Source organism: Saccharospirillum sp. HFRX-2 (assembly GCF_043196805.1).
Lineage (GTDB): Bacteria > Pseudomonadota > Gammaproteobacteria > Pseudomonadales > Natronospirillaceae > Saccharospirillum.
Map to the genome: position 1 here is coordinate 912861 of NZ_JBEBMU010000001.1, position 57671 is coordinate 970531.

46 protein-coding genes and 2 pseudogenes (1 of these 48 only partly in view) are annotated in these 57671 nt (G+C 56.3%); 36 read left to right on the plus strand and 12 right to left on the minus strand.

Annotated features, from left to right (window positions below):
- The 6 genes from ABMA60_RS04390 to ABMA60_RS04415 form a co-directional block, all read left to right on the plus strand.
- Positions 1 to 6135 (plus strand): hypothetical protein (locus ABMA60_RS04390; protein ID WP_392799276.1); only part of this gene is annotated, 6135 nt, incomplete at its 5' end.
- 67 nt (positions 6136 to 6202) lie between these two features.
- On the plus strand, positions 6203 to 6682 hold the full coding sequence (locus ABMA60_RS04395) for a hypothetical protein (RefSeq protein WP_392799278.1): 480 nt from the start codon (positions 6203 to 6205) through the stop codon (positions 6680 to 6682).
- A 27-nt stretch (positions 6683 to 6709) separates the two neighbouring features.
- Positions 6710 to 7612, plus strand: coding sequence for an adenylate/guanylate cyclase domain-containing protein (locus ABMA60_RS04400; protein ID WP_392799281.1), 903 nt, complete (start codon positions 6710 to 6712; stop codon positions 7610 to 7612).
- A gap of 19 nt (positions 7613 to 7631) precedes the next feature.
- Positions 7632 to 8381: a PP2C family protein-serine/threonine phosphatase gene (locus ABMA60_RS04405; RefSeq protein ID WP_392799284.1), complete on the plus strand. Its 750-nt coding sequence runs from the start codon at positions 7632 to 7634 to the stop codon at positions 8379 to 8381.
- A 12-nt stretch (positions 8382 to 8393) separates the two neighbouring features.
- Positions 8394 to 12917 (plus strand): protein kinase, encoded by a 4524-nt coding sequence (locus tag ABMA60_RS04410; protein ID WP_392799287.1) that lies wholly within the window; start codon positions 8394 to 8396, stop codon positions 12915 to 12917.
- A 90-nt stretch (positions 12918 to 13007) separates the two neighbouring features.
- Positions 13008 to 13199: a hypothetical protein gene (locus ABMA60_RS04415; protein ID WP_392799290.1), complete on the plus strand. Its 192-nt coding sequence runs from the start codon at positions 13008 to 13010 to the stop codon at positions 13197 to 13199.
- Positions 13200 to 13301: 102 nt separating this feature from the next.
- Here the strand turns inward: ABMA60_RS04415 and ABMA60_RS04420 are convergent, their stop codons facing one another.
- Complete coding sequence (locus tag ABMA60_RS04420; protein ID WP_392799294.1) at positions 13302 to 16256, minus strand: UvrD-helicase domain-containing protein; 2955 nt, start codon at positions 16254 to 16256, stop codon at positions 13302 to 13304.
- 210 nt (positions 16257 to 16466) lie between these two features.
- Here ABMA60_RS04420 and ABMA60_RS04425 point away from each other — a divergent pair, with 210 nt between their 5' ends.
- The 3 genes from ABMA60_RS04425 to ABMA60_RS04435 all read left to right on the plus strand — a co-directional run bounded on the left by ABMA60_RS04425 (position 16467) and on the right by ABMA60_RS04435 (position 19659).
- A complete protein-coding gene (locus tag ABMA60_RS04425) occupies positions 16467 to 17651 on the plus strand; it encodes an MFS transporter (RefSeq protein ID WP_392799296.1) in 1185 nt (394 codons plus the stop codon).
- Between the two features lie 55 nt (positions 17652 to 17706).
- Positions 17707 to 18675 carry a calcium/sodium antiporter gene (locus tag ABMA60_RS04430; RefSeq protein ID WP_392799299.1) on the plus strand — a complete coding sequence of 323 codons (969 nt, stop codon included), beginning with the start codon at positions 17707 to 17709 and terminating at the stop codon, positions 18673 to 18675.
- 81 nt (positions 18676 to 18756) lie between these two features.
- Entirely contained in the window at positions 18757 to 19659 is a 903-nt protein-coding gene (locus ABMA60_RS04435) for a DMT family transporter (protein WP_392799302.1), read from the plus strand.
- Here the strand turns inward: ABMA60_RS04435 and ABMA60_RS04440 are convergent.
- Entirely contained in the window at positions 19656 to 21209 is a 1554-nt protein-coding gene (locus tag ABMA60_RS04440) for an FMN-binding glutamate synthase family protein (RefSeq protein ID WP_392799305.1), read from the minus strand. The two genes, ABMA60_RS04435 and ABMA60_RS04440, sit on opposite strands and share 4 nt — an antisense overlap.
- Positions 21210 to 21353: 144 nt before the next feature.
- Between ABMA60_RS04440 and ABMA60_RS04445 the strand changes: the two genes are divergently transcribed.
- Positions 21354 to 22241: an NAD-dependent protein deacetylase gene (locus tag ABMA60_RS04445; RefSeq protein ID WP_392799307.1), complete on the plus strand. Its 888-nt coding sequence runs from the start codon at positions 21354 to 21356 to the stop codon at positions 22239 to 22241.
- A 102-nt stretch (positions 22242 to 22343) separates the two neighbouring features.
- Here the strand turns inward: ABMA60_RS04445 and ABMA60_RS04450 are convergent, their stop codons facing one another.
- Positions 22344 to 22691, minus strand: a complete 348-nt coding sequence (locus ABMA60_RS04450) for a hypothetical protein (RefSeq protein WP_392799310.1) — start codon at positions 22689 to 22691, stop codon at positions 22344 to 22346.
- Positions 22692 to 23152: 461 nt separating this feature from the next.
- On the opposite strand from ABMA60_RS04450, the gene ABMA60_RS04455 reads away from it, so the two are divergent.
- Positions 23153 to 24136 carry an isopenicillin N synthase family dioxygenase gene (locus tag ABMA60_RS04455; protein WP_392799313.1) on the plus strand — a complete coding sequence of 328 codons (984 nt, stop codon included), beginning with the start codon at positions 23153 to 23155 and terminating at the stop codon, positions 24134 to 24136.
- Between the two features lie 49 nt (positions 24137 to 24185).
- On the opposite strand, the gene ABMA60_RS04460 is transcribed toward ABMA60_RS04455, so the two are convergent.
- The 4 genes from ABMA60_RS04460 to ABMA60_RS04475 form a co-directional block, all read right to left on the minus strand.
- Positions 24186 to 24998, minus strand: coding sequence for an SDR family NAD(P)-dependent oxidoreductase (locus tag ABMA60_RS04460; RefSeq protein ID WP_392799316.1), 813 nt, complete (start codon positions 24996 to 24998; stop codon positions 24186 to 24188).
- A 53-nt stretch (positions 24999 to 25051) separates the two neighbouring features.
- Positions 25052 to 25630, minus strand: coding sequence for a TetR/AcrR family transcriptional regulator (locus tag ABMA60_RS04465; RefSeq protein ID WP_392799319.1), 579 nt, complete (start codon positions 25628 to 25630; stop codon positions 25052 to 25054).
- Positions 25631 to 25791: 161 nt separating this feature from the next.
- Positions 25792 to 27723 (minus strand): TRAP transporter permease, encoded by a 1932-nt coding sequence (locus ABMA60_RS04470; protein WP_392799322.1) that lies wholly within the window; start codon positions 27721 to 27723, stop codon positions 25792 to 25794.
- Positions 27724 to 27737: 14 nt separating this feature from the next.
- Positions 27738 to 28667: a TAXI family TRAP transporter solute-binding subunit gene (locus ABMA60_RS04475; protein ID WP_392799325.1), complete on the minus strand. Its 930-nt coding sequence runs from the start codon at positions 28665 to 28667 to the stop codon at positions 27738 to 27740.
- Between the two features lie 251 nt (positions 28668 to 28918).
- On the opposite strand from ABMA60_RS04475, the gene ABMA60_RS04480 reads away from it, so the two are divergent.
- The gene (locus tag ABMA60_RS04480) at positions 28919 to 29689 is read left to right on the plus strand and encodes a sulfite exporter TauE/SafE family protein (RefSeq protein ID WP_392799328.1); all 771 of its coding nucleotides are present in this window, start codon (positions 28919 to 28921) and stop codon (positions 29687 to 29689) included.
- Here the strand turns inward: ABMA60_RS04480 and ABMA60_RS04485 are convergent, their stop codons facing one another.
- Positions 29690 to 30808 carry a PQQ-dependent sugar dehydrogenase gene (locus tag ABMA60_RS04485; RefSeq protein ID WP_392799331.1) on the minus strand — a complete coding sequence of 373 codons (1119 nt, stop codon included), beginning with the start codon at positions 30806 to 30808 and terminating at the stop codon, positions 29690 to 29692. It lies immediately after the preceding gene.
- 94 nt (positions 30809 to 30902) lie between these two features.
- On the opposite strand from ABMA60_RS04485, the gene ABMA60_RS04490 reads away from it, so the two are divergent.
- Genes ABMA60_RS04490 through ABMA60_RS04500 form a run of 3 tightly spaced genes read left to right on the plus strand, consistent with a single transcriptional unit; the run spans position 30903 to position 33041 of the window.
- Positions 30903 to 32267 carry a hypothetical protein gene (locus ABMA60_RS04490; RefSeq protein WP_392799333.1) on the plus strand — a complete coding sequence of 455 codons (1365 nt, stop codon included), beginning with the start codon at positions 30903 to 30905 and terminating at the stop codon, positions 32265 to 32267.
- 35 nt (positions 32268 to 32302) lie between these two features.
- Positions 32303 to 32734: a type II toxin-antitoxin system RatA family toxin gene (locus ABMA60_RS04495; RefSeq protein ID WP_392799336.1), complete on the plus strand. Its 432-nt coding sequence runs from the start codon at positions 32303 to 32305 to the stop codon at positions 32732 to 32734.
- 4 nt (positions 32735 to 32738) lie between these two features.
- Positions 32739 to 33041, plus strand: a complete 303-nt coding sequence (locus tag ABMA60_RS04500) for an RnfH family protein (RefSeq protein ID WP_392799339.1) — start codon at positions 32739 to 32741, stop codon at positions 33039 to 33041.
- 9 nt (positions 33042 to 33050) lie between these two features.
- On the opposite strand, the gene ABMA60_RS04505 is transcribed toward ABMA60_RS04500, so the two are convergent.
- Entirely contained in the window at positions 33051 to 33326 is a 276-nt protein-coding gene (locus tag ABMA60_RS04505) for an outer membrane protein assembly factor BamE (protein WP_392799342.1), read from the minus strand.
- A 106-nt stretch (positions 33327 to 33432) separates the two neighbouring features.
- Between ABMA60_RS04505 and fur the strand changes: the two genes are divergently transcribed.
- Positions 33433 to 33840, plus strand: a complete 408-nt coding sequence (fur, locus tag ABMA60_RS04510; RefSeq protein ID WP_392799345.1) for a ferric iron uptake transcriptional regulator — start codon at positions 33433 to 33435, stop codon at positions 33838 to 33840.
- A gap of 110 nt (positions 33841 to 33950) precedes the next feature.
- Here fur and recN read toward each other — a convergent pair whose 3' ends face one another.
- Positions 33951 to 35624: a DNA repair protein RecN gene (recN, locus tag ABMA60_RS04515; RefSeq protein WP_392799347.1), complete on the minus strand. Its 1674-nt coding sequence runs from the start codon at positions 35622 to 35624 to the stop codon at positions 33951 to 33953.
- Positions 35625 to 35851: 227 nt separating this feature from the next.
- Here recN and grpE point away from each other — a divergent pair, with 227 nt between their 5' ends.
- The 5 genes from grpE to ABMA60_RS04540 all read left to right on the plus strand — a co-directional run bounded on the left by grpE (position 35852) and on the right by ABMA60_RS04540 (position 42524).
- Positions 35852 to 36442 (plus strand): nucleotide exchange factor GrpE, encoded by a 591-nt coding sequence (gene grpE / locus ABMA60_RS04520; protein ID WP_392799350.1) that lies wholly within the window; start codon positions 35852 to 35854, stop codon positions 36440 to 36442.
- A 91-nt stretch (positions 36443 to 36533) separates the two neighbouring features.
- Positions 36534 to 38447 (plus strand): molecular chaperone DnaK, encoded by a 1914-nt coding sequence (gene dnaK / locus ABMA60_RS04525; protein WP_392799353.1) that lies wholly within the window; start codon positions 36534 to 36536, stop codon positions 38445 to 38447.
- 116 nt (positions 38448 to 38563) lie between these two features.
- Positions 38564 to 39688, plus strand: coding sequence for a molecular chaperone DnaJ (dnaJ, locus tag ABMA60_RS04530; RefSeq protein WP_392799356.1), 1125 nt, complete (start codon positions 38564 to 38566; stop codon positions 39686 to 39688).
- Between the two features lie 125 nt (positions 39689 to 39813).
- Entirely contained in the window at positions 39814 to 40617 is an 804-nt protein-coding gene (gene dapB, locus ABMA60_RS04535; protein ID WP_392799358.1) for a 4-hydroxy-tetrahydrodipicolinate reductase, read from the plus strand.
- 662 nt (positions 40618 to 41279) lie between these two features.
- Positions 41280 to 42524, plus strand: a complete 1245-nt coding sequence (locus ABMA60_RS04540; RefSeq protein WP_392799361.1) for a hypothetical protein — start codon at positions 41280 to 41282, stop codon at positions 42522 to 42524.
- 190 nt (positions 42525 to 42714) lie between these two features.
- Here the strand turns inward: ABMA60_RS04540 and ABMA60_RS04545 are convergent, their stop codons facing one another.
- A complete protein-coding gene (locus ABMA60_RS04545) occupies positions 42715 to 43614 on the minus strand; it encodes a LysR substrate-binding domain-containing protein (protein WP_392799364.1) in 900 nt (299 codons plus the stop codon).
- A 101-nt stretch (positions 43615 to 43715) separates the two neighbouring features.
- On the opposite strand from ABMA60_RS04545, the gene ABMA60_RS04550 reads away from it, so the two are divergent.
- A complete protein-coding gene (locus ABMA60_RS04550; protein WP_392799368.1) occupies positions 43716 to 44546 on the plus strand; it encodes a pirin family protein in 831 nt (276 codons plus the stop codon).
- Positions 44547 to 44617: 71 nt separating this feature from the next.
- On the opposite strand, the gene rpsT is transcribed toward ABMA60_RS04550, so the two are convergent.
- The gene (gene rpsT / locus ABMA60_RS04555; protein ID WP_392799371.1) at positions 44618 to 44887 is read right to left on the minus strand and encodes a 30S ribosomal protein S20; all 270 of its coding nucleotides are present in this window, start codon (positions 44885 to 44887) and stop codon (positions 44618 to 44620) included.
- A gap of 171 nt (positions 44888 to 45058) precedes the next feature.
- Between rpsT and murJ the strand changes: the two genes are divergently transcribed.
- The 14 genes and pseudogenes from murJ to ABMA60_RS04625 all read left to right on the plus strand — a co-directional run.
- On the plus strand, positions 45059 to 46624 hold the full coding sequence (gene murJ / locus ABMA60_RS04560) for a murein biosynthesis integral membrane protein MurJ (RefSeq protein ID WP_392799374.1): 1566 nt from the start codon (positions 45059 to 45061) through the stop codon (positions 46622 to 46624).
- Between the two features lie 75 nt (positions 46625 to 46699).
- Positions 46700 to 47620 carry a bifunctional riboflavin kinase/FAD synthetase gene (gene ribF / locus ABMA60_RS04565; RefSeq protein WP_392799376.1) on the plus strand — a complete coding sequence of 307 codons (921 nt, stop codon included), beginning with the start codon at positions 46700 to 46702 and terminating at the stop codon, positions 47618 to 47620.
- 57 nt (positions 47621 to 47677) lie between these two features.
- Entirely contained in the window at positions 47678 to 50497 is a 2820-nt protein-coding gene (gene ileS, locus ABMA60_RS04570; RefSeq protein WP_392799378.1) for an isoleucine--tRNA ligase, read from the plus strand.
- Positions 50490 to 51008 (plus strand): signal peptidase II, encoded by a 519-nt coding sequence (lspA, locus tag ABMA60_RS04575; protein ID WP_392799381.1) that lies wholly within the window; start codon positions 50490 to 50492, stop codon positions 51006 to 51008. Before ileS ends, lspA begins: the two co-directional genes overlap by 8 nt.
- A gap of 2 nt (positions 51009 to 51010) precedes the next feature.
- Positions 51011 to 51451: an FKBP-type peptidyl-prolyl cis-trans isomerase gene (gene fkpB / locus ABMA60_RS04580; protein WP_392800413.1), complete on the plus strand. Its 441-nt coding sequence runs from the start codon at positions 51011 to 51013 to the stop codon at positions 51449 to 51451.
- Positions 51441 to 52388, plus strand: a complete 948-nt coding sequence (gene ispH, locus ABMA60_RS04585) for a 4-hydroxy-3-methylbut-2-enyl diphosphate reductase (RefSeq protein ID WP_392799385.1) — start codon at positions 51441 to 51443, stop codon at positions 52386 to 52388. Before fkpB ends, ispH begins: the two co-directional genes overlap by 11 nt.
- Positions 52389 to 52514: 126 nt before the next feature.
- A pseudogene (locus ABMA60_RS04590) lies at positions 52515 to 52589 on the plus strand (prepilin-type N-terminal cleavage/methylation domain-containing protein); the annotation flags it as partial.
- 117 nt (positions 52590 to 52706) lie between these two features.
- Positions 52707 to 53069: pseudogene (locus ABMA60_RS04595) on the plus strand (GspH/FimT family protein); the annotation flags it as partial.
- Position 53070: 1 nt separating this feature from the next.
- Entirely contained in the window at positions 53071 to 53529 is a 459-nt protein-coding gene (pilV, locus tag ABMA60_RS04600) for a type IV pilus modification protein PilV (RefSeq protein ID WP_392799388.1), read from the plus strand.
- A gap of 12 nt (positions 53530 to 53541) precedes the next feature.
- Positions 53542 to 54567, plus strand: a complete 1026-nt coding sequence (locus tag ABMA60_RS04605; RefSeq protein ID WP_392799391.1) for a PilW family protein — start codon at positions 53542 to 53544, stop codon at positions 54565 to 54567.
- Complete coding sequence (locus tag ABMA60_RS04610; protein ID WP_392799394.1) at positions 54567 to 55244, plus strand: PilX N-terminal domain-containing pilus assembly protein; 678 nt, start codon at positions 54567 to 54569, stop codon at positions 55242 to 55244. The genes ABMA60_RS04605 and ABMA60_RS04610 overlap by 1 nt, the downstream gene beginning before the upstream one ends.
- Positions 55245 to 55269: 25 nt before the next feature.
- Positions 55270 to 55743, plus strand: a complete 474-nt coding sequence (locus tag ABMA60_RS04615; protein WP_392799396.1) for a type IV pilin protein — start codon at positions 55270 to 55272, stop codon at positions 55741 to 55743.
- 84 nt (positions 55744 to 55827) lie between these two features.
- Positions 55828 to 57450: an NAD+ synthase gene (locus ABMA60_RS04620; protein WP_392799399.1), complete on the plus strand. Its 1623-nt coding sequence runs from the start codon at positions 55828 to 55830 to the stop codon at positions 57448 to 57450.
- Positions 57447 to 57671 carry the 5' portion of an HAD family hydrolase gene (locus tag ABMA60_RS04625; RefSeq protein WP_392799402.1) on the plus strand. The gene runs 432 nt beyond the window's last position, so the window shows 225 of its 657 coding nt (coding positions 1-225); it begins with the start codon at positions 57447 to 57449; its stop codon lies beyond the right edge, outside the window. Before ABMA60_RS04620 ends, ABMA60_RS04625 begins: the two co-directional genes overlap by 4 nt.

Consider the following 57671-nt stretch of genomic DNA (forward strand, 5'->3'; position numbering starts at 1 on the left):
CTCGCCGCCGACGTTACTACTACGGGCAAGCAAACCTACACCGGCGCGGTTACATTAAATGGTGACCGTACTCTGAGCGCGGGCACTGTTGTTCAGTTCGTCAGCACCGTAGCAGGCGATGGTGGCGATAACGACAGTCTCGATATCAATGGCAACCTGGATCTGGATGGCGCTGCCAGTGGCATCACAGCGCTGGATGTCAGTGGTACCTCCAACCTCGCCGCCGACGTTACGACCTCGGGCGTACAAACCTACACCGGCAAGGTCGATCTGTTCGGCGTGCGTCACCTCACCGGCAGTCTGGTTGATTTTGGCGGTGATTTGGCCGGCGACAATAAGGACCTGGACATCACCGGCAACTTGGAATTAAACGGCACAACCAGCGACCTGGCGGACATTTCCGTATCGGATAATCTGGACTTGCTCGGTGAGATTACTGACGTGGGTAGCCTGAGCGTTACTGGTACGTCGTCGCTGGCGGCGGACGTTACTACTGATGGCAGCCAAGCCTACACCGGTGCCGTTAATCTGATCGGCGAACGTACATTGGATGCGTCGCGGGTGACGTTCACGACCTCGTTAGAAGGCGACGGTGTTAACAACCTGATTATTAACGGCAATCTGAGTCTGGGCAGTGGTGGAACCAGCAACATTGCTCTGTTGGATGTGAATGGTGATCTAACCAGTTTGACTGGCGCCATAACCAACACCGGCAGCATTGATGTTTCCGGTACCGCCAACCTGGCTGAGGATATTACTACCAGCGGTACCCAGAATTATCAGGGCACTGTGACCTTGGCATCGGGCGTTGTGTTGGATGCCGATGACGACAACATCAGCTTTGGCGGCAACATCAATGGCAGTCATAATCTGACCGTCAATGCGGGCACGGCGGATGTTACTTTTGCGGGTGCGGTTGGCAACGCCACGGCGCTGGATCAACTGATCGTGACCGGCAGCAACATTGCGTTGAATGGCAATGTAACAACCAGCGGTGTTCAAACCTACCATGGCGCGTCGACGATCACCGGTATTCGCACGCTGGATGGTACCCTGGTTACTTTCGACGGCAGCCTGACCGGTAACGGCAACAACCTGAACGTTTTGCACAATCTGACCTTGGGCGGTGCGACGAGCAACTTTGGCGACCTGGACGTTGGCGGCAATTTAGATCTGGATGGCGCCATCACCAATACCGACAGCCTGGATGTGACCGGTACGTCTAACCTGGCAGCGGATGTGACCACCAGCGGCACACAGACTTACACCGGTACTGTAGACCTCGACGGCATCCGCACTCTCGATGGTACGGCCATTGAATTTGGTTCGACGCTGACCGGTGATGGCAGCGCATTCAATGTGGATGGCAACCTGACCCTGGGTGATGACGCCACTGCTTTGGGCGCGGTGGATGTTGACGGCAATTTAAATGCGCAGGGCGAAATCAGCAGTGCCAGCCTGGATGTATCCGGCACGTCGACACTTGCTGACAATGTCACCACCACTGGGTTCCAAACCTATACCGGTGACGTCACGCTGGCAGCTAATGTCAATCTGCTCAGCAATAACAACAACATTACCTTCAGCGATGACCTGATCGGTGCTGGTAATAGTCTCGACGTTAATGTCGGTTCCGGCAATTTCAGTTACCAAGCGTTAGGTGGCCTGAACAACCTCGCCATCACCGAAGACGATATTCAATTGAGTCAGGACATCAGCACCACCGGCAGCCAGACCTACACCGGTAATGTGACGTTGATGAACGATCTGACGTTGGATACCAGCAATAGCAATATTACCTTTGATGGCACCGTTAACGGCAATGGTGATGGCACCGAATCACTGACGCTGGATATTGAAAATGCCACGGCGGCCTTCACCGATAACGTGGGTAGCACCAACCAACTTGAGTTCCTGGACGTTAATGGCAAAACCGAATTAGGCGGTGATGTTACGACGCTTAATCAACAGGAATATGAGCAAGCTGTAACGCTCACAGGTGACGCAACCTTAAGCACCTCCAACACCAGCCATATCACCTTCGGCTCCACCATCGATGGTGCAAGTGCGTTAGTGTTGACTGCCGGTTCCGGCAATATCGTTTTTGGCGATGACATTGGTGGCGATACAGCGTTAACCAGTCTGGAAATCAACGCCGATAACATCGACCTGAACCACGATATCACCACATCCAGCGGACAAGACTATAACGGCGCCGTCACACTGACCGACGATGTAACTCTGAATGCCGATGGGGATGTCGACTTCAGCAGTACCGTCAATGGCGCACACGATTTAATCATCGACGCGAACAGTGGCGCAGTCGATTTCGCGCAAGCGATTGCCGGCTTAACGGGACTGGATGTCAGCGGTACTGGTATCGGTTTAGGCGGTGATGTCACGACCAATGGTGAACAAAAATACACCGGTAATCTGACGTTAAATAATGACATCGACCTCATCACCAATGGTGGCAATTTGACGGTGGATGGCAACATCAATGGCACTCAAACACTGACGCTGAACAGTGGGGCTGGTGATATTCATGTATCAGGTGATATTGGCAGCGGTGCCCAATTAACAAGCCTGACCATTGCCGACGCCGACAGCAGTACCTTCGATGGCGGTATTTCGGTGAACACCGATTTCACTCAAACCAGCGGCTCGGGTACTACCACGCTGAGTGGTGGTATTAATGCACAAAATATTCTACTGACGGTTAATAGTCTGACGCTGGATGAAATCAGCCTGACCACAAACATCGCCAGCGGCGTCATCACACTGAATGTCGACGACTTATTGTTTGTCGGCGGCCTCACCACTATCAATGCCGGAACCGTGACTCTCGCACCTTCGACGATCACTAATTCGGTGCATATCTGTAAGGGCTCCTGCGCGGGTTCTTTTGATACCACCTACGATCTGGGTGAGTTGTCCATCGATGCTGACACCATCCAGTTTGGCCGCGCCACGCATGAAGGCGTGATCACCCTGGAAGGCATTTCATTCGACTATGAACTGAAAGTGGTGAACGACAACGACATCATCGTCACCGGAAATCTGGATGGAACGGCCGGTGGCGCTCTGGTTTTGGATCCAGGTGACAGCGGCGGCGTCATACGCTTAAACGGCGGTCAGGTAGAAACTCAGCGCCACCAGACCTACAACTCCAACGTCCTGTTGAGCGGCAATTTCTCGTTGTTGAGTGAAGAGGGCAACATCACCATCGATGGTGATTTGAGCAGCGCGACTTCCGGCAATCTGACACTCAACACCAATTCGGACAACACCGGCGCCAGTGGCAACATTCTCTTTGATGGCAGCATCACCGATCTGAACGACCTGACCATTGAGCAGGCGCAGGATGTCGAACTCGGTGGTACGGTCGATATCGAGGGCGACTTTGATTTGCAAAATGCGGCGGGCACTCTGACGTTGGTCAGCGGTTTGGAATTGACCGCCGCTAACATTGGTCTGAACGCCGATAGCATTGCTTCGGCTGGGGGCGTCGAAATGACTACCCTCAGCAACGGCAACATTGAACTGATCACCAACGAATTGCAGATCATCGGGGGCCTGACCATGGAGGTTGGCTCCGGCACTATCATCTTGGCACCGCAGAGCAGTACGGCTGATATGGAATTGTGCAGTGGCAGCTCCTGCCCAATTGCGGCAGTGGACCCCGGCGATGCGCGTTACAACATCGGCTCCGGCTTCACCTTCAATTCCGCAGCCCAATTCCAGGTTGGCCAGGCCAATCACACCGGCGACATCACGCTTTACGGCTTTACTGCGAATTACGATTTGTCGCTGTCTAACAGCGGTGCGGGATCGATCACCTTTGTCGGTGAGTTCGACAGCACTGGCAGTCTATCGCTCAGTTCCGGCAGCGGCGGAATTACTATCGAAGATAACATCACGCTGGTAGACGCCGATCTGATCGTTAACAGTGGCAGCGGCGCTATCAGCTTAGGCGGTGCAACCATTGATACCGGCACTGGCAGCCAGACATACACCGGCGCCATCACCCTCAGTGACGATGTCCAGCTGGATACCGCCAACGCCGCTATCACGTTCAGCGACACCGTTAACGGCAACAAAAACCTGACGATTAATACCGGTACTGGTGATGTAGATTTCAATGGCGTTGTTGGTGGCTCTGTCCAACTGGCTTCCCTCAACGTCAACGCCGGCAACATCACGTTCACCGACATCAGCACCAGTGACGCTTTGTCATTGCTGGCACAGAACGATCTGATTTTTGGTCCGGGCACGACATTGACTGCGGGTAATCCATTAACACTGGCCATCAATCAGGCCGGTGGTGCGGCGAAGACGCTGGATCTGAATGGACTGACGCTCAACAGCAGCAACATTCAATTAGTCGGCAGTGGCTCGGATCGCTTGCAGGGCCATGATGGCGAAAATAATGACTGGCAGATTACCGGTAATAATGCGGGCACTTTGGATAACAGTTTTGTCAGCAGCCCTGCCAATTTCTCCGGCTTCTCCAGTCTGCTCGGTGGCTCTGGTGATGATACCTTTACTCGCACCGGCACTGGCCAAGCCAGTGGTCAGATTAACGGCGCTGGTGGTAACAATACCTACGATGTATCCGGGACCAGCAGTGATGTGACCTTGGTTTTCGGCCAGGGCTTCAGCAATATCCAGCACCTGATCGGTGGCGCTGGCGATAAACTGCAAGGCAGTGCCAGCGGCACCACGGACTGGACGCTCAGTAGCGCCGCAGGCGGTACAATAGAAGCCGGCAGCACTGCCACCTTTGACGGCTTCGACTACCTCATCAGCGGCACCGGCGGCACCAATATCTTCACCTCCAATGGTCAGTATCAAGGCGATATCGAACTGCGCGGCAATGACAACCGCTGGCACTACACCGCCGGACAAAAGCTGACCCAGGGTCAGGTACTCGGCAAGGGCGCGCTGATTATTCCGCATCGCATTAACAACGATGTGGTCAGTAATATGAGCGTCAGCAGCAGCGATCTGTCGTTGCCGGACCTTATTAATTACACCGGCAATCTGTTTATCGGTGCGTTGATCACGCCCGGATCATTGCCCTTGAATGCGGCCTATACCGACCTGGAAATTAATGCCAACCGATTGACCATCAGCGATGCCATTCAGACCGGTGGCAACCTGATTTTGCTGGCTTCAGAAATAGTTTTGACGGGTGCATCCATTAGCGCTGGCGACGGCGTCAGCTTTGTTGCTGTCGGCGACGACTGCGCGGTCTGTGGCGGGCTTTCCGGCTCGGGCAACCTCATCGTCAACGCTGAAACACTGGTTGAAGCCCAGGGTGGTCAGGTGATCGCCGCCGGTGGTGTCCGCCAGTCCGATAATCTGATCCTGGATTTTGGCGGCGGTGGCTTTGAATTGGCGGTCAGTGAGGAACAACAGCTGACGTCCCAGCCGAGCAGTCTGTCCGATGCCGAAGGCATTGTGCTGACGCCAAACACCAACGCTTTTATTAATCGGTTGGGTTTAGATTTGGTCAGCGTGGCCGTGAACTTCAGCAACCCGGCCGCTGCGGTGTTGGGCGTGCGTGCCATCGAAGTGATCGATCTGGCGTTGTTTGAAGAAGATCTGACACTGTTCGGTCGTCTGGGTGAAGGCGTGGCGTTGGCCTTCGCCCAGTGTGAGGAAATTGAAGGCTGTACGCCGGATGTCAGTTCGGAAGAATTGACGGCGTCGATCGATGAATTGCAGGCGCGGATTGATCAACTGGAAAGTGAATTAACCACCACCAGTGATGCCGCAAGGCGCGAACAGATTCAGACGCTGCTGGCCGGTTTCCGGACCCAGCAATCGGAGTTCGCAACCTACAAGGCTGACCTGCAATCCTTCACTGGTTTTGAAGAGTTGATGGATGAAGAACTCGGCACCGACGACGAAATCGATATGGAAGCGGTGGAGCGTCAGTTGGCCGTGATCGAGACCATCTACACTCGGGTCAGGTTCCTGGAAAATCTGCAATTTAACGCCGAACGACGGGCGCACTTTGCAGAAACCACCGGGCTGGATTTAACCGAGGACCGGCTGAACGAAATCATTGAAAGCACGCTGGCGGTGGCCAGCCGAGCCGAAGCCGAACTGGAAGTGTTGTTGGATTGATATGAAGCGATGGGTCTGTGCTCTTGTCTGGATATGTTGGTCGCTGGTGCGGGCGGAGCAGCTGCCTGTGCCGAACCAACAGGAAGCGGTCGATGCCCAACCAGAAGTGACCGCCACAGACGCGGCCGAAGTGGATGCAATACCGGGGGAAACCTTGGCCGAGGAAATCCAATTGCTGGAAGACGTCCAGGCCGGTTTGGCCTTGGCCCTGGCCGCGTGCGAAGAGGAAGCGCATTGCGTGACCGCGCTTAACGAACAGGAAATGCAGCACATGCGTGATGATTTGAGTGAGTTGATGGCGGATCGTGAATTAGCAGTGGATGACCCGCTGCGCGAGCGCTATCAGGCCTTGCTCGATGAACAGACGCAGTTGCAGCAAACCGTCGCTCAGGTGACGGCGAATATCGATCGTGATGCCCTGGATGGCGCCTGGTCGGATCAATTTGAAATTGACGAAATCGTTGTCGGACCTCAGGTGCCATTCCCCAATGCGGACATCACCCTGAGCCGATTCGAAGATCTTAACCAGCCCCTGCCAATTGAGTAGGGCCAGAACACGAAGGAAACACAAGCCATGTCTGCCCAAACCAAAAAGTTAGCCATTTTGTTTGCCGACATCGTCGGCAGCACTCGGCTATACGACACTCTGGGAGATGAACGTGCGCGACAGATTGTCAGCGTCACTCTGGATCTGCTGGCCGAAGTGGTCGAGCGTTATAAAGGCACCGTCATCAAGATGATTGGTGATGAAATCATGTGCACCTTTGACGATGTCGAAACCGGCACCAAAGCAGCCTGTGATATGCAGGAAACCATGGAAGAGGCGATTGCCGACAACGTCAACGAAGTCCCGGTGACGATTCGAGTGGGTTATCACTTTGGTTCTTGCGTGCTGGAAGACGGCGATGTGCATGGCGATGCCGTTAACGTCGCTGCCCGCATGGCGTCGCAGGCCAAATCGCGGCAGATCATCACCACCGCCGAGAGCGTCAAGCTGCTGCCCGCCATGCTGCGTGAAAACGCCCGGGTGGTCGATTACGCGTCCATCAAAGGCAAGGGCGAAATGGAAATTGCCGAGATCATCTGGCAGGAGGAAGACGTCACCCGCATGCAGGTGGATGTGGCCTCAGTGTCGGCCAGCATGGGTCAGAGTGCGCAATTGCAATTGGTCTACCAGGACAGCTTGATTAAACTCAATCACGATCGCGAATCGGCCATTCTTGGACGCAGCACCACCTGCGATATTCCGGTCGCCGAAGCGCTGGCCTCACGTCAGCATGTGCGCATTGAATTGCGCCGCGATCGTTTTGTGCTGATCGACCAAAGCACCAATGGCACCTACGTTCAGCTCGACGGCGCCGAGCCGGTTTACGTGCGGCGCGATGAAATGGTGCTCACCGGCACCGGTGTGATCAGTCTGGGGCGGGCGTTGGATAACGATCCGCAGGAACTGATTCGGTTCCAACTGGACGGCTGATGCCACGGAGGGTTACGCCATGACCGACATCAAAACCGCCACTCAAACCGAGTTTTCCCGCTCCTGCGGTCTGACCGATCGCGGGCTCGTGCGCGAGGTTAACGAAGACGCCTTTCTGGATTTGCCACAGCAGGGCCTGTGGGTCGTTGCCGATGGCATGGGCGGTCATGACGCCGGCGATGTTGCCAGCCGCATGATCGTCGAAACGCTGCGCAGCACGCCCTTGGAAGGCTCGCTGGCCAAGCGTATGGATCGCATCGAAGACGCCGTTGAACAGGTCAATCAGCATTTGCTCAGCCGCGCCAGTCAGGACGACGGCCGGCGTCATATCATCGGCAGCACCATTGCTATCCTGATCGCAGAAAACCCGCACATGGGCGCTATTTTGTGGGCGGGCGACAGCCGCATTTATCGCTGGCGTGATAACAGCCTGACGCAATTATCGACCGATCATTCGCAGGTTGAGTCCTATGTGCGCCAGGGCATCATCACCCGCGAGCAGGCGCGTTCGCATCCGGAACGCAATGTCATTACCCGCGCCGTCGGCAGCCAGGATGAACTCTTTCTGGAAGCCGATGTCTGTGAATTCAAACCGGGCGATCGCTATCTGCTGTGCAGCGACGGCCTGAACCGCCATGTCGAAGACGACGAAATTGGTCGCCTGCTGGCTAATGAAGCGCCGAAAACGGTGTGTCGATCGCTGGTCGATCTGACCCTGGAACGCGGCGCCAAAGACAACGTGACGGTCGTTGTCGTCGAGATAAATTAGAGCGAGAGCGCCATGGTCACCCCTCACCGACTGCTGCAAGAACTGTCCGCCAACGAGTTGGCGCTGCCGGAATTGCAGTCCATGTTGCCCAGCCTGATGAAGCAGGGTGCGTTCAGTGATGCCCAATGGTCGGCGGCGCTGGATGAAGCTGTGGCGCAAGGTTGGTTATCGCCGACGCTCGCCGAACGAGTGCGGGTTGCCTGCGCCGAAGAACAGGCACGACAGGCCTCCAACGATGACGAAGTAGATTCTGAAGACGCCACTGTTGTTGCGCATCCGGCGGCTCATCGGGCGCCACAAAATGATGACGACGAGAGCGAAGACAAAACCGTACTCGCCCGGCCGCCGCAATCAGCAGATGATTTACCCGATGAAGAACAGCTGACGGTTCTGGCCAATCCCAACCCGGTCGATAAAGACGCACCCGACGACACCCAACTGACGGTTTTGGCCGATCCGGGCGCACACGGCGATGGATCGGATGACACCCAGATGACGGTCATCGCCGCACCGCCGGAAGACGACGGCGATGAGGATCGCACTGTTATCAACACCAGCGCCACCAGTCAGTCCTCGGCGCCGACCACATCCAGCACCTCACAACGTTCCTGGGATGTACCGGGTTCGACCAACCCGCAGTTACAAAACCTCGGCCCGGGTTCGATCATCAAAGACCGCTTTATTCTCGATAAAGTGCTCGGCGCCGGCGGCATGGGCAAGGTGTTCCAGGCGCGCGATTTGCTGAAGGTTGAAGCCAGCGACAACAATCCGTTCGTGGCCATGAAGGTGTTAACCGAAGACTTCCGCGCCCATCCCAAGGCCTTCGTTGCGTTGCAGCGCGAAGCCAGCCGTCAGCAGAAACTGGCGCACCCGAACATCGTCACCGTTTACGATTTCGACCGCATCGGCATGACCGGCACCCAGGTGTTTATCACCATGGAATTGCTGATCGGCAAACCGCTCGATTCGTTTATTCGCAAGGTGGTGCGGCCGCGTGGCGGGCTGCCGTTCGAAGAAGCCTTCGCGATCATTAAACAGCTGGGTGCATCGCTGTCGTACGCGCACCAGCGCAATATTGTGCACTCGGATTTCAAACCCGGTAACGCCTTTTTATGCGACGACGGCATTGTTAAAACGCTCGACTTCGGTATTGCCCGGGCGATCAACGTGCGCGTCTCGGACGATGACGAAAGCACAACCAGCGATGCGTCAGCCACGGCAACCAAAACCTTCGACAGCGACAACGACGACTCGACCACAACGGCCACTACAACCGCCACCACCACCCAGACCACCACTCAGGTGGAAGACGATTTCGACGCCGGTTCGCTGGGCGCGCTGACGCCGGCTTACGCCTCGCTGGAAATGTTGCAGGGCAAAGATCCGTCCACTCAGGACGACCTTTATGCGCTGGCCTGTGTCGCCTACGAACTGCTGACCGGCTATCACCCTTTCAACAAAAAATCCGCCGCCAAGGCGATGGATGCCAACCTGATTCCGGCGCCGATTAAAGGCCTGAAAAAACGTCAGTGGCGTGGCCTGTTGCACGGCCTGGCGTTCGAAAAAGAAAACCGCACCGAAACCGTCGATGATTTTCTTGAAGAGCTGGAAGGCAAGGCGACCTGGTTCCGCAACCCCTGGGTTTTAGGTCCGGCTTTTAGTCTGATTTTTGCCATCGCCGCCTATAACCCGGTGATGAATTATTTCGATAACCGACGCATCGAAGGCATCATCGACGATGTGCTGACCGGCGAACCTCAGGTTCTGGAAAGTACGATTGGCTTGTTGTCGGGACTCGACATTAACGCCCAGAACCGCATCACCGACAGCGGCCGCGATATTTTTCAGGAGTATTTCCGCACCCGCATCGAACAGGTGGTGAACCTGGATCAACAGCGTTACGGCTTCGATCAGGCCGAGCGCGAACTGGCGCGAATGGAACGGCTGTATCCGGATTCCGTCGCACTGGAAACCCAACGCAGTGCGTTGGAATTGGAGCGCAATCGTTATCTGCATCAGCTTAGCCAGCAATTGAACCTGGCGCTGGCTGATGAACGTCTGCTGCCAACGGATGACGGCGACAGTATCGGTGATGTGCTCGATAAAGTTGCCACCGTTGCGCCACAACACGCCTTGCTGAGTGACCCTCGGGTGCCGGATTTGTACGCCACCGTCGCCCAGGAAGCGATCAACCTGAACGAGCTTGATGCCGCGGCGCAGTATCTGGAAGTCGGCATGACGCACATGCCCGACGACATCGACCTGATTAATACCCGCGACCGGCTGACGCTGGCACGCCAGGAACAACAGCGGCAAACGCGCATTGCCCAGCTGCAACAGCAATTTGGTGAGCAGACCGCCTTGCCGGTGAGCTGGCAGGATTTTGTCGAACAGCACGATGCCATTGTCGAGCTGTCGCAACTGGCGCCGGGCGATCGCGCTTTGCAGGCGTTGTCGCGTTTGGCGCAGCCGCAGGCCAATAACAGTCTCGATGCCCAGAGCGTGTTGCAACCGGACAATCAGGATTTGCTGTTGGCGTTGAATCTGTCGCATCCGGATTTACCGCGCGCTGAGGCCATCGAACAATGGCAGCAGCGGTTGCAACAACAGCTGGAAAGCGCGCAACTCGATGCCGTCTGGGAAGCTCAGCTCTATGGCGTCTTGAATCGTTTGCAGGCGTTGCTGGGCGCGAACGATCCAACGCTGGTGCAGGCGCGTGAAGACGTTGCTGCTTTGTATCTCGATTACATCGCGCAACTGGAAGACGAGCGTCGCTTCAGCCTGGCCGAAGCGGTGCTCGATCGCATCGATCGCTTTGCCTTAAATGAGCCACAACTAAGCTCGGCTCGTACGCGCATCCAAACCGCCTACAACGAATTTTTGATCGAACGTGAAGCCGCCGCTGAACAGGCACGTATTCAAGGTATGCAGAGCGATTTGCTGGTGCAGGCCGAAGCGCGGGCAGTGGATGAAGCCGAGCAAACGCTCAGCGAATTACGGCGCTATCTCGACAGTGACGATCCTTTTCTCACCATCACCGCGGCCGACGCCATGGCCGAAGCCTACCTGGAATTAACCGAAGATTTGGGCGCGAACGGCGAATACCGGGCGGCGGTGCGCATGGCCGATCGCGGTCTGGATATTTCACCGAATGATCTGCTGTTGCAGAACACGCGCGAGCAATATCTGGTGGAAGGCAATATTGAACAGCTCAATGGTCTGTTTGCCGAGTCGGATCATTTCGACACGCCCGCAGCCCAGGTGATGATTGATGAAATTCGCACCTTTGCGCCGGCGCGTTATCCGGATCTGGAACGTCAGTACATCGTGATGCTGGTCGAACGGGTGATGGATTTGGCCGATACCGATCGCAAGCAGGGCGAAAGTTTGGCCACGCGCGCCAGCATTCTGTTCCCCGGCAGTACGCAATTAGCGCAGCTGCGCGCTGAACTGGCGCCGGCTCCATGGACCGACGGTCGTACTGCACGGGTAGCGTTGCAGACCGGGCGCTTGTCGGAGGCGCGCAATATTCTGGAAGCGTCCAAGGCGCAATTACCCGACCATCCGGAAGTGCTCGATTTCGAAAAAGATTTAACCGCACGCATCGAACAGGCCGAACAACAATTCGCTTTGTTCGAAGCCAGTTTGGAAGCGCAGGAATACGATCAGGCACGGGTTGAATTGTCGGAAGCGCGGCAAATGTGGACCGACAATCTGGACTACCGCAGCGCCATCGCCACGCTCAGTGAACAGATGGCGCAGCAACGTTGGCAAGGGCGAATTTTGCAGCGCGATGTGGACATTCGCACGCTGCGCGATCAGTCGCAGCTGACCGGTGCGGATATTTCCGCCCAGGCCTGGTCGCCGGTCAACAGCTCGCGCCCCTGCACCGAAGATCTGGGCGGTTATGGTCGCCGCGCCCGGGCGATTTGTTTTGATATGCTGCACGATCAGGTGCGCGGTCCTTTGATGGTGGTGGTGCCGGGCAGCGCGGGAACGTCCGGTTTTGCGATGAGCAAATACGAAATCTCCAACGAGGATTACAACAAATACTGTTTCCTGAGCGGCCAGTGCCCAGTCGCCGAAGAAACCGATAAAGATTTGCCACGCACCGGTTTGAGCTACGCCCAAATCAATGAATATGTGCAGTGGATTGCCGAACGTACTGGTCAGCCGTATCGCCTGCCGACCCTGGCCGAATGGCATTACGCCGCCGATGCCGCCGGCAAGCCGCCACCGCGCGATTACAATTGTCGGGTTCGTTTGGGCGGACAGATTCTTAAAGGCGACCAGATGAACCGCGTCTCGACCGGCCACCAGAACGGTTGGGGTCTGCAGAACGTTATTGGCAACGCTCAGGAAGTGGTGTTTGATGGCAATCGTCAACTGGCCGTGGGTGGTTCCTTCCAGGACCCGCATGCCGATTGCGGACTGGATTTCAGTCGACAATATTCGGGCGCGGCCGATAACCTGACCGGGTTCCGGTTACTATTGGAAAATGTACAGCCGCCTATCTTGCAGACGGTGAGTCAGTAACTGTTTTTAGCGTCGGAAATAAAAATTTTAAGCGTCGGGAATAATAGCTTTTGATCTGGAAATAATAACTTTTGATTGGAAATAATAACAATGCCAGCGAACCTTAAGACTTTATCGCGCCAATACGCCAACGGGACTCTGAGCAAGGAAGAGTACCGCCGTGCCCGAATGGATTTACTGGAAGGTGCCCGCGACGACGACACCACCCGACCGCGCAACAACCCCTCAACCACCATCACCGTCGTGCCCAAAGCGCGTCATGATGAGAGCGATGAGCTTTAGTTTTTATTACTGATCGTTGTCGGCCAATAGTCGTGCAGGCAACGAATAAGCCCGAGACTGTGGCGATGACACTGAACCAATAACGAGTTTACCGACCACTCATTAGAAAGTCGGTTCCCCCGCCTCACCCCCGTTCACGTTGTACTCAATATGTTGCTCGGTATGGTTACAGGGCATTTCTTTGTCGCCGTATTGGCTGCAACCCCAGAATTCACCGTATGGCCCGGTTCTTTGCTTTAAATCAGAAGCGCATTTGGGACAGGTGGGTACCCAGCTTTTGCAATTGGCATTGGTGCATAGACGAAAACGTCCCTGGCGATACATTTGGCTTTTGCATGTCAGGCAGGCGGTTTCGGTATGGTTGCACAGCGGTTCGTTGGTGCAGCGATAACTGTTTCTACGGTACACCATGCTGCCGGTTTTGCAGCGAATGCACTTCATCATCCGGAACAGTTTTTGGCTGACTGAGGTGTCGAATTCTTCAGTTTCCACTGGGTAGTTGTCATCCAGTAATTCGATAATGAATTCCGAGGTGACGGTCATGTCGGTAATCAGATATACCCGGTGTTTGGCCCGCGTCAGCGCCACATAAAACAGCCGTCTTTCTTCGGCATAGGTGTAGCTTTCCATCTTCGGTAGTAAGGCAGCGATCAGAGCGTTTTCCTGCATCTGGGAGGGCAGGCCGTAGTCGCCACTTTCCAGCCCGAGCAGCACCACATAGTCGGCTTCCCGGCCTTTCGATTTGTGAATGGTGTCGCGCGATAGCGTGAGGCTGGGGTAGCGACGGTTCAGTGATTTAATGTCACTTTTTTTCGGGTAAGTAAATTTATTACGGGCCAGCAGATAAACGCTGCTGCCCGGTTCAGCGATCTGTTCCAGCCGTGCCAAGACGGTGTCGAGGCGAGGGTCGTTATCTTTGCCGGTTGGCCGGGTGGCTTTCAATATCGAAACAGCGGGTTGCTCAACGGTGGTTAACGAACTCAGCGTTTTTTGTATCTGTTTGGCGTTTTGGGTAATAAAGCGCGCCGCTATGTCGCCGATGGAGCTGTTAAAGCGAAACGTTTGGTCGAGGCTGGTGGTCTGGGTGGTGCCGAAGTGTTGTTCGAAATGGGTGGTGTAATTTAAGTCGCTGCCGGTAAAGCGGTAGATGGCTTGCCAGTCATCGCCAACACAGAACAGTGAACTGTCCGGCCCGTGGTCTTTTAAGCATTGCAGCAGGCGCGCCCTGGGCTCGGAAATATCCTGGAATTCATCAACCAGAATATGGCGCCATTTGGGTTGGTATTTACCGTCGCGAATGTATTGGATGGCTTTGCCGATCATGTCGTTAAAATCGATGCTGCAGGTGCTTTCCAACTCGGCTTCGTAGTCGGCAAGAATGGGCATCAACAGTTCCATTGCGGCCTGCAAAGCGGCGTCTTTCGGGTCGTTGAAAGTGGGTGCGGGCTTTTCCAGGTCGTAACAGTTGCCACGGTAACGCTGTAACAGTGCTTTGAGCAGGTCGGCGATTTTCTTGATGTCGCCCAAATCCCGCAGCGTTTCCAGCAGGTCTTCATCCGGTCTGGGTGTGGCTTCGATATTGTAGAGTTCCAGTGCTTTGGCAAGGTCGGCCTCCAGCGTGCCTTCGGTGCGTTGGTAGTGGAACAGTTCAATCAGTTGGGTGCCATTTTCTTCGTGGGTTTGTTTTTTCCACTGCATCGAGTCGGTGTAGCGCTGCTGGTCGATAAAGGGCGGTGTTTTGCCCTGGCGGTTGATGCCATAGAACTCGATGTAGATATCCTGATCCGGTAAATAAAAGTCCGGGTAATATTGCCGATAGCCTGGGGTGGCGGTGTCGACTTTGTACCGTTTTTCGTAGCTGTAGTTGATGCCCTGGCTGTAGAGGCTGTTAGCAATTTGTAATTCACCCAGGCTTTTGACTAATTCACCTTGCAGGGTACGTAAGTCGTTCGCTCTGACGTATTCGAGGTATTCGCCTTTGGTTTTGAAATCGAAGGGGTTGATGTCGGGGCGGAGGTAATAGCAAAAATAGCGGTTGACCAGTTTGCGGTATTGACGGGTTTTCAGGTGTGCTTCAAACCAGTCGTCCACGCGCTTGTTTAATTTGATTTCATCTTCGGCAAGTTCGGATAAACCGGGTGCGTTGTTGCCTTCAACGGCTTTGATGATTTCCAACCCCAAACCATGAAAGGTTTTGGCGGTTATTTCGTCCTTTCCCAGTCGCTTATCGGCACGTTGCTGCATTTCTTTGGCGGCATCGCTGCCGAATGCGAGCATCAGAATGTCGGCGGATTTTGCTTGGTTGCTGGCTATAAGGTAGCCGGCGCGGCCGATCATAACGCTGGTTTTTCCGGTGCCGGCTCCGGCCAGCACCAGGTTGTTTTCTTCATTAATAACACAGGCTTCGCGCTGCCGACGGGTGAGCGGCATGCTTTCGACGTTGTCGAAATAGTCGGCGTATTGTTCGAGTTGTTGTTGCAGATAACGTTGTTGTACTTGGGGCCTTTCATCGTCGTTCATCTGACTGATACGGCTAACATAGCGAAAGGCTGAAAGGTTGAGGTTTTGGCACCAGCTTTTTTGGGGTACCTGGCCGAATAATGCACTCGCTTCGGTGGCCAGTTGTTGTGCCTGGTCGAGAATGCTCTGTCTTGGGTAGTTCTGCCCCAGCAGTTCTCTCACGCTATGAGCCGAGTCAATCACCTCTTGTTCAATGGCTTTCAGCCAGCCGGACCTCAGCCAGTGCAACACCGCTTGCGCCTGGCTTTTGTTGAGCCATTTGAGGGTGTATCGCCCCTGGGTGGTTTGCAGTGTCAGGGTGGCGAACCAGAGACCTTGTTCCAGAACCTGATCGTCGGTCAGGGAGGCGGCTATGACGTCACGCGATTGCTTGCCGGGGTGATCGATGCTGATGTGTCGGCCGTCGCGGTGGAAACGCGTGGTTTTGCCGCTGAGAAACAGTCGGATTGGGTGTTTTGATACCAGGGTTTTGCTGTGGCTGGATTGGCTCATGGTCGGGTGAGAATTGCCGTTGGGGTGGTGTCGCAGAAGCGCCATGATCTCCGGCTAGGATGATGCTGTCCACGCCGGGGTGTCGATGCTGTCCTCATCGGCAGTTCAGCGCTGTTGCTATTGGCGTTGTTATTGGCGTTGTTATTAACGCTGCGTTGCATTGGTGGAATCCGCCATCGTGATAGAATGACGCGCCCTTGTGACCGTCACAGGGTGTCTTTGCCGTCCTGGCTTATCTGCAGTTATGAGGCTTGCATGTCCCTCCCTATTATCGCCCTGGCCATTGCCGCTTTTGGCATTGGCACCACCGAGTTTGTCATTTTAGGTTTGCTGACTGCCGTTGCGACTGACTTGAACGTCAGCATTCCGGCGGCGGGTCATCTGGTGTCGAGCTATGCCATTGGCGTGGTGGTCGGCGGGCCGATTCTGGCGGTAGCGACGGCGCGTTGGTCGCGGCGGCCAACCTTGATGGTGCTGATCTGCATTTTTGTGGTCGGCAATGTGCTGTGTGCGCTGGCGCCAAACTATTGGAGTTTGATGGTGGCGCGGGTGGTGACGGCTTTGTCGCACGGTGCCTTTTTCGGCATAGCGGCGGTCACGGCGGCCAGTCTGGCGGCGCCGGGTAAGCGCGCTCAGGCGATTTCGTTGGTGTTTGCCGGCCTCACGCTGGCCAATGTGTTGGGGGTGCCGGCGGGTGCGGCTATCGGTCAGGCGTTCGGTTGGCGCGCGACCTTTGCTTGCGTGGTGGTGATCGGCATGGTCGCGATTCTGGCCATGATGCGCTGGTTGCCGCGTGGCTTGCAGCCCAGTACCGGTGGCATTGCCGGTGAGTTTCGTGTGTTGCGACAGGCGCCGGTGTTGCTGGCTCTGGGCCTGAGTGTGCTGGCGTCGGTGTCGATGTTTACCGTGGTGACCTTTATTGAACCGATGCTGCGCGATGTGACCGGCATCGGTGGTTTGTGGATCAGCCTGGTGATGGGGGTGTTCGGTCTCGGTCTGACTGCCGGCTCGATTCTTGGCGGCCGTTTGGGGCATGGTGCGTTGATCCCGGTGTTGGTTAAGTTGATGCTCGGCATCGCGGCGACTTTGCTGGCGTTGGCCCTGGTGATTGGTTGGTTGCCTTTGGCGGTGTTGGCGATTTTTGCCTGGGCGGCCTTGTCGTTTTCGATTGTGCCGTTGCTGCAATTGCTGGTGGTCGATCAGGCCGGTGAAGCGCCGAATCTGGCGTCCACGCTGAACCAGAGTGCGTTTAATCTGGGCAATGCCATCGGCGCGGCCTTGGGTGGCGTGGTGATCAGTCTGGGTTTGAACATGAGCTGGGTGCCGGTTGTCGGCGCTGCGGTGATCCTGATCAATGCGTTACTGGTGTTGGTGACCGGTCGGGCGATACGCCGTTCCGAGGCAATGGCGCCAGGGCTTGCTGAACAGACGCCGGCTTGACGTTGCTCGGTTTAACGTGCGATGGGTTTGGTCTGAATTTTAACCATTGAGGTGAATGATGCTGCTGTCGTTTCTGGCGATCGCGCTGGGCCTGGCGCTGTTGGTGTGGAGCGCTGATCGGTTTGTGCTGGGTGCCTCGGTGACGGCGCGTTACCTGGGTTGGTCGCCGCTCATCATCGGTATGGTGGTGATCGGTTTTGGTACCTCGGCGCCGGAGCTGACGGTGTCGGCGCTGGCGGCCTGGCAAGGTCAGAGCGGCTTGGCGCTGGGCAATGCCATCGGCTCTAACATCACCAATATTGCGTTGATTCTGGGCGTAACGGCGCTGATCAGTCCGATTGCCGTTCGTTCAGGCGTGTTGCGACTTGAGCTGCCAATGCTGACTGCGGTGACTTTATTGGCCGTGGTCTTGTTGCGCGACCTGAGTTTGAGTCGCTTCGATGCACTGATTTTGCTGGTCGTGTTTGCTGCTCTGATCGGCTGGATGCTTTGGCAGGCCGGTCGTTCGCCGCAAGATGCTTTGGCGGCTGAGGCTGACCAGAACCTGGCGGCGCAGCACTTATCGCGTGGTCGGGCGCTGTTCTGGCTGTTCGCGGGCTTGCTGTTATTGGTGCTCAGTTCACGCCTGTTGGTGTGGGGCGCCGTGACGCTGGCGACCCGCCTGGGTGTCAGCGAACTGGTGATTGGGTTGACCATCGTCGCGGTGGGCACTTCGTTGCCGGAACTGGCGTCGTCGATCGTTGCGGCACGCCGGGGTGAGCATGATCTGGCGTTGGGTAATGTGCTCGGTTCCAACCTCTTTAATACGCTGGCGGTGACCGGCCTGGCCGGGCTGATCCGGCCACTGACGGCGCAACCAGAGTTGTTGTCGCGCGATCTGCTGGTGCTGGTGGCGCTGACGCTGGCGTTGTTTCTGTTGGGCATGGGCCGTCGTGGTCGCGCCGGACGCATCAATCGCTGGGAAGCGGTGCTGCTGCTGGTGGTCTATGTCGGTTATAGCCTCTGGCTGGTGGCGGGTGCTTAGGCTGGCGTTATGAACGCTGGGTTCGGCCTCTCTATGAACGCTTCATGCTAGGCTGCTCGCCATTCGTTTGAAGGAACTGAGATGTCCACGCCCATTGCCCGCCCGCTCGCCATTCTGATTCTGCTGACCACTTCGACGCTGTTTGCCTCCAACCATGTCTCGGCGCGCCTGGCCTTCGATAATAGCACCGGCCTGATGCTGGCGATTCTGACTCGCGGTGCGGTGGCGCTCACCATCATGACGCTGCTGGCCGTGTGGCAGCGGCATCGCTTTGCCATTCCTCAAGGCAAGCGCGGCTGGCAGCTGCTGTTGGGGCTGATGATTGCGGGACAGAGCATCTGTCTGTATTCGGCGGTGGCGCGAGTGCCGGTGGCGGTGGCCTTGTTGATGGTTAACACCTGGCCGATTTTACTGGCTTTGCTGAACTGGGTTTTGACCGGCCGGCCGCCGTCGCTGCGCTTAGTCGTCATCATGTTGATGATACTGGTCGGTGTGGTGCTGGTGTTGGACGTGCCCGCCTGGCTGGCCGACCCGGCTGCCATGGGACCGGATTGGCAGCCGGGTGTCGCCTTCGCGCTGGCCGCGGCCTGCTTCTTTACCGTGGCGATCTGGACCACCGACAACAAGCTGTCCGGCATGCCCGGCGCAGTGCGCTCGGTGTTTACCATGATGACGGTGCTGGCGGTGATGTTGATTGCCGGGGTGATGAATCTGGTGCCCGGCGGTCTGGATTTACCGGCCACCGCTACCGGCTGGGTCGGCCTGTGTTTGCTGGCGCTGTTCTATGGCACCGCTTCGACGTTGTTGTTTGTGTTGGTGCCGCGTCTGGATATGGCGCGCAACGCCCCGGTGGTTAACTTTGAACCGGTGGCGTCGCTGATTCTGGGTTTTGTGGTACTTGGCCAGACCTTATCGCCGTTGCAGATTGTCGGTGGCGCCATCGTACTCAGCGGCATTGTCTGGCTGAGCCTGGCGCGCAATTAGCGCTGGCTCGGCACCTGAGTTTGTTCCGGGCTCTGGCTGGGTTCGATCATCGTCAACGGAATATGGCGTTGATAGAAGGTATCCAGCGGCATGGAAATCCCGCTTTGAGTGACAATGCGCACGTGCTTGCGCGCCAGTTCGCGCGGCCCGGCGACACCGCAGGAATGCGCCAGAATCCCCAAAAAATGCACCATCTGGGCGTGATAATGCGCCACCCGTTCGGCTTTGTCGGCCGGCACCAGGCCGCGTTGCAGGCGCGGGTTGTGGGTGGTGACACCGGTCGGGCAGGTGTTGCGGTTGCACTGCAGTGATTGCACGCAACCGAGCGCGAACATAAAGCCACGCGCCGAGACGATAAAGTCGGCGCCGGTGGCCAGCGCCCAGCCCACTTTCGAGGGCACCATCAGCTTACCCGAAGCAACCACTTTGATGCGCTCGCGCAGGCCTTCGGCTTTAAGCGTGTCGATCAGCCAGGGCAGGCTTTCTTTGATCGGTAAACCGACGTAATCCATCAGCGGCTGAGGCGCGGCACCGGTGCCGCCGTCGGCGCTGTCGAGGGTGATAAAGTCGGGCGCGTATTCCAGGCCGCGCTGCTTTATCCGCCGCAGCAACGCCACCAACCAACCGGTTTCGCCGAGCACACATTTAAAGCCAACCGGCTTGCCGGTGACGTTGCGCACGCGCTGGATCATATCGAGCAGGTCGTCGCCGTCTTCGATGTCCAGATGACGGTTCGGGCTGATCGAATCTTCACCTTCAGGAATGCCACGGGCGCGGGCGATTTCTTCGGTCACTTTTTCACCCGGCAGAATGCCACCTTTGCCGGGCTTGGCGCCCTGGCTGAGTTTGATTTCGAACATCCGCACCTGTTCGTGGGCGGCAATCTCGCGCAGCTTTTCATCGCTGAGATTGCCGTTTTTATCGCGCACGCCGTATTTGGCAGTGCCGATCTGAAACACCAGATCGCAGCCGCCTTCCAGATGAAAGCGCGACAGCGCGCCCTCGCCGGTGTTCATCCAGCAGCCGGCTTTGGCCGCGCCGAACGACAAGGCTCGCACCGCCGGTGCCGACAGCGCGCCGTAGCTCATGCCGGATATATTGAAGAAGGATTTGGGTTGGTAGGGCTGTTTGGCATCCGGACCGATGGTGATGGGCAGCGGGTGGTCGGCGGTATCTTCCAGTGTCGGGAAGGCGTCGTTCATAAAGAAGACGGAGCCGATGGGTTCCAGTGAGCGCGTTGAACCGAAGGCAATGGTGTTGTCGAGATTTTTGGCGGCGCGATACACCCAGGAACGTTCGGCGCGATTGAACGGCAGTTCCTCGCGGTCCATGGCAAAGAAGTACTGGCGGAAGAATTCGCCCAGGTGTTCGAACAGATAACGGAAGCGCCCGAGGATGGGGTAGTTGCGGCGAATGGTGTGGATGCGTTGACGACGGTCGCTGATATACAGGTAGATCAAAACCAGACACAAGATGATGACGGCGGCGACAATCAACAGTCCGGCCACGGCCAAAATGGTCAGGCCCAACTGGGTATAAGAACTGCTCATCCAGACTCTCCTCAGGCGCGAAGCGGCAAGCCTAACAAAAATGACGGCGGTCGGCGTTATCCTTCTCAGACTCGGTCATCCGGATGATTGACCTGGGCGTAACTGACCTTATTAACTAGACCCAGTCTTGCCAATGGAAACCTCATGACTCTGCATTCGCCTGTACGCAGCGTGCAGCTGCCCCCTCAGCTGGAACCGGAACCGCTGCTCGACAGCCAAAGCGCGGGCGAGCAATTAGCCGACTTTCTAAAGCGCCATCCGCGCACTCTGGTACTGACCGGAGCCGGAGTGAGCACTGACTCCGGCATTCCCGATTACCGCGATGATCAGGGCGGCTGGAAGCGTAAGCCGCCGGTTCAGCATCAGATTTTTATGAGCGATGCGGCCATGCGCCAGCGTTATTGGGGGCGCAGTCTGATCGGTTGGCCGGTGATGAGTCAGGCGCGGCCGAACCCGGCGCATCGTTATCTGGCGGAGCTGGAAGAGCGCGGTCTGTTGACCGGTCTGGTGACGCAGAATGTTGATGGTCTGCATCAGCAGGCGGGCAGCCAGAAGGTGATCGATCTGCACGGTCGTGCCGATGCGGTGATCTGCATGAGTTGCGGTTATCAGTGCACGCGGACTGAGGTGCACGAGCGCTGCCATGAACTGAACCCGGCGTTTCATCATTACCGCGCCGAGGCGGCACCGGATGGTGACGCCGATCTGGAAGTCGATTTCAGTCAGTTTGCTGTAGCGGCCTGTCCGCACTGCGACGGCGTGCTCAAGCCGGATGTGGTCTTCTTTGGCGACAATGTGCCGCGCGAGCGGGTGGCGCAGGTGTTCGATCAACTGGAGCGGTCGGATGCCTTGTTGGTGGTCGGTTCATCGGTGATGGTTTATTCAGGCTTCCGCTTTTGCCGTCAGGCGCATAAGGCCGGGCAGTCATTGGCGGTGTTGAATCTGGGACGCACGCGGGCCGATCCGTTGGTGGATTTGAAACTCAATACTCGTATTGCCGAGGCTTTGGCGGTTGCGGTGGCGTCTTTGTGATTTTTGGTCGTTAAAACGCGCGGATAAAAAAATCCCGGAACGAGGAGGTCGCTCCGGGAGAGGGTGGCCGCCATTGCGGCCTGGGGATGGCAGACGGTTTGCTCAGGCGGCGTCGCTGTCAGCGTTCGGGACCGCTTTTAAGGTGCTGGCTTCCACGTCGCCGGCGGCGGCTTTGGCAGCCACTTCGCGAGCGGCTTCCAACTGAGTGCGCAACTCGGCTTCTTCAGCTTTCAGGGTTTCGGCTTTGACCTGATCTTTCTCAACCAGTTTGAGCAGCTCGATGGCATCGCCAATGCGGTCGGCCTGGATGTGTTCGACCGCTTCGCTTTTGCGCTCTTCGATGGCTTCGACTTCAAGCAGCTTTTCCAGGATTTTGTCGAGCTTGTTGTTCAGTTTCTGGATGTCTTTGCCGGCGTTTTCCAAGGTCTTTCCTATCAGTTGATAATCCACGTTCCAACTCCCGGATGGAGGCAGCGAATGAAAACGCTGCCCTTGGTTCGATATTCGATACTGGATATTAATACAGTATTTTGATGTCAGCAACCCGGTCAGATTGCCTGCTTTTGGTGCGTCCTCGACCGCTATTTGCTGTCAGGCGGGGCAGTGTATCGGAAGGCGTCGCCGGGCGCGCTGGAAATCACGCCCTGGTCGTGGCTGGCATGAGCGTTGCTGTATTTAGGATGCATTTGAGTAGAAGCGGTCAGGTTCGTTGAACCCGGGCATTGCTCTGTGTCGGATCGTCAGCCGCAAGCGGTGGACGGGTCGGACCGGGTGGCTTGCTTGACTCATGCATTCCAGCACCAGCAAAGCTCTCCTGTTCGTTCCCTCCTTTATGGCTGACTCAACACTTCGGGGTAGAAGCGGCAGACCTCTGCGTCAGGCATTGCTCCTCAACAGCATGGAGAATCACCATGAACACACCAGAATACGGCCTGGAAGAATTGCGCTTTGAATCCACCTTGGGTGGCGAGGGCGTTGAGACCGACGATCGCGTTGTGCCGCTAATCGACCTCAGCGATTTCGACACGAACAGCGAGGCGATTGGCGATGCGCTCTGGGCCGCGGCCAGCGAAGTGGGTTTCTTTCAGTTGACCGGCCATGGTCTGGCGCAGTCGGATATCGACGAAGCCTTTGCGTTATCGGAGCAGTTTTTTGCGCTGCCAGAGGCCGAAAAGGCCGGCTGTGCGTTAAAGCCTGGCTTGAATGCCGGCTGGGAATTTCGCACCCAGAAACGACCCTCGACCGGAACGCTCGATCAAAAAGAGTCTTATCAAATCACCCGGCCGCATATGGCGGATATCTGGCCGTCCTCAATGCCCGATTTTCAGCCTCGCTTGTTGGCGTTCGAACAGGCCTGCTGGACGTCGGGTATGCAGGTACTGAGCTGTCTGGCACAGCGTCTGGGTTTCGCCGCGGACTTTTTCACCCAGGCGCACGACTGGCGTCAGCCGGATTACCAAAGCACGCTGCGGCTGCTGCATTACTTGCCGTTAGATAAGGCTGACACCGGTCCGGGTATCTGGCGCGCCGGCGCTCATACCGATTTCGATTGTCTGACCATGGTGTTTCAGCGCACCGGTCAGGGCGGTTTGCAACTGTGCCCGGGCAAGGACGCTCAGGGTCAACAGGCCTGGACCAGTGTGGCAGCGCGCGATGGCATCATCACCTGCAATATTGGCGACATGCTGATGCGCTGGAGTGATGACCGCTTAAAGTCGACGCTGCACCGGGTACGGATGCCGCGTGAGGATGAAGACCATGGCGCGCGCTACAGCATGGCGTTTTTCTGCCAGGCCAACCGCGAGGTGATGATTGAAGGGCCCGAGGGCAAGTATCCGCCGATTACGGCGGCGGATTATCTGCAGCAGCGCATTGCTGCTAACTTCAATCGTTGATTCTTGGAGAACCCGCAGACGCAGTTAGCGCTGCGGGTTCCTGCTGCTATCACACCAAACCCAGTTCTATCCGACGTCTGGCTGCATCGCCGAGCATGCGGGCGTTGACGGCGCGCATCAGTGGCGCTGGCAGTAGCGCTGATAAGACCCGGAACATCCGTCCGGTTAAAACCGACGACTGGTTTTTGCGCAGTGCCATCAGTCCTTCGTCGACACAGCGTTCTACGCTCATCGGCGCCATCGGCATGCTGTCTTTGGAGAAACCGAAGGCTTCAATGATGGGCGTGTCGGTCGGGCTTGGCAGCAGCACGCTGACGTGTACGCCTTTGCTTTTCAGCTCCCAATTCAGGGCGCGGCCCAGCATCAGTAAATAAGCTTTGGTGCCGGATTCGTTGGCCATAAATGGCAAGCCCAGATCGGCACCCATGGCCGAGACCATCTCAATGCCACCGCGCCCGCGTTTAACTAAACGTTCGGCAAAGTGGCGGGTCAGTGCCAACTGCGCGCTGATGTTGACCTGAATGACATCGCTTTGTTTGGCGGGCGTTTCATCGAGAAAGGCTGCCGGGGATCCGGTTCCTGCCGAACCGACAAACAGGCCGACATCCAGATCGGCGGTGGCGTCGCTGACGACGTCGATGCTGTCGGCATGAGCCAGGTCGGCGGTGACGACGCGGTAGTCGATGCCGTAGCGTTGTTGCAGTTCAGCACCGAGTTGATTCAACAGTTCAGTGCGCCGGGCGATGAGCACGACGTGGATGCCGTTTGCCGCCAACTGACGCGCAAATTCCCGACCAATGCCGGATGACGCACCAGTGATGACTGCCCAGGGACCAAAGTAATGCGGATCGATCTTTTTCATTTTAGCTCCTTTTCAGAATGATGGTTCTGAAATAAATAAAAAAAACGAACAGGTTAGGGAAGCAATTCGATCGAGGTATCCACGAAACGGCGGATATGCTCTTCCGAAAAGCCAGCTTTGGAACACAGCAGGTAGCCCATAGCCACACCAACCAGATAGTCGGCAAGCTCAGGAACCCGGGGTAGAACATCGGTACGTGACGCGTAAGCGCCGGTTAGAGCGTTTTCGAAGGCGGCACGCATGCGCTCAAAATGAGCGCCGATGCGTCGGGCAATCTGTTCATGAGGTTTGACCAGTTCGATAGAGGCGTTGCCGATCAGGCAGCCCAGTCGTTTGTCGTGGCTGGGTATGGTTTCGGTGAGGATATCGAAATAGCGCTCTATCGCTTCCATGCCCGCACCTTCGCGCTCCATGGGGCCGAGCATAAAGCTGATGTTTTTGTTGGAGTAGTGATCCATCACCCGCGCGAAGAGGTGATGTTTTTCACCAAATGCCGAATAGAGACCGTAGCGATTGACGCCTGTGGCCTCAACGATGTTGCCGATGGACGTAGCGCTGTAACCGGACTTCCAGAACACCGGCAGAGCCTGTTCCAGTACATCGGTTTCGTTGAATTGACGTTGTCTTGGCATGGATCACTCTTTTCAGAACGGCTGTTCTGGAAAGAAATTTAGTGCCGTACCTGGCCGATGTCCAGCTTTTTTTGCTGAGTCAGTAGAGGTTCTCGAACCTTGGCAACGGCAGTGCTGAGGATAAACTGGCGGCGCTGCCTCAGACAGCGTCGCCAGCCGTTTCAGCGGGTCGCTGGCTGGCGTTTGTCAGCTAACAGACTGCGCCACAGCAGAATGATCAGCAAGACGATGCCGATGGCCCGGGCGCTGAGCACCAGCGGTGACAGGTCAGCAACTGGAGCCGGCCAGGCGACGCCAAGCGCAGCCATTATCCAGAGCAGGCGTTGCAAGGGTTGCAGCGGTTGACCCAGCCAGCCGGCCAGACCAATGGTCAGGCCGCCGGTGGCCAGAACCGCGAGCACAATGGCGGCAGTAATGTCGCCGGCCGAGCCGATCATCAACAAGCCGGGCATGGTGACAAAGAGGAAAGGCACCAGCAATTTGACGAAGCCGAGCCGGATGGCTTCCAGCGCGGTGGCGTTGGCCGAGGCGCCGGCAATGGACGCGGCGGCATAGGCTGCCAGCGCCACGGGCGGCGTGATGGCGGACACCAGGCCAAAGTAGAAGATGAACATATGAGCGGCGATAGGCTCCATGCCCAGACGCGTTAAGGCGGGTGCGACCAGGACAGCGAGCAGCAGGTAGGCGGCCGAGGTGGGCAAGCCCATGCCGAGCACAAAGGACGCCAGTGCAGTCAGTGCCAGTACACCCCAGAGGCTGCTGCCACCGGCTTCGACGATCAGGCTGGAGACCATCAGGCCCATACCGGTCAGGTTCAGAATACCGATAACGGTGCCGGCGGCGGCAACGGCCGCGACGATGGGGGCAGTCGCTATCAGCGTCTGCTGACAGACGGCGATCAGGCCTTTGATATCAAGGCGGGTGTCCTGGCGCCACGGACTGATCAACAAGCCTACGACGATGGCAAGAACCGCCGCGTGAGTGGGGGACTGACCGCTGACCATCAGGGCAATCAGTGCGATCAAGGGCAGCAACATATAGCCGCGTTCACGCAGCGTTTGGCCAAGAAAGCTGAGCCCGCCCTCGGTGTCGCGTTCCAGTTGCAGCCGGCCGGCTTCCAGACGCACCGCGAGCATCAACGCAAAGACGTACAGCAATGCTGGAATCAAGGCGGCCAGGGCCACTTGCGGGTAGGGCATGCCGATGATTTCGGCCATCAAAAAGGCTGCAGCCCCCATGACCGGCGGCATGATTTGCCCGGCTGAGGATGCGGCGGCTTCGATGGCGCCAGCCAGGCGCGGCGTGTAGCCGACCTTCTTCATCAGCGGGATGGTGAAGGTGCCGGTGGTGACCACATTGGCCACGGCACTGCCGTTGAGTGAGCCGATCAGTGCGCTGGACAAGGCGGCTGAGAGCCCGGGTCCGCCTTTAACACGACCGGTCAGACCGCGGGCAATATCGACAAAGACTTCGCCGGTGCCAATACGGCTTAGCAGCGCACCAAAGAGAGCGAACAGGAAGATGTACTCCACCGCCACGCCCATGGGCACGCCGAAGTAGCCTTCGGTCGAGAGCATCAGGGTTGAGGTGAGGCGCGCCAGATCGTAACCGCCGTGGCCGTATTTGCCGGGAATCAGATAACCAAACCAGGCGTAGGCGAACGCCAGGGTCATCAATACGACCAGCGCCCAACCCAGGGTAAGGCGGACAAAGACAAATACCACGGCGACCAGACCGATAAAGATCCACTCATCCAGCGGCACGGACATGGCACCACGCATGATGATGTCCATATAGCTGTGCCACAGATAAGGGCCGGGAATCAGCGCGATCAGTGCCAGCAGATAACAGAGCAGCCGCCAACCGGGCCAACGCAACTGCAAGGCAGCGGCGGTCAGGCCGGCAGCGGCAACGCCGGAGAAAAACGTCGAACGCAGCAATAAGGCGGTGATGCCGCCGAAGTAGGCGCCGTAGATGACCAGGGCGGAAACCGCCACGGCCATGAACGCAAATAACCCGGAGACGATCCGGGTTTCCAGCGGCCCGACCCGGCTGTCGAGCGCCAGGGTCGGGGATACAGAAGCTTCAGTCATGGTCAGTTGTCGCTTCAGTTGTCGCTAAAGTAGCGAGCCGCACCCGGATGCAGGGCAATGGGGGTATTCGGTGCGGTTTCCTTGGCAATGGCAGCCGCCTGAGGATGCACACTGCCGAGCTGATCCAGATTGTCGAACAGCGCTGCGGTGATGCGATACACCAGATCATCAGAGGCGCTTGCGGCGGTGAACAAGGTAGCCGGATCGTTGATCATGGTCACGGCGGTGGTCTGGTCGGGATAGGTGCCGGCCGGAACCTGATACAGCTGATAGAAGGGGTATTCGGACAGCATGTCGACAACGGCGGTGGCATCAACGGCCAGCAGCTTCATGTCTTCCTGGGAATCCAGGTCGATCAGGGCAGCCGTGGGCGCGCCGGCCAGAGCGACGGTAGCATCGACCTGACCATCCATCAGTGCGCTGACACCTTCGTTATAAGACAGGAAGCGCGGTTCGATGTCGTCGAAGACGCCATAAGCTTCGAACAGTCGTTGCGCCAGTACAGCAGCGTTGCTACCCGGAGGGCCCATGGAAACACGGTGGCCGGCGAGATCGGCAATGGCGTCGATACCGGTGCCGTCGATGGTGGCGACCTGCAGCACGGCCGGGTACAGATAGGCCACGGCGGCTACATCCATGGGCTGACCATCAAAGGCGCCGATGCCGTTCTTGCCTTCGTAGAGTGTCGAGGATGATGACAGCCCGAAGTTCATCTGGCCGGCGGAGACGCGGCGAATGTTTTCCACCGAGGCGCCGGTGACTTCGGCCCGGGCCGTGGTGTTATCAACGTGTTGGTTGATGGTGTCGGCCATACCGGCCCCGATGACATAGAACAGGCCACCGGTGCCGCCGGTGCCAATGGACAGGCGGTCTTCGGCCAGAGCCGTACCGGCCAGCAGGGTGGTGATCAATACTAGGGTGTAGCGAATTACAGCAATACGCATGAGTCTGTCGCTCCTGAATCTTGTTTTTATGGGGGTCTGTGACCGGTTCAGAATACCGTCATTTATAGCATCGGTGCAGGTAGGGAGGGTTAATCCGTATGGACGCTGTGTTGCACGTTGCTGGTTTTGGTAGCGATCGGTGTTTATCGCTGCATGGCTGCTGAACGGTGCGTTCGGTGGTCAAACAGGGTAATGCGCTGGCCAGTCGATTAGGCTGGCGCCCTTGGTATTTGAGTCTGCAGTGAACGGTGATGATGCAAGATCCTCTTACATGGAACCTTTGGCTGATCGGGGTATTGATCGGCGTTTACTTTATTTCCGGCGGCATTAAAGGCCTGTCGGGGTTTGGCATGCCGATGGTATCGATTCCGGTATCAACCCTGGTGTTGGGCGCGTCGATTCCCCAGGCCATGGGCTGGGCGCTGGTGCCGGTCTTTGTTACCAATGCGGTGCAGATTGTTCAGCATTGGTCGCACCGCCAGGTATTGCGGCGTATTTGGCCGCTGGTGCTGGGAATGTTGGTGATGCTGGCGGTGTCGGTACAGCTGCTGGCGTCCTTGAGTTCGTCGGTGCTGTCGATTCTGGTCGGCAGCATGATGCTGGTGTCGGTCGCTTCTCAATTGGCCAAACCGCTGCAGATTCCGCTGCGCTGGCAACCCTGGATGCTGGGTGTGAGTGGCGCGATCAGCGGCGCTCTTGGTGGGGTGACGTCGTTTTTTGGTTTTCCGGCGCTGCAAACGTTGATGGCATGCGGGCTGGAAAAAGATGACTTTGTGTTTTCGGTGAGTCTGAGTTTTTTACTGGGCGGTCTGGTTCTGGCCGTCGGTTTGGGCGGCCAGGGTTTGGTCAGTCACACCGATGCGTTGCTGTCCCTGCTGGTGGTGGTGCCGGCTCTGATTGGGCTGCGGCTGGGGCACCGGGCGCGCAGCCGACTGTCGGTGACGACTTTCCGGCGCATTATCTTTGTGCTGTTGCTGCTCACCGGCTTGTCGATGGTGGCCAATGGTTTGCTGCGCTTCTAATCAGTCGGCCGGACGCAAACGCAGCAGCCGGCCGCTGTCGGTACTCAGATAGAGCCAGCCTTCGACTGGGCTGACTGCCAGCGCGCGGATGCGTTCATTGAGGTCGCCCAGCAGACGTTCTTCATTGTCGGGTTCGCCGGCGGCATTGAGGCTGACTCGATTCAGGTGCTGTAACACCAGCGCTCCGGCAAAGAGATTGCCTTGCCAGGCGGGAAAGGCGTCGCCCTGATAGACGATCAGGCTGCTCGGTGCGATGGACGGAATATAAACTTTGACGGCGTTGCGCATGCCCGGTTGCGAGTCGTCCCCGACGTCGACCGGTCCCCAGTATTCTTTACCCTGAGATACTACCGGCCAGCCGTAATTGGCGCCTTTTTCGATCAGGTTGATTTCATCGCCGCCGCGCGGTCCGTGTTCGATTTCCCAAAGTCGGCCGCTGCCTGCATCGAAGGTTAATCCCTGCGGATTGCGGTGACCGTAACTCCAGATTTCATCCAGTGCTTCGCGGTTGCCTACGAACGGATTGTCGTTCGGAACCGAGCCGTCGAGATTCAGACGTAGAATGCTGCCGGCGTGGGTTTGTCGATCCTGGCCGTTGGGGCGTTCGCCTCGATCACCAATGCCAAAGAAAACATGGCCATCGCTGTCAAAGCTGATGCGACTGCCGAAGTGGCGGCTGGTTGAGGTGGTCGAGCGGGTGATCAGTAAGTCCTGCCAGTCGGTCAGTTCGGTGCCGTTAAGTTGCGCCCGGGCGAGGGTGGTTGCTGCCTGGCCGTTGTGTGGCTTGCTGTAGGTGAAATAGAGCCAGGGCTCTTGGGCGAAATCCGGGCTGAGCGCCACATCCAGTAAACCGCCCTGACCCTGGGCCGCGACTTCGGGTAATCCGGTCAGTGCCTGGCGTTCGCCGCTGTCACTGTCGATGCGCCAGGCGCGACCGCTGCGCTCGGTGACGATCAAGGTGTTGTCGTCGACAAAAGCCAGACCCCAGGGGATGCCGAGGTTATCGGCGACCTGCTCAACCACAAATGCCTGACCGGCGCTGCGACCCTCGAGAATGGCGGCGTTCACTAATAGTGGACTGGTGATCAGGCTGATCAGCATCAGCAGGCGCGTCAGCATAGAGGTCTCCGGCGATGAAACGAACGGCTTTCACTGTGGACGGCCGACTGTCATTGCGCAAGGCAGGACGCTTATACTGGCGACCATGAATCAAATGTTCATTTTGCTGATCCTGTTCGGCAGTCAGATCGGTCTGTCCGATTTCCTGTTGTTGCCTGTGCACGCGGCCCGGTCCGGCGAGCTTAGCTTTTTGTTGCTGTATGCCGTGTTCAAGCTGGTGATTGTCTTGCCGCTGCTGCATGCGGAGTTGGTGGCTGGGCGCTATCAGGGCGTGTCGCCAGTTGAGTTGGCCACTGAACGCCGCGGTCGCCCCTGGGCGCGCGCCTTGCTGGTGTGTTTGCTGGCAGCGGTGCTGTGTGTGCTGGCGATTAACCTCTACAACGCCAGTTGGACCTTGGCGGTGGGTTGGGATGGTTTGACCGGTCGCGTCGCTGGTTTCGATCGTCTGGATCGGGTGTTGTATTGGTACGAGCTGGGTTTGCAGAACGAGCGTCTGATCGCCCTGATTTTTCTGCAGGTGTTGCTGCTGGGCGCCGTGGCGATCTTTGCCTGGACGGGCGCGGCTCTGGTCTATGCCCTGGTATTGCCGCTCTGTCTGATCCTGATGCTGGTGCAGCTGCCCGAAGTGGTGGCTTTGTTGCAACAATGGAACTGGCACCCGATCGGGGTCGGCGAAACCATTCAGGCGCTGCAATACGCTCTGACCTCCTCGATGGCCGGCTTTATGGTCTGGTATCTGATCGGCAGCCGTCTGCCGCTGAGTCTGCCCACCGGACGCTGGGTGTTGGCGGCCCAGCTGTTTGATCTGTGTTTGGGGCTGGTGATTGTTGCGACCTTGCATACGGGCTTGGCACAAACTGATATCACCGGGTCAGAAGCCGGCGTAGTGTTGCAGGCGCTGGTCGCTCAGCTGGCACAAAGCGATGGTCTGTCGCCGACCTGGGCGACTTTCGTGGCCGTCGGATCAGTTGTCGGCGCGCTCGGCAGTTTGCCGTTGTTGTTGCACTTTTCATTGGTGCATACCGGTCGCAGCAGCCGGCGTTGGCTGATTGCCGGTCTGGCTGCCGCCTTGGTACTGGCGCTGCTGTTGCAGTTGTCAGCTCGGGTTGAGCCGCGTCTGACCTGGTATGGCCTGCCGTTGACCGAGCTTTTCAGCCGCTTTGCGTTTTCGCTGGTGGCGCCGGCCATGGCGTTGCTGACCACGCTTTGGGTCGGTTGGGGGTTATCGCCCAATCAGGTTCTCAAGCAGGTAAACCCGCGTACTGGTGGGCGCTATCTGGCCTGGCGATTGGCGGTCAAGGTTTTGATCCCGGTAGCGGTTGCGTTAGTATTCGTGCGCGCTACGTTGGGCTTTGGCGGTGCCAGTCCCACTCAAATACTCGCTGTGGCCATCCTGCTGTTGGTACTGTGGCGGTTGTTTGACTGGCTGCGCCATCAATCCATCTATCCTCGCTTTTAAGGCCCCGCTGCGGGCTTCTGGCCAGACAGGTTGTCATGACAGAGATTCATCGCACCGCCCTGGTGCCTCATTCCGCCGAAACACTCTATAACCTGATCAACGATGTTGAGGCCTATCCTCAGTTTCTGGATGGCATTGTCGATGCGCAGGAAATTGAATCCTCCGAGACGCACATGGTCGGACGTCTGGTGGTTCGCAAGGCCGGTATTGAACGGACCTTGGTAACGCGCAATCAACTGGAGCGACCGCATCGCATTGAGTTGCAATTGGTGGAAGGGCCACTGAAAAGTTTAACCGGCCTTTGGACCATAACGCCGTTGGGCGACGAAGGCTGCCGGGTGGCGTTGGATATGTCGTTCGAAACCGACGGACGTTTGATGGCGATGGCATTCGGGCCGATATTGCGCCAGTTGGGCGATCGTATGGTGGATGCGTTTGTGCAGCGCGCTGATGAACTCTATGGCTGAGGTTATGGACAGTATTGCGGTTGAAGTGGCGTTCGCGACACCCGAAAAGCAGTTGATTGTTTCCCTGGATGTACCGGCCGGTACCAATGCTGCCGAGGCTGTTCGTCTCAGCGGTATTGCCCGGGAGTTTCCTGATGAGGATATCGCGGCCGCCCCATTGGGCATTTTCGGTCGTAAACTGTCGGATCCGGAGGGGACAGAGCTTAGTGCTGGGGATCGTGTGGAAATTTATCGGCCGCTGTTGATCGACCCCAAACAGGCCCGGCTCAATCGAGCGGCCAAGGCCCGTCAGGAAAAATCAGAGTAACAGGGATGGCTAGCTGCGGTTGATCCGACTGACCTGACCACCTTCAAATTCAACTTCAAGATGCTCAAAGCGCCCATCGTCTTGCTGCAGCGGATACACCCAGCGCTGCTGAGGCTGTTCGCCGGTCAGCATGGGTGTGCCCAGCAGAAATTGCACCTGATCCGGAGTCATGCCGGTTTCCAGCTGTTGCAGCTGTTCCGAGCGGATATAGTTGCCTTGCTTTAACTCGGGCTGGTAGGGCTGAAAGAAACTGCAGGCGCTCAGCGTGGTGACTATGATCGCCATTGCAATTAACTTTGTGCTTTTCAGGTTCAAATCGTTATCATCCTCAACATATAAAGTGCCCTGTTTGGGCGCAGCGCAGTGTAACACCGACCCAAGGAGACGATAAGTGACAACACAAAATCAGGAGCTCAAAAAGGCGGGTCTGAAGGTGACTTTACCCCGGCTGAAAATTCTTCAGATGTTCGAAAGCAATCCGGATGGTCATCTGAGCGCCGAAGAAGTCTATAAAGCGCTGCAAGACGGTGGCGAGGATGTTGGACTGGCAACCGTTTATCGGGTGCTGACTCAGTTTGAGTCTGCTGGTCTGGTGATGAAGCACAATTTTGATGGCACCCATTCAGTCTATGAACTGGCCAGCGAAGAGCATCACGACCATATGGTAAATATTGAGAATGGTGAAGTGGTGGAGTTTGTCGATTCCGTTATTGAAGAGCGTCAGCATGCCATTGCCAAAGAACATGGTTTTGAACTGGTCGATCACAGCCTGGTGCTGTACGTTCGTTCCAAGAAGTAATCTGCTTTAAATTCACCCTGGCTGCTTTTCCTGGTTAAGCCAGGGTGAATCCTCACTTCTTATCTGTCTGTTGAACCTATCTATTGCCCCCTAACTATTGCCCCTAACAATCAATGTTGCCGTTGATGGCGCATCAGCATTTCTTCGGCGTGCGCGCGAGTCTGAGCGGTGATATCGATGCCGCCCAGCATGCGGGCAATTTCATCAATGCGCCGGCTGTCCTGAATGGAGTGGATATCAGTACGGGTGCGATTGCTTTCCTGTTGTTTGGTGACGACGCAATGGTGGTGACCCAGAGCTGCGACTTGTGGCAGGTGCGTCACACAGATGACCTGGCCGCGCTCACCCACAGCGCGCAACATCAGGCCGACGATTTCTGCGGTGGCGCCACTGATGCCGACATCCACTTCATCGAATACCAGCGTTGGAATGGTGGAGTGTTCCGCGCAGATCACCTGAATGGCCAGGGAGATACGTGACAGTTCACCACCGGAAGCGACTTTGGCCAGCGGCCGTAACGGTTGCCCCTGGTTCATACTGACCTGGAACTCAACTCTATCCAGACCGTCCGGTGTGGCTTTTTCCAGTGATTCGCAGAGCACCGCAAAACGGGCGCCGGGCATGGAGAGCTGATCCAGCTTGTCCATGACTTCGGCCGCAAAGCGTTCGGCTGCCTGGCGTCGTTGAGTGCTCAGTTCCGTTGCCTGATCGCGGTATTTGGTTTCCAGTTGTTTAACTTCCTCGGCCATGCCTTCCAGATCTTCGGCGTCGGTGGTCAGGCTGTGCAGCTCCTCGGACAATACCTGGCTGTGCTCAGGCAGCGCCTCTGAGCGAATCTGATGTTTGCGGGCCAGGCTGTGAATACGGTCCAGACGGTCTTCCACTTCCTGTACTCGGGCCGCATCCACTTCGAAACTTTCCAGGTAGCTGTCCAGATCGCCGCTGGCTTCCTGTGCCTGGATTAAGGCGCTTTCCAGCAGGCCGATGGCGTTGGTTAAGCGCGGGTGGGGATCTTCCAGGCTGGTCAGTCGTTGCAGGGCGTTTTTTAACGCGGAGAGCGCATCATTGCCGTCTTCATTTTCCAGCAACTGTCGAGCGGCATAGCTTTCGTTGACCAGATTCTCGGTCTGGTTGTAGCGCTTGAACTCCTGTTCCAGATCCTCCACTTCACCGCTTTGTAAGGCCAGCTGCTGCAGCTCATCGACCTGATATTCCAGCAATTGCCGGCGCGCGGCGTTTTCATCGGAGTTGTCTTTGAGCTGGCGATATTTGCGGGCGCGGCCTTGCCAACTGATCCAGGCTTCGCGGACTGACTGGCGCAGCTCTTCCTGGCCGGCGTATTCGTCCAGCAGGCGCAGATGGGTATCGATGCGTAACAGGGATTGATGGGCGTGCTGGCTGTGGATGTCGATCAGGCATTCGCCCAGAGCCTTCAGTTCGCTTAACGGAACAGGCTGGCCGTTGATGTAGGCGCGTGAACGGCCTTCGGCGGAAACGGTGCGGCGAAGAATGCAGTCGTCGCCCTGGTCCAGATCGCGTTCTGACAACCAGGTTTGCGCCGCCGGAATACGGGCAACCTGAAAGCTGGCGGTGACCTCGGCGCGTTTTTCACCGTGGCGCACGATGCCCGAATCGGCACGTTCACCCAGCGCTAGTGATAAGCCGTTGAGCAAGATGGATTTGCCGGCACCGGTTTCGCCGGAAATGGAAGTCATGCCTCGTTGCCATTCGATTTCGATATTGTCGGCAATGGCGATATTACGGATAACCAGACTCTGCAGCATGGGTGCTCCCCAGGTAGGTCGAATACTGGCTATATGTACAGTGTTTTTGGTGTGATTTCAAGCAGCGCTATTAACAGCGGTGCTATTCCCTTGAAATAGCAGGTCAAGTCCCAATTAATTCGGCCAGCTAACTCACCAATCACTTCGCACTGATGCAGTGTGGAGGGTGGTTTTATCACCCGGTCACGGCCGGATAAGTTCGGAATATTTAAATTTGGGATCCGATGATGGCAAGCGAAGATAAATCAGTAGAGACCCAGGAAGACGTTGCGCCGACAGAGGCTGCCCCGGAAGCCGCCGCTGATGAGGCTGCTACGTCTGAGCTGGCAGAGCAGTTGGCTGCTGCTCAACAGCAGGCGAAAGAAAATCATGAGCAATACCTGCGTGCTGAAGCTGAAATGGCCAACCTGCGTCGCCGGGTAGAAAAAGACGTCGAAAATGCTCACAAGTTTGGGCAGGAAAAACTGGTCAAGGAAATGCTGACGGTAGCGGACAATCTTGAACGTACGCTGGCCGCTATCGAAACTGAGACCGATGAGATCGCACCGTTAAAAGAAGGTGTTGAGATGACCCTGAAAGGGCTGCTCGATACCTTCGATAAGCTGAATGTCGAAGCGATTGATCCTCAGGGGCATCCTTTTGATCCTCAGCTGCATCAGGCCATGTCCATGGTTGAAAACCCGGATGTTGAGCCGAATACCGTTATCGCCGTGATGCAAAAAGGCTACACCCTGCACGAGCGTCTGGTACGCCCGGCCATGGTGATGGTCAGCAAAGGTTCCGGTGGTGGCGGTCAGAGTATTAATGAGACCGCTTAATAACCCTGCACTGCGCAGGGTCTTGAATTCGAAACAGCCGCTCACATATAGCCAAGCAAGCAGTTAAACGAACTACGGAGTGTCAGTTAAAATGGGCAAGATCATAGGCATCGACTTGGGAACCACCAACTCGTGTGTGGCCATTCAGGAAGGCGACAAGGCGAAGGTGATCGAAAACGCCGAGGGCGATCGTACCACCCCGTCCATTGTGGCCTTCACCGATGATGATGAAACGCTGGTCGGACAACCGGCTAAGCGTCAGGCCGTCACTAACCCAACCAACACCCTCTACGCTGTTAAGCGTTTGATCGGTCGTCGCTTTGAGGACGATGTTGTCCAGAAGGACATCAAGATGGTCCCCTACGAGATCGTCAAAGCCGACAACGGTGACGCCTGGGTTAAGGTCAAAGGCGACAAGAAAGCACCGCCGCAGATTTCCGCCGAAGTCTTGAAAAAGATGAAAAAAACGGCTGAAGAATATCTGGGCGAAGAAGTGACCGAAGCGGTTATTACCGTACCGGCATACTTCAACGACTCTCAGCGTCAGGCGACGAAAGACGCCGGTCGCATTGCGGGTCTGGAAGTCAAACGTATCATCAACGAGCCAACCGCAGCTGCGCTGGCTTATGGCATGGACAAAAAACGTGGCGACAGTGTCGTGGCGGTCTATGACCTCGGTGGTGGTACTTTCGATATCTCCATCATCGAAATTGCTGAAGTCGATGGCGAGCATCAATTTGAAGTGCTGGCCACTAACGGTGACACCTTCCTCGGTGGTGAAGATTTCGACCTGCGCCTGATCGAATATCTGGCAGAAAGCTTTAAGAAAGATTCCGGCATCGACCTCAAAGGCGATCCGCTGGCGATGCAGCGTCTGAAAGAAGCCGCTGAGAAAGCCAAAATTGAGCTGTCTTCCAGCCAGCAGACCGACGTCAACCTGCCGTACATCACGGCTGACCAGTCTGGTCCGAAACACCTGAATGTGAAGGTGACTCGCGCCAAGCTGGAATCGCTGGTTGAAGATCTGGTTGAGCGTTCACTGGAGCCGGTTCGCGCTGCGCTGCAGGATGCTGATCATGAAATCTCCGATATTAATGAAATCATTATGGTCGGTGGTCAGACACGTATGCCGCTGGTGCAGAAGCGTGTTGCTGACTTCTTCGGCAAAGAGCCGCGTCGTGATGTGAACCCGGATGAAGCCGTTGCTATCGGTGCTGCTATTCAGGGTGCTGTGTTGTCAGGTGACGTCAAAGACGTGCTGCTGCTCGACGTTACCCCGCTGACGCTGGGTATCGAAACCATGGGCGGTGTGATGACTTCTCTGATCGAGAAGAACACCACTATTCCGACCAAGAAGAGCCAGGTGTTCTCTACGGCCGACGACAATCAGGGCGCTGTGACCATTCATGTGGTTCAGGGCGAGCGCAAAATGGCCAGTCAGAACAAATCGCTGGGCCGTTTTGATCTGGCCGATATTCCGCCGGCACCGCGCGGTGTACCGCAGATCGAAGTCAGCTTTGATATCGACGCCAACGGTATCCTGAACGTCTCTGCCAAAGACAAGGGAACTGGCAAAGAGCAGTCGATCGTTATTAAAGCCAGCTCAGGTCTGAATGACGACGAAATCGATCGTATGGTGAAAGATGCCGAGGCACACGCTGAGGACGACCGTAAGTTCGAAGAGTTGGCGCAGGCGCGTAACACTGGCGATGGCTTGGTTCACGCGACGCGTAAAACCTTGAAAGATGCTGGTGACAAAGCGACCGACGAGGAAAAAGCGGCCATCGAAAAAGCGGCTGAAGAACTGGAAGAAGCGCTCAAAGGTGATGACATTGAAGCCATCAATGCCAAGACCGAAGCGCTCAGTGAAGCCTCTGCTGCTCTGGCTCAGAAGCTGTATGCCGAGCAGGGTGCGGATGCCGCAGCTGCTGGTGCGGACGCTTCTTCGGCTTCTTCCGACGATGCCGTTGATGCTGAGTTTGAAGAAGTAAAAGACAACAAGTAAGTCGGCCTCTGGCGACTGGCTGCAACTGCGGTTGCAGCCGCATCGGCTCCGGGGTGTTCTGCGCTCCGGAGCCGTCCTGTTTTTGGAATATCAGCTGAACAAAGGCTCAAGCGGCAATGTCCAAGCGAGATTACTACGACGTACTCGGTGTCGAACGCGGTGCGGACGAAAAAGAGATTAAAAAGGCGTATCGCCGTATGGCGATGAAGTATCACCCGGACCGTAATCCGGGCGATGCCGAAAGTGAGGCCAAGTTTAAAGAACTGTCGGAAGCCTATGAGGTTTTGGCCGACCCGCAGAAAAAGGCGGCTTATGATCAGTTTGGGCATGCTGGGGTTGATGGTCAGGGTGGCTTTGGCGGTGGCGGCAGTGCTGGCGCCGGCAGCTTCAGCGATATTTTTGGTGATGTCTTTGGTGACATCTTTGGCGGTGGTGGTGGCCGTCGTTCCAGTGTGCAGCGAGGCTCAGACCTTAAGTACAACCTGGAACTGACCCTGGAAGAAGCCGTCCGTGGCACCGAGAAAACACTCAATATTCCAACCCTGGTTAACTGCGATGTCTGTGAAGGCAGCGGCGCCAAAAAGGGTACCAAGCCAGTTACCTGTTCAACCTGTAACGGCATGGGTCAGGTGCGCATGCAGCAAGGTTTCTTTGCGGTGCAGCAAACTTGCCCTTCCTGTTCCGGTACCGGTCAGATCATCCAGGATCCTTGCACCAGCTGCTATGGCCGTGGTGTCAAAGAAGAAACCAAAACCCTGAACGTAAAAATTCCGGCCGGTGTCGATACCGGTGACCGCATTCGTCTGTCTGGCGAAGGCGAAGCGGGGCGTAACGGAGGGCCTGCGGGTGACCTCTATGTGGAAGCGCATGTTAAGAAGCACGAGATTTTTGACCGCGAAGGCACCAACCTCTTATGCGAAGTGCCGATTGGTTTTGCAGAAGCCGCCCTCGGTGGTGAGTTGGAAGTGCCAACACTCGATGGTCGTGTGAAACTGAAGATTCCTGCTGAAACACAAACCGGCCGGTTGTTCCGTCTGCGTGGCAAAGGCGTTAAGTCGGTGCGCGGTGGCGCTACCGGTGATCTGTTATGCAGGGTTGCTGTGGAAACACCAGTGAATCTGACTGCACGTCAGAAAGAGCTGTTGGAAGAACTCAGCGCCAGTCTCAATGACGGTAAGAAGCATTCACCTCGGACCAAAGGTTGGTTCGATGGTGTGAAAAAGTTCTTCGAAGAAATGTAACCCTTTAAGGTCGGCTTGTGCTGACCTGTCCGGATCGGCTCATTCTGGGCCGTATCCGGAAGCTTTACCCTTCCCTATAATCCCCCTTCGTTTGTCAGTCATGCACAGAGTTTGGGGACCTTCCGATGTTGAATATTGCCATTGCCGGCGCCGCTGGCCGTATGGGCCGCGCACTGATTCAAGCTGTATCCAGTAACGATGCAACCCAGTTGGTAGCAGCAACCGTATCGCCGACGTCGAGCCTTGCCGGTGTCGATGCTGGTGAGTTGGCGGGTATTGGTCGAGTGGGCGTTGCTACTGAAATGGCCATTGAAGTCCTTCGCTCCGCTGACGTGGTTATCGACTTTACGACACCGCAGGCGACGCTGAATCATCTGGATCAATTAGCAGGCACCGATGTGGCCGTGGTTATCGGTACGACTGGCTTTACCGATGAGCAATTGCAGCAAATGGCGCAGCACGCTAAACAGCGTCGTATTGTCTTTGCCGCTAATTACAGTGTCGGTGTCACCCTGGCGTTGCAGCTGCTGCGGACCGCTGCCCGGGTCATGGGTGATGACAGTGATATTGAAATTATTGAAGCCCATCATCGTCATAAAGTGGATGCGCCGAGCGGCACAGCATTGCGGATGGGTGAGGCGGTGGCCGAGACCTTAGGGCGCAATTTAAAACACTGTGCTGTCTATGGTCGGGAAGGGCAGGAAGGTCCTCGTCGTGATGACACCATCGGTTTCGCTACTGTCCGAGCCGGTGACATTGTTGGTGAGCACACTGTCTTGTTTGCCAGTGAAGGCGAGCGCCTAGAGATTGGCCACAAGGCCAGCAGCCGGCAAACCTTTGCCCGCGGCGCATTAAGAGCGGCTACCTGGCTCGTCGATCAGCCAGCCGGTTTATACGACATGGAAGACGTACTTGCATTGAAAAATTAAGCGTTCGGGTGCTTGAAATGCAGGCCTGAATTTGTCCGAAATGCCATTGTATGCGGCACGTTTTAATGGTTTGTCAGCCGTCAAAACCTCAGGAGTCGTTGCTCAACTGTTGATGGCGATTTTTGTCGATTGGGTACAATCCAGATTTCATGCGGCTTCCAGGCCATTTTCTGGTTTTTGGACAGCCAATGAAAATTCGACTGACGAACGTCAAAAAAACGCAAAAAAATGGGTTGACCACCCTCTGAGGCTCTGGTTTGATAGGCCTCGGACGTTGATTGAGCCATTCTCGATCAAGCCCGGAGCAAGGAGCGAACCGGGGTGGAAGGGCTTCGGTGCGATGTCGATTTACTAATCGACAGCTACCAATCTGCCTTACCCTCGAATGCAGTAATGCACTCTACAGGAGCCGATGTTGAATCGCCTGTCCGCCCAGAGTAGCCTAGCTGCAGAGACGTTTTCCTCCGGTAACGTTTTGACTCTGCAATGCGGTTGTAATATACGTATAGCAGGATACAACGATAACAAGGGTCCTGGTTGACGTTAGATTCGTGTGTCGTTATTGGTTGCCAAATCGGTAGCGTACCGACTCAAGTGTCAGTCATGATTCATCGAGAAAGTCTGGTCACCAAACCAGTTAAATAAAAAAAGGGGAATCTTGAATGAAAGCGATCAAAATTGCTTCTGGTGTAGCGATCTCTGCACTGGCTGCTGCAATCTCTGCACAGGCCCACGCCGAAGGCGACACCGAATTTTCCTGGAGCGCTGTTGGTTCCATGGAAGCCATGTTCGTTTATGACTTCGAAGGCGAAACCAAAGACGTAGATCTGGATGAAGAAGATGACTTCGATTCAGCAACTGCTGGCGAAGCTTGGGGTCTGGAAGTCACTCACACCATCACTCATGGTCCATTCTCTGGCAACATCGTTTTCACTATTGACGATGGTGATTATGACTATGCAATCGAAGACTTGATTGTTACTGATGGTGCTATCTCTTTCGGTCAGATTGGTAGCCTGTTGGAAACTGACGATTATGCTTACGACATGGGTGATTCTGAAATCCTCATTGATGAAGCATCTGTTGCCGATATCGACGGCAATGGCGAAAACGACGACGCAGAAGTCGATTTGGAATTGGACGACGGTGCTCCGATTGATGCTGGTGTCCGCTACACCATGGGTGGTCTGCAGGTTCAGATCGAAGGTCAAAACGATGACAACGCTCAAAATGGTACTGACTACGGTGTAGCTGCTGCCTACGCTGGTAGTGTTGACGCTCTGTCTTACCGTGTTGACGCTCAGTTCCGTGCGTCTGACGAAGCTCCTGACAGTGCCGATCCTTACACCTATGCTGGTGCAGGTGTAACTTACACTGCTGATATGTTCTCCGTTAAGGCTGCATACAACACATACACAGCTCCGACTACTGTTGCTCAAGTAGCAAGCTCTCAAGAAAAAGAGACTTTTGCTGAGTATGGTTTTGAAGTTGAAGTAACTCCAATGGCTGCTCTGACTGCCTACGTTAAAGGCCAAGACCTGGACGCATCCAGTGTTCTGGTTGATGACTCTATGGAGTTGTTGTTCGGTGCCGCTTACACCATCGACATGATCACCCTGACTGGTGAGTATACTTACACTGCTGCTGAAGAAGCTGGTGATGAAATCCTGGCTAATGTTACTTACACCGACGGCCCGATGAGTGCCTACGGTGAAGTGACTCTGGCTAACTTCGATGCGGAAACTGCAAATGCTCCGCTATTTGAAGCCGGTGTTTCTTATACTCAAGACAACGGCGTTGTTTATGCTGCTGACTACGACTTCCGTGCAGAAGAAGCTGACGCGGTCGACGCAGAGAACGCCGCAGCTATCAATGCTCTGAAACTGTCTGCTGCCTACGCATTCTAATTTAGACCGAGTCTAAACTTAGAAACGAAGCCGCCCTTAGGGGCGGCTTTTTTGTGCCTAGTGATATTGATCGGGGTGTTTAGAGAGGAGTTCGGTAAACCGTTTACTGTTGCCGTGCGGTTTAAATTGAAACTTTGCTTGCTCACCGAAGCGGGCTGATATCTGGATACATAATAGAGAAGGGTTACGACTACAATCCTAATTGCACGCCATCAATCCGTTCCAAAAACCACTTCAAGGCCTCCCCGCTCACACCTTTGCGCCATGCCACGATGGCAGTGTCTTTATTCTCCGGGGCGTCGACCTTTACTTGTACCAGTGTTCCGTTTTTTAGTTCTTCCTGAATACGATGCAAAGGTAAGTAGCCAACACCCAGTCCTGCTTTTTGGGCCTCAATTTTGTCGCTCATGGTGGGTACCGTGATGACTTTGTTTTGTCGGGTCCAGCCGACGGTTCTGGGTGTCATCAGTTGGGTGGTGTCGCGAACCACTATGGTTGGGAATTCTTCAATCTCTTTCACCACAACTTCACAAGCGCGTTCGGCAAGTGGGTGTCCGCTGGCGACAACGAAGATCATTCTGGTTTCGCCCAGCTCTCTGGTTTCGTAGCCTTCCAGCTTAGGGTCCAGGTTGCTGGCAGATAGAATCATGTCCGCGCTGCCGTTGATCAACATTTCCCAGGTTCCGGATAGCGAACCGTGCAGCAGGTGAATTTTGATGTAGGGATGTTCGTTGTTGAATTCGCCGATTAAGGGAAACAGCCGGCTGGCTTCATAAAAGGTATCTACACCGATGCGCAGTTCGGGTTCCCAGCCGCTGGCAATTTTCTTGGCTGAATTGGCCAGGCTGTCCATATCACGCAGGATGTCACGGCCTTCTTCCAGAACGAGGCGTCCCGCCGGTGTTAACTTAGCTCGATGACCTGATCGATCAAACAAGTCGACGCCTAAGTCCTGCTCAACTTTCTGAACGGTGTATGTCAGCGCCGATGGCACTTTGTGTAGCGCTTGTGCCGCAGCGGCAAAGCTGCCGCGCTGATCAATGGCGTCCAGCGCACGGAGCAGGTCGAGCGATATAGGGTTATGAGCCATGGTATTCAGTATTTTTGAAGTGAAGGGGCAATATATTCCGCTTACAGCCGAGCCTGCAAATGCTTACTTTGGTGTCATTCAATAAACGGCAGGAGAACGAGATGAGCCAAGAGCGTAGTGTTCGACAAATTGCCAAAGGTATTCCTACGTCAGACGGTGCCGGTGTCAAACTGACCCGGGTCATCGGTAACCAATATGTCCGTAACCTGGACCCATTTTTGATGTTGGATGAATTTAAGTCCGACGATAAAGCGGATTATATGGCCGGTTTTCCGATGCACCCGCACCGGGGCTTTGAAACCGTCACCTATATGCTGAAGGGCGCTTTTCGTCATGGGGACAATCAGGGCAATACTGGCTATCTGGCACCTGGGTCCATCCAATGGATGACGGCCGGGCGAGGTATCGTCCATGAGGAAATGCCCAACCAGGAAGATGGTCCGGTGTGGGGTTTCCAGCTATGGGTGAACCTGCCGTCGACGCACAAAATGACGGCACCACGCTATCAGGATATCCGGCCGGAAGATGTGCCAGAGGTTGAGCTTGAAAACGGTAAAGTCAAAGTGCTGGTGGGTAACTTCCAGGGTGTGGAAGGGCCGGTGGAAGATGTGGTGACCGACCCTCTCTATCTGGATTTTCATCTGCATGATGGTGCCAGTCAGCGCGTCGAAGTGCCGCTTGGTAAGTCAGCCTTTGTGTATGTCTATCAGGGTTCGGCTGAGCTGGCAGGAACGCAACTGCCGGAACGTCATTTGGGCATTCTGGGTGAGGGAGACTACATTGAGGTCAGTTCGTTATCGCCGGATACCCGTTTGCTGGTGGTGGCGGGTGATCCGATTGACGAGCCCGTGGTTCAGTACGGTCCTTTCGTGATGAATACTGTTGAAGAGGTTCAGCAGGCCATTACGGATTTCAACGAAGGTCGTTTCTGAATGTAGTTCAGTTGTTTTGTTGAAGCATAAAAAAACCCGCCGAGGCGGGTTTTTTCGTTTCCGGTCGATATTTAAGCAGCTTTCAGTGCTTTAATGCGAGCGGACAGGCGGCTCATGGTGCGAGACGCTTTGTTCTTGCTGATGATGCCTTTGCGGGCCATGCCATCGATAACCGGCTGTGCGGTCGTCAGGGCCTTGGACGCTTCATCGTAGTTCTTAGCTTCGATCTGCTTCACAACCTTCTTTACGTAGGTGCGAACCATAGATCGTTGACTGGCGTTGTGCGCCCGGCGCTTCACTGCCTGACGAGCACGTTTCTTGGAACCAGCAGAGTTTGCCACGGGCAGCTCCTTTCAACTGTCTTGAGGGTCAAATTCGAGGGGCGCGATTCTAGGGTTTCACTCGGTTGTTGTCAATGCTGCCCTGCGCGGACTTACTTCTTCGCTTCCGGCCAGGTGCCTGGATCGGCTAGACTGGGCCGCTTCGCCCTTTTGACCACGGATCGAATCGACATGGCTGCAGCCGACTCAAAGCGCACTAAAGGCCGACAAGGCTTGTTGAGTCATTCGATTGTCGTAGCGTCCGCGACCATGGCATCAAGGGTGTTGGGGATGGCACGCGATGTTGTCTTCGCCGTGCTGTTTGGTGCTGGCGGAGCCATGGATGCTTTCTTTGTTGCCTTTAAAGTGCCGAACTTTTTGCGGCGCTTGTTTGCAGAAGGGGCCTTTAACCAGGCCTTTATCCCGGTACTGAGCCAGATTCGACAGGAAGAAGGTGATGCTGGCGTGCGGCGTCTGGTCGCAGCCACTCAGGTGGCGCTGGGTTCGGTGGTGGGTCTGATTACCGTCGTTGCCATGGTTGCTTCGCCCGTTGTGGCCTGGCTGTTTGCCCCTGGTTTTCATGACGATGGCGTCAAATTGGCGCAAACAGCCGACTTTCTCCGGCTGACCTTTCCTTATCTTTGGTTTATTTCATTGACTGCTTTAGCGCAGTCGGTACTCAACACCTACAATCGCTTTGCCGCGCCAGCCATTACTCCGGTCATTCTGAACCTCTGTTTGATCGGCGCCGCGTTCTGGTTAACCCCCCAATTCGACGTGCCGATGACCGGTCTTGCCTTAGGTGTTCTGGTGGCGGGCGCGCTGCAATGGCTCTGGTTATGGCCTTCGCTGATCCGCCTGGGCGTTTGGCAGCCGCTCAACTGGCGTGCCCGTCATGCTGGTGTGAAACGTATAGCCGTGCTGATGGTACCGGCGCTGTTTGGGGTCTCAGTCAGTCAGATCAACTTACTGTTGGATACCGTCCTGGCCTCCTTGCTGGCCGATGGTTCAGTGGGCTGGTTGTATTATTCCGATCGTCTTTCAGAGTTGCCATTGGGTGTGATCGGTATTGCCATCGGGACGGTGCTTTTACCGCGCCTTTCCAGTCAGGCCAGCGCCGAAGATCCGGATGCCTTTAAGCGAACGCTGGGCTGGGCATTGGCATTAGTGCTGACCGTCGGTTTACCCGCCATGGCGGCACTTGTTGTTTTGGCGGAGCCGTTACTGACGGTCTTGTTTCAATATCAGGCCTTTACGGCTTATGACGTCAGACGCAGTGCGGCCAGTTTGATGGCCTACGCGGTCGGACTTCCCGCCTTTATGTTGATCAAAATACTGGCGCCCGCTTTCTTTGCACGTCAGGACACCCGCACACCGGTGCGCATTGCCATCTGGGCGATGTCGTTGAACATGGTATTCAACCTCTTACTGATCCTGCCGTTGGCGCACGTTGGTTTGGCTTTGGCGACGGCGCTGTCATCCTGGGTGAACGCTGGCATGTTGGCCTGGACTCTGGCGCGCGAACGCCGATTACCGGAAACGGCACTCTGGTTGCCTGCCACATTGCGTGCGCTTTTTGCTTCGGCGGTCATGGCCGCGGCGCTGTTCGGCGTGATGAGCCTGGAGTGGATGGCGTTGCCGGCTGACATTTCAGGGCGGATCTGGCGGGTGGCGCTGCTGGTTGTCGAAGGTTTATTGGTCTTTGCCATCGTCTGGTGGTTGCTGGGTGGGCGTCCGCGTCATTTATCGGGGCACTGAAACTGTGCGTTGACGGAAGACGCCATCGGCACTTTTTTGTATACTGCGCGGCCCTGTTCGCCACCACAGATCGCTATGCGTATCAGTCGTCGACCTCGACCGCTCGGCCAGCCGGCCGCCGTGACCATTGGCAGCTTCGATGGCCTTCATCTGGGGCATCAGCGCTTAATCGAAGCGCTTAATGAAGCGGCTCACTCTCGTGGGCTGGCATCTACTGTTGTCACCTTCGAGCCTCAGCCGCGCGAATTCTTTGATCCCAAGGGCGCTCCGGCCCGTCTGGCAGCCTTGAACGACAAAGTTCGGCGGCTTGGCGCCATGGGCGTTGATCAGCTCGTGGTGCTGTCGTTCAATTCCGCCTTGCGCGCCATGTCGGCCGCCGATTTTGTTCAGCACGTGTTGATCGACGGCCTGAATGCCCGCTGGGTTCAGGTGGGTGACGATTTCCGCTTTGGTAATGACCGCCGCGGCGATGTCGATTTTCTGCGCCTATACGACTTCGAAGTGCAGCAGCTGGAGTCACAACGTCTGGGTGATGATCGTGTCTCCAGTACAGCCATTCGCACCAGCCTGGCGGAGGGCCATCTGCAGGAGGCTGCCGAATTGCTGGGCGAGCCTTATACCCTAAGCGGCCGGGTTGTTCACGGCCGTAAACTGGGCCGCACCATTGGAGTGCCGACCGCTAATATCCTGATGAATCATCCCAAGCTGGCCACTAATGGCGTCTTTGCTGTGCGCACCCGGGTGGGCGATCGCTGGCTGCCGGGTGTGGCTAACCTGGGGCCGAAACCGACCGTAGGTGATGAACGTAACTGGCTTGAAGTGCACCTGTTCGATGCTGACCTTGATTTGTACGGCCAGCGCCTCGATGTGCAGCTATGGCAGCGGCTGCGAGGCATCGAAAGATTTGCTAGTCTTGACGCCCTGAAAAATCAGATCCAGACCGATATCCAGGCCGCACGTGCCTGGCTAGAAGCCGCCGATGTGAGCGGCTTATGAATCCTTCCAACCCCCGGTTGCCTGTGACAGGCCCATTGACCGAAGTGACCGACCTCCATGACTGACTATAAAGCGACACTGAATTTGCCGCAGACGGATTTCCCGATGCGCGGCAACCTGGCCAAGCGTGAGCCGGAAATGCTGGCTCAATGGGAGCAGAACGGCATTTACCAGCGCATTCGCGCTGCCAGCGCAGGTCGTCCCAAGTTCATTCTTCACGATGGTCCGCCGTACGCGAACGGCGACTTGCACCTCGGCCACGCGGTTAACAAAATCCTCAAAGACATCATCATCAAGTCGAAGAGTTTTATTGGCTTCGATGCGCCCTATGTGCCCGGTTGGGACTGCCACGGCCTGCCGATCGAACACAAGGTCGAAACGACCATCGGCCGTGCCGGCGACAAAGTCGACTTCAAAACCTTCCGTGCCGAATGTCGTGCTTATGCGCTGGGTCAGATTGACAACCAGCGTAAAGGCTTTATCCGCATGGGCGTCTTTGGCGATTGGCAAAACCCCTACCTGACGCTGAATCACCAGACCGAAGCTGACATCATTCGCGCGCTCGGCAAGATCGCCGAGAGCGGTCATCTGGTGCGCGGTTTTAAACCGGTGTACTGGAGTGTGGTCGGTGGTTCGGCTTTGGCCGAAGCCGAAGTCGAATACAAAGATAAAACCTCGTTCAGCATCGACGTGCGTTATGCGGCTCAGGATCCGGCTGCGGTACTGAAAACCTTTGGTACTGATGCAGGCGAAGGTGAAATCGGTGCGGTCATCTGGACCACAACGCCCTGGACCTTGCCCGCTTCCCAGGCCATCTCTGTGCATCCGGAGCTGGATTATGTGCTGCTGCAAACCGAGGTCGATGGCGCGCCGGCGCGGCTGATCCTGGCCGAAGGTCTGCTCGAAGCGGCGACTGAGCGCCAGGGTCTGGACAAGGTCGAAGTGCTGGCTCGCGCCAAAGGTCAGGTGCTGGAGGAACTGCTGTTCGACCATCCGTTTTATAAGCGTGACATCCCGGTATTGCTCGGCGATCACGTCACTCTGGACGCCGGTACCGGCCTGGTTCACACCGCGCCCGATCATGGCATGGACGATTTTCTGGTCTGCCAGCGCTATGGTATCGAAACACTGAATCCGCTCGATGACGGTGGTGTCTATCGCAACAACGTTGAGCTGTTTGCCGGCGAGCATGTCTATAAAGTCGAGCCGCACATCATCGAAGTGTGCAAAGAACATGGCCGTCTGCTCAGCGAAGGCAAGCTGACCCACAGCTACGCGCACTGCTGGCGCACCAAAACGCCGCTGATCTACCGCGCCACGCCACAGTGGTTCATCAGCATGGACAAGCAAAACCTGCGCGGCCAGGCGCTGGACGCCATCAAGGGCGTGCGCTGGGTGCCGGGTTGGGGCCAGAACCGCATCGAAGCGATGATGGAACAAAGCCCGGACTGGTGTATCTCGCGCCAGCGCACCTGGGGTGTGCCGATCGCCTTTGTGACTCATAAAGAGACTGGCGAGCTGCATCCGGAACTGCCGCGCATCATCGAAGCGGTGGCTGAACGTGTCGAAAAAGAGGGCATGGATGCCTGGTGGGAGCTGGATCTTGCCGACGTCATCAGCGATGCCGATCAGTACGAGAAAGTCACCGATACTTTGGATGTCTGGTTTGACTCCGGTGTCACCCACGACACCGTGCTGCGCAAGCGTCCGGAGCTGGGTCAGTACCCGGCCGATATGTATTTGGAAGGCTCGGATCAGCACCGTGGCTGGTTCCAGTCGTCGCTGAAAACCGCCGTCGCTATCAATGGCAGCGCGCCTTATAAGCAGGTGCTGACGCACGGTTTCACCATCGACGAGAAAGGACACAAGATGTCCAAGTCGTTGGGTAATGGCATCGAGCCGGAAGAAATCTTCAACACCCTCGGCGCCGATATCATGCGGCTCTGGGTCGCCTCGACCGACTACAGCGGCGAGATGGCGATGTCCAAGGAAATTCTCAATCGCACCGCCGATGCTTATCGTCGCATCCGCAACACCGCGCGTTTCTTTATTTCCAACCTGAGCGGTTTCGATCCGGCCAAAGATCAGGTCGAACCGGAGCAGATGCTGGCGCTGGATCGCTGGGCTGTAGATCGCGCTTACCGCTTGCAACAGGAAGTTTCTGACTGCTACGACAACTACCAGTTCGTTCAGGTGTACCAGAAGATCCACCACTTCTGCGTGCTGGATATGGGCGGTTTCTATCTGGATATCATCAAGGATCGCCAGTACACCACCCAGGCCGATTCCCTGGCGCGCCGGTCCTGTCAGACTGCGCTTTATCATGTGCTGGAAGCGCTGGTGCGCTGGATTGCGCCCATCCTCAGCTTTACCGCTGACGAACTCTGGCAGCATCTGCCTGGCGAGCGCAGCCTGAGCGTGTTCGAGCAGACCTGGTATGAAGGTCTGACCAGGCTGTCCGACAGCGAACCGATGAACGGTGCCTTCTGGGCCCAGGTTCAGGCCGCCAAAGAAGGCGTCAACAAGGTGCTGGAACTGGCGCGTAACGAAGGTCGCGTCGGTGGCAGTCTGAAAGCCGAAGTCACGCTCTACTGCGACAGTGAATTGAAGGCTGCCCTGGCGGAACTGGGTGAGGAGCTGCGTTTTGTCACCCTCACCAGCGAAGCCAAACTGGCCGATCTGAACGAGGCACCGGCCGATGCCATCGACACCGATCTGGAAGGTCTCAAAGTGGCGGTCGTCGCCTCCGAGCAACCGAAGTGTGAACGTTGCTGGCACCAGCGTGCTGACGTTGGCCTGCACCCTGAACATCCGGATCTCTGTGGTCGTTGCGTCGAGAACGTCGCTGGCAGTGGTGAGGTACGTTACTTTGCCTAAGCTCAATCAGCTGTTTCCAGGTGGTCCGCGGCAACTGCTGTGGTTGTTCATTGCCGCCGCCGTTATTGCCGTGGATCTATGGACCAAATCGCTGGCGGTGGAGTTGCTGACCTATCGTCAACCGGTGACGATTCTGCCGGTGCTCGACTTCACCTTGCTGCACAATCGCGGCGCGGCGTTCAGCTTTCTCGGCGCCGCCGGTGGTTGGCAGCGCTGGCTGTTTGTGTTGATTGCGCTGGCGGTTTCTATTCTGCTGGTGGTCTGGATTATGCGGCTTAAGCCGACCGATCGCTGGGTGTCTATCGCGTTGTCAATGATTCTCGGTGGCGCACTGGGCAATCTCTACGATCGGGTCACGCTGGGTTATGTGGTCGACTTTATCCACGCCCATTGGGGCAACAGCTATTTCCCGGCCTTTAATATTGCCGACAGCGCCATTACCGTAGGTGCCATCATGATTTTGATCGATGCTTTCTGGCTGGAAAAACGACGTCGCGGAGCCGTGAGTTGAGCATGGACGTGATTCAGGAAAACGCCACCATCACGCTGCATTTTGCGTTGCGTCTGGACAGCGGCGAAACGGTGGACACCACCTTTGAGAAAGCACCGGCGACGTTGACCATCGGTGATGGTAATCTGCCGGAAGGCTTTGAGCGTCATTTGCTGGGCCTGGCGGTGGGTGACCATCGCACCGTCCGTGTCGAGCCTGAAGACGCCTTTGGTCAGCACAATCCGCAGAACCTCCAGACCTTCAAACGTGACCAGTTTGGTGCCGACATCGAACCTGGCATGGTGATGTCGTTTGCTGATGCCGGTAACAATGAGTTACCCGGCGTAATTGCGGAAATCGAAGGTGACTTTGTTACAGTGGACTTCAACCACCCCTTGGCTGGCAAATCGCTGGACTTCGAAGTGGAAATTCTCGCCATAGAGAGCGCGACTGATGGACATTAAACTGGCCAATCCGCGCGGCTTCTGCGCTGGAGTCGACCGCGCCATCGATATCGTTAACCGGGCATTGGAACTCTACGGGGCGCCTTTGTACGTGCGTCATGAAGTGGTGCACAACAAATTCGTGGTCGACGATCTGCGTCAGCGCGGCGCTGTTTTCGTCGATGAGCTGGACGAAGTACCGGACAACCAACTGGTGATTTTTTCCGCTCACGGCGTATCCCAGGCAGTGCGGACCGAGGCCGACAAGCGCGGCCTGAAAGTGTTCGACGCCACCTGCCCGCTGGTTACCAAGGTGCACTTGGAAGTCTCGCGCTACAGCGCCGACGGCATGGAATGCATTCTGATTGGTCACCGTGGCCATCCGGAAGTCGAAGGCACCATGGGGCAGTACGATCACAGCCAGGGCGGCGATATTTATCTGGTGGAAAACGAAGACGACGTCGCCACTCTGCCGGTGCGTGATGAAAGCCGGCTGGCTTATGTTACTCAGACTACCCTGTCGATGGACGACACCGCTCGCATCATCGATGCTCTGCGTGCGCGTTTTCCTCAGATCGAAGGTCCGCGCAAAGACGACATCTGCTACGCCACCCAGAATCGTCAGGATGCGGTGAAAACCCTGGCCGCCGAATGCGACATCGTATTGGTTGTTGGCTCCCCGAATTCGTCCAATTCCAATCGATTGCGCGAACTCGCTGAACGCATGGGTTGCGAAGCCCACCTGCTCGACGACGCCAGCCAGTTGCAGGCCAAATGGTTCGAAGGCAAACAGCGCATTGGCGTCACCGCCGGCGCTTCCGCTCCGGAAATCTTGGTGACTCAGGTATTGGATGGATTAAAAGCCATCGGTGCCGAGGCCCCTATCGAACTCGATGGCATCCCCGAGAACATCACCTTCTCCATCCCGCGCGAACTGCGCATGAAGGATCTGGGTTAAACCGGATTCGTTCAGCGCAAAACATGAAGCGGTTGGCAAATTTAACGGCTGACCGTCTCTCACCGCTGCCCTTTCGACCACCGCTCGATTAGCCTGTTTGTTCCACGCCTGACACGGATGAAAGGCATGCACACAGCGAAAGGACTGACGCTGATCGAATTACTGGTGAGCCTGGCACTGCTCGGAATACTGAGCGCCATGGCGTTACCCAGCTACCGTCAATTGATTCAAACTCAGAGCGCCGATCGGTTGCGTGATGACTTGTTTGCCGCCTTAATGTCGGCGCGCAATCAGGCGACGACGTTGGCGTTACCCGTCACCATTTGTGGCGCTGCTAATAATCTGTTTACTGCCGAACCGGCTGATTTACGCTGTAATAGCCCGGCCAATGACTGGTCCGCTGGCTGGTTTGTCTTTATTGATTTAAATGAAGACCGCAAACATCAGCCAGATGAACGAGTACTGTCGGTGTATGAAGACACGCCTGCCGATGCTGACCTGACCTATAACCAGTCCTATACCCTTCGTTTTAACCGCCAAGGCCGCAGCCCCGGCAATAACGGTACCTTTCGAATAGCCAAAAACGACATTGGCTATTTGCAATGTGTGGTGGTGTCGAGCACTGGACGCTTTCGGTTTGAAGTGGCCGGTGATAAACACTGCAGTGCACAGGCAAGCTGAGATGAAAGTTTCAGCAAGACAGGATGGCGCCACACTGATTGAAGTTTTGATTGCCGTCGTGCTGCTCGCTATCGGTTTCCTCGGTTATGCCCAGTTACAAACCCGGGCCTTGCAAATCAGCAACGAAGCGCTTTATCAAAGCCGCGCTGCGGTAATGGCGGAGTCTTTGTTCGAGCGATTACGAGCCAACCGTGATTTAGCGCTTAACGGCAACGACTACCTTTTTAATGACGACGGCCAGGGCAACCTGCCGTCGCAACCAGACTGTGACCTCCAGGATTGCAGCGCCGTGCAAATTGCCCAGCGCGATCTGGCGCTTTGGCTGGAGCAACTCAAGGACACACTGCCCGGAGCGAGCGCCCGTTTAGAGCGCCAGGGGCACCGTTTTAAGTTATCGATGGAGTGGCCCGGCCAAGGTGGACAGGGTCAGCCAGCGGCGGTTTTTATCACCCGGTTGTAAGTGAGGGCATGGATGCAATCTTCACCTAAGACAATAGGCGTTAGTGGTTTTAGCCTGATTGAATTACTGGTCGCCATGGCGCTGTCGTTGCTGATTATCAGCACAGTGACGTTGGCTTTGATCAACAGTCAGCGCAGTCACGCCTTGTTGCAACAGCAAGGGCGTTTGCAGGAAACAGCGCGTCTGGCCATGGATATTATTTTGGCGGACATAAAACAAGTCGGTTTCGTGGGTTGCCCGTCTGGCCTGTTGAATATTGCTAATTTGGTCAGACCCGGCAGCGAGGATTATTTCTCACTGCTTCCTTTAATAAGCGCTGAAGATGATGTCGACGATCCTGATCATGATGTCGTAGTTGGCACCGATGTCATTACGCTGACTTTGCTCGAAACCGACGCCGCCTTTAGCGTCGAAAATCAGACCAGCAATGGCAGCGAAACACAACTCACTCTGGCCAGCGGCAGCCGCTTCGACAGCGGTTACGATGGTGAAATCATGGTGCTGGTCGACAGCAACTGTACCAATATGGCCATTTTCCGGGCCACCCGGATTAGCAATACCTCGCTAGCAGTAACGACATTACCGCCGGAGCCCGGAGAACATAATAACTACAATTGCACGCATCGGTTGAGAGGCAATTTTACCTGCTCGGATACCAGCGGTGCCGACGTTCAGCCGGCCTATGCAGCGGGTTCCATGCTCTATCCGTTGCAGCAGCGTAGCTATGCAATTCGCAATAAAGACAACGCCGGTAACGAGCTGGGGCAAATCAATACCACCGCAAACGACGAGATGCTGCTAAAAGGTGTCGATGATCTACAACTGCTGTATGGCCTGGACACCGACAACCCTCGCGATGGCATCGTCGACCGCTTTGTTGATGCCCAGCAGATTAAGGCGTCCAGCGTTTTGAATTTTTCTCAGCTTGTGGTCGTTGAACTAAGCGTCACGGTTAGCTCAGAGTCGTCACTAGAAAGCGACGAGGCGCTTTCTACAACGTTATCCAGCAGCGTTTATCTGCACAATGGAGGCTGGTGATGCATGCGGCCAAACAGCAAAGTGGTGTGGTGTTGATTCTGGTGCTGGTGTTCATGTTGGTGCTCAGCATTGCCGCTGTGGCAGCCATGCAGTTGGCGACTATGGAGCAGCAACTGAGCGGTCAGCTGAGTGAGCGCAATCGCAGTTTGCAGTGGACGGAAGCGGCGCTGACGAACATCGTCGATGATTTGAGGCTGGCCGATTTTGAGATCAACGCGGCTGGTCAGCTGTGTGAAACTGACTCCAATCATTGTTATTCCAGCCAGTGTCCACAAGGGCGATGCTTCGATGGAAGCTATAATGCAGCGGTCGATGCGAATGACGTCGACGACTGTATCTTGTCGGCGCGCAGTGCGCAGGATGAATGGTTTCAGGATCCGTCTCGCTGGTTAAGCTCCGGTCAGAATCAGCAGTCGGCACTCGAGTTTTCTGCCGCTGACGATTCGGTGCCGGTTTATGGTTTGATCGAATGGCGCTGTTATATACCCATCGACAACACCGATCCCAACGCCAATAACGATCATCAATTTCAGTCCAGTCACTGGCAGCCGCTGTTTCGTATTACCGCTTATACCTTAGGCCGTGGCGAACAGGCGCGAGTGATGACCCAGGTTTTATATAGCCCGGGTAGCGGTCGTTTCGGCTGGCGTGAAATACCGCTGCTTTTTGCGCCCTGAGATATTTCAATCAAGGAGGATTGAGATGCACAAACAAGCTGGCTTTACTCTGATAGAAATACTGATGGTTATGGCCATTCTTGCCATTTTGTTAGCGCTGGTTATTCCGGGCTACCAGCAAACGGTGCGTCAATCGCGGCGTACTGAAGCGGTCAGCTTGTTAACGACTGTGGCCAGTTTGCAACAACAATTAAAAACCCGTGCCGGGCATTTCACCAGCGATACCACCGAACTGGATACGACCTTATTGAAGCAGGATTATTATCAACTGAGCATGGTTGTGGGTGACGAAACCCCACTGAATATTTCGACTGGGTCATCTCATGTGCAGCTCGATTGCACCGCCGATCCCTGTTTCAAAGTGATTGCCGTCGCCGTGGATAGTCAGCAAGCCGATACCGACTGCGCCATCTTCACCCTCGACCACCTCGGTCGCAAACGTTCCTACGATCATAACGGCCAACAAAACCCGGCCGGCCCGGACGATCCCTGCTGGTAACACCGCGCTTGGCTGGCTCGGACTTGTCCTGATGCGGTCTTTGCCGGACAATACCGCCCCGCTCGCGACAAGGGTTCGCCTTTCATGACATTGCGCGTCGCTCTGGCCCAGTTCCGGTTCCCGGTGGGCGACATTCCTGGCAACACCGACAAGGTGCTCGATCTGGCGCGCGCGGCCCAGGCCGATGGCGCCGACCTGATCGTTTTTCCCGAACTCACCCTGGCCGGTTATCCGCCGGAAGATCTGCTGTTGCGTCCCAGTCTGGAGTTGCGCATCAATGAGGCCATTGAACGCCTGAAAACGGCCGAGCTGGACATCGCCATGGTGGTGGGTTATCCGGAACGTGAAGCGGGCAAGCTCTACAACAAGGCCATGGTCGTTCAGCACGGTCGGGTTATCGCCGACTACCGCAAACAGCATCTGCCCAATTACCAGGTGTTCGATGAAAAACGCTATTTCACCAAAGCCAGTGAAACCTGCGTGTTCGAATTCAAAGGCGCCAAGATAGCGCTGACCATCTGCGAAGACATCTGGTACGACGGCCCGGCACGGCGCGCCGCCGAAGCCGGTGCCGAGATCAACATCAATATCAACGGCAGTCCCTATCACATTGATCGCGAAGCCCAGCGCCACGAGCAGGTTGGCCGGGTTGCGCGTTCAACCAATATGACCACGGTCTACGTCAATCACATCGGCGGCCAGGACGAGCTGGTGTTCGATGGCGCCTCCTTTATCGCCGAAGCTGATGGCCGCATCAGCCTGACCTTGCCGGCCTATCGCGAATGTCTGCACAGTTGCGACCTGGAACGTACAGAGTCGGGCTGGCGGGTCACCGAGCCGGTCAAAGCGCCGGTCTTGTCGATTGAAGCCTCGCTTTATGAAGCGCTGAAACTGGGCCTGGCCGACTACGTGAATCGCAACGGTTTTCCGGGTGTGGTGCTGGGCTTATCCGGCGGTATCGATTCGGCGTTGAGTGCAGCCATTGCCGTCGATGCGCTCGGTCCGGATAGAGTGATGGCGGTGATGATGCCTTATCAATACACCGCCAAGATGAGCCTGGAAGACGCCGAAGCCGAAGCCAAGCTGCTCGGCATTCGCTACGAAGTGCTGCCGATCGGTGATGCTTATGAGGCCGCTTACGCCACCTTGGCGCCGATGTTCGAAGGCCGAGCGGTCGACACCACCGAACAAAATATGCAGTCGCGCCTGCGCGGTCTGTTTCTGATGGCGCTCTCCAACAAGCTCGGGTTCATGGTGCTGACCACCGGCAACAAGAGTGAGATGGCGGTCGGTTACGCCACGCTGTACGGCGATATGTGCGGTGGTTTTAACGCCCTCAAAGACGTACCCAAAACCTGGGTTTATCGTCTGGCGCGCTGGCGCAACACTCAAGGCGAAGCAATTCCAGAGCGTGTGATTACCCGACCGCCGTCGGCCGAGCTGGCCCCAGATCAAAAAGATGAAGACAGCTTGCCGGGCTACGACATCCTCGACGCCATCATCGAGCGCTACGTCGAACGCGACGAAAGCCTCGATGCCATAGTCTCAGCCGGCTTCGAGCGCGACGTCGTCGCCCAGGTAATTCGCCTGATCGACATCAACGAATACAAGCGCCGTCAGGCACCGGAAGGCGTGCGGGTGACTCCGCGCGGTTTTGGCCGGGATCGGCGCTACCCCATTACCCAAGGGTGGAAACCAGGACTATGAATATTCTCTGGGATTTGGACGGCACGCTGGTCGATTCCATGCCGGTGATCGTGCAGGCGATGAATGAAACCCGCCGGGCGTACGATCTGCCTGCGTTACCCTTTGCCGAATTAAAGCCCTTTATCGGCCCGTCCATTCATCCGACCTTTGCGCACTTTCTGAACACCGACGACGCTGAACGCATTGACGCGGCGGTGCGTCATTACCGCGCGATCTGCGAT

Excerpts from the sequence above, each read along its gene's own strand:
- ABMA60_RS04400 (WP_392799281.1), top strand. The coding sequence starts at position 6,710 with ATGTCTGCCCAAACCAAAAAGTTAGCCATTTTGTTTGCCGACATCGTC.
- ABMA60_RS04405 (WP_392799284.1), top strand. The coding sequence starts at position 7,632 with ATGACCGACATCAAAACCGCCACTCAAACCGAGTTTTCCCGCTCCTGC.
- ABMA60_RS04410 (WP_392799287.1), top strand. The coding sequence starts at position 8,394 with ATGGTCACCCCTCACCGACTGCTGCAAGAACTGTCCGCCAACGAGTTG.
- ABMA60_RS04415 (WP_392799290.1), top strand. The coding sequence starts at position 13,008 with ATGCCAGCGAACCTTAAGACTTTATCGCGCCAATACGCCAACGGGACT.
- ABMA60_RS04420 (WP_392799294.1), bottom strand. The coding sequence starts at position 16,256 with ATGGCGCTTCTGCGACACCACCCCAACGGCAATTCTCACCCGACCATG.
- ABMA60_RS04425 (WP_392799296.1), top strand. The coding sequence starts at position 16,467 with ATGTCCCTCCCTATTATCGCCCTGGCCATTGCCGCTTTTGGCATTGGC.
- ABMA60_RS04430 (WP_392799299.1), top strand. The coding sequence starts at position 17,707 with ATGATGCTGCTGTCGTTTCTGGCGATCGCGCTGGGCCTGGCGCTGTTG.
- ABMA60_RS04435 (WP_392799302.1), top strand. The coding sequence starts at position 18,757 with ATGTCCACGCCCATTGCCCGCCCGCTCGCCATTCTGATTCTGCTGACC.
- ABMA60_RS04440 (WP_392799305.1), bottom strand. The coding sequence starts at position 21,209 with ATGAGCAGTTCTTATACCCAGTTGGGCCTGACCATTTTGGCCGTGGCC.
- ABMA60_RS04445 (WP_392799307.1), top strand. The coding sequence starts at position 21,354 with ATGACTCTGCATTCGCCTGTACGCAGCGTGCAGCTGCCCCCTCAGCTG.
- ABMA60_RS04455 (WP_392799313.1), top strand. The coding sequence starts at position 23,153 with ATGAACACACCAGAATACGGCCTGGAAGAATTGCGCTTTGAATCCACC.
- ABMA60_RS04460 (WP_392799316.1), bottom strand. The coding sequence starts at position 24,998 with ATGAAAAAGATCGATCCGCATTACTTTGGTCCCTGGGCAGTCATCACT.
- ABMA60_RS04465 (WP_392799319.1), bottom strand. The coding sequence starts at position 25,630 with ATGCCAAGACAACGTCAATTCAACGAAACCGATGTACTGGAACAGGCT.
- ABMA60_RS04470 (WP_392799322.1), bottom strand. The coding sequence starts at position 27,723 with ATGACTGAAGCTTCTGTATCCCCGACCCTGGCGCTCGACAGCCGGGTC.
- ABMA60_RS04475 (WP_392799325.1), bottom strand. The coding sequence starts at position 28,667 with ATGCGTATTGCTGTAATTCGCTACACCCTAGTATTGATCACCACCCTG.
- ABMA60_RS04480 (WP_392799328.1), top strand. The coding sequence starts at position 28,919 with ATGATGCAAGATCCTCTTACATGGAACCTTTGGCTGATCGGGGTATTG.
- ABMA60_RS04485 (WP_392799331.1), bottom strand. The coding sequence starts at position 30,808 with ATGCTGACGCGCCTGCTGATGCTGATCAGCCTGATCACCAGTCCACTA.
- ABMA60_RS04490 (WP_392799333.1), top strand. The coding sequence starts at position 30,903 with ATGTTCATTTTGCTGATCCTGTTCGGCAGTCAGATCGGTCTGTCCGAT.
- ABMA60_RS04495 (WP_392799336.1), top strand. The coding sequence starts at position 32,303 with ATGACAGAGATTCATCGCACCGCCCTGGTGCCTCATTCCGCCGAAACA.
- ABMA60_RS04500 (WP_392799339.1), top strand. The coding sequence starts at position 32,739 with ATGGACAGTATTGCGGTTGAAGTGGCGTTCGCGACACCCGAAAAGCAG.
- ABMA60_RS04505 (WP_392799342.1), bottom strand. The coding sequence starts at position 33,326 with ATGGCGATCATAGTCACCACGCTGAGCGCCTGCAGTTTCTTTCAGCCC.
- recN (WP_392799347.1), bottom strand. The coding sequence starts at position 35,624 with ATGCTGCAGAGTCTGGTTATCCGTAATATCGCCATTGCCGACAATATC.
- grpE (WP_392799350.1), top strand. The coding sequence starts at position 35,852 with ATGGCAAGCGAAGATAAATCAGTAGAGACCCAGGAAGACGTTGCGCCG.
- dnaK (WP_392799353.1), top strand. The coding sequence starts at position 36,534 with ATGGGCAAGATCATAGGCATCGACTTGGGAACCACCAACTCGTGTGTG.
- dnaJ (WP_392799356.1), top strand. The coding sequence starts at position 38,564 with ATGTCCAAGCGAGATTACTACGACGTACTCGGTGTCGAACGCGGTGCG.
- dapB (WP_392799358.1), top strand. The coding sequence starts at position 39,814 with ATGTTGAATATTGCCATTGCCGGCGCCGCTGGCCGTATGGGCCGCGCA.
- ABMA60_RS04540 (WP_392799361.1), top strand. The coding sequence starts at position 41,280 with ATGAAAGCGATCAAAATTGCTTCTGGTGTAGCGATCTCTGCACTGGCT.
- ABMA60_RS04545 (WP_392799364.1), bottom strand. The coding sequence starts at position 43,614 with ATGGCTCATAACCCTATATCGCTCGACCTGCTCCGTGCGCTGGACGCC.
- ABMA60_RS04550 (WP_392799368.1), top strand. The coding sequence starts at position 43,716 with ATGAGCCAAGAGCGTAGTGTTCGACAAATTGCCAAAGGTATTCCTACG.
- murJ (WP_392799374.1), top strand. The coding sequence starts at position 45,059 with ATGGCTGCAGCCGACTCAAAGCGCACTAAAGGCCGACAAGGCTTGTTG.
- ribF (WP_392799376.1), top strand. The coding sequence starts at position 46,700 with ATGCGTATCAGTCGTCGACCTCGACCGCTCGGCCAGCCGGCCGCCGTG.
- ileS (WP_392799378.1), top strand. The coding sequence starts at position 47,678 with ATGACTGACTATAAAGCGACACTGAATTTGCCGCAGACGGATTTCCCG.
- fkpB (WP_392800413.1), top strand. The coding sequence starts at position 51,011 with ATGGACGTGATTCAGGAAAACGCCACCATCACGCTGCATTTTGCGTTG.
- ispH (WP_392799385.1), top strand. The coding sequence starts at position 51,441 with ATGGACATTAAACTGGCCAATCCGCGCGGCTTCTGCGCTGGAGTCGAC.
- pilV (WP_392799388.1), top strand. The coding sequence starts at position 53,071 with ATGAAAGTTTCAGCAAGACAGGATGGCGCCACACTGATTGAAGTTTTG.
- ABMA60_RS04605 (WP_392799391.1), top strand. The coding sequence starts at position 53,542 with ATGCAATCTTCACCTAAGACAATAGGCGTTAGTGGTTTTAGCCTGATT.
- ABMA60_RS04610 (WP_392799394.1), top strand. The coding sequence starts at position 54,567 with ATGCATGCGGCCAAACAGCAAAGTGGTGTGGTGTTGATTCTGGTGCTG.
- ABMA60_RS04615 (WP_392799396.1), top strand. The coding sequence starts at position 55,270 with ATGCACAAACAAGCTGGCTTTACTCTGATAGAAATACTGATGGTTATG.
- ABMA60_RS04620 (WP_392799399.1), top strand. The coding sequence starts at position 55,828 with ATGACATTGCGCGTCGCTCTGGCCCAGTTCCGGTTCCCGGTGGGCGAC.